Annotated in this window: 49 protein-coding genes and 1 tRNA gene (1 of these 50 running past the window's edge); 35 read left to right on the forward strand and 15 right to left on the reverse strand. The window is 30.7% G+C overall.

Annotation, left to right across the window (positions count from 1 at the left end; genetic code table 11):
- The first annotated feature begins 233 nt into the window (after positions 1 to 233).
- From ITB9_RS12885 to ITB9_RS12905, 5 genes are all read left to right on the forward strand, one after another.
- Entirely contained in the window at positions 234 to 2,180 is a 1,947-nt protein-coding gene (locus tag ITB9_RS12885) for a sensor histidine kinase (protein ID WP_148638461.1), read from the forward strand.
- A gap of 3 nt (positions 2,181 to 2,183) precedes the next feature.
- Entirely contained in the window at positions 2,184 to 2,861 is a 678-nt protein-coding gene (locus tag ITB9_RS12890; protein WP_054852556.1) for a response regulator, read from the forward strand.
- Between the two features lie 353 nt (positions 2,862 to 3,214).
- Complete coding sequence (locus tag ITB9_RS12895) at positions 3,215 to 3,448, forward strand: energy transducer TonB (protein WP_054852557.1); 234 nt, start codon at positions 3,215 to 3,217, stop codon at positions 3,446 to 3,448.
- Between the two features lie 160 nt (positions 3,449 to 3,608).
- Positions 3,609 to 4,310: a PDZ domain-containing protein gene (locus tag ITB9_RS12900; RefSeq protein WP_054852558.1), complete on the forward strand. Its 702-nt coding sequence runs from the start codon at positions 3,609 to 3,611 to the stop codon at positions 4,308 to 4,310.
- A gap of 58 nt (positions 4,311 to 4,368) precedes the next feature.
- Positions 4,369 to 4,845, forward strand: a complete 477-nt coding sequence (locus ITB9_RS12905) for a hypothetical protein (RefSeq protein ID WP_028289408.1) — start codon at positions 4,369 to 4,371, stop codon at positions 4,843 to 4,845.
- Between the two features lie 4 nt (positions 4,846 to 4,849).
- Here the strand turns inward: ITB9_RS12905 and ITB9_RS12910 are convergent, their stop codons facing one another.
- From ITB9_RS12910 to ITB9_RS12920, 3 genes are read right to left on the reverse strand one after another with little or no spacing between them, the layout of a single operon-like run.
- Positions 4,850 to 5,722, reverse strand: a complete 873-nt coding sequence (locus tag ITB9_RS12910) for a hypothetical protein (protein ID WP_054852559.1) — start codon at positions 5,720 to 5,722, stop codon at positions 4,850 to 4,852.
- 50 nt (positions 5,723 to 5,772) lie between these two features.
- The gene (locus ITB9_RS12915) at positions 5,773 to 6,903 is read right to left on the reverse strand and encodes a glycosyltransferase (protein WP_054852560.1); all 1,131 of its coding nucleotides are present in this window, start codon (positions 6,901 to 6,903) and stop codon (positions 5,773 to 5,775) included.
- Positions 6,903 to 7,865, reverse strand: coding sequence for a lysylphosphatidylglycerol synthase domain-containing protein (locus tag ITB9_RS12920; RefSeq protein WP_054852561.1), 963 nt, complete (start codon positions 7,863 to 7,865; stop codon positions 6,903 to 6,905). Before ITB9_RS12920 ends, ITB9_RS12915 begins: the two co-directional genes overlap by 1 nt.
- 49 nt (positions 7,866 to 7,914) lie before the next feature.
- Here ITB9_RS12920 and ITB9_RS12925 point away from each other — a divergent pair, with 49 nt between their 5' ends.
- The 17 genes from ITB9_RS12925 (at position 7,915) to ITB9_RS13005 (ending at position 23,587) form a co-directional block, all read left to right on the forward strand.
- Positions 7,915 to 8,544, forward strand: coding sequence for a hypothetical protein (locus ITB9_RS12925; RefSeq protein ID WP_054852562.1), 630 nt, complete (start codon positions 7,915 to 7,917; stop codon positions 8,542 to 8,544).
- Positions 8,545 to 9,099, forward strand: a complete 555-nt coding sequence (gene ruvC / locus ITB9_RS12930; RefSeq protein WP_028289403.1) for a crossover junction endodeoxyribonuclease RuvC — start codon at positions 8,545 to 8,547, stop codon at positions 9,097 to 9,099.
- A 34-nt stretch (positions 9,100 to 9,133) separates the two neighbouring features.
- The gene (gene hemW / locus ITB9_RS12935) at positions 9,134 to 10,309 is read left to right on the forward strand and encodes a radical SAM family heme chaperone HemW (RefSeq protein ID WP_054852563.1); all 1,176 of its coding nucleotides are present in this window, start codon (positions 9,134 to 9,136) and stop codon (positions 10,307 to 10,309) included.
- 81 nt (positions 10,310 to 10,390) lie between these two features.
- The gene (locus ITB9_RS12940; RefSeq protein ID WP_054852564.1) at positions 10,391 to 11,137 is read left to right on the forward strand and encodes a cyclase family protein; all 747 of its coding nucleotides are present in this window, start codon (positions 10,391 to 10,393) and stop codon (positions 11,135 to 11,137) included.
- 3 nt (positions 11,138 to 11,140) lie between these two features.
- Positions 11,141 to 11,749, forward strand: coding sequence for a DUF4230 domain-containing protein (locus tag ITB9_RS12945; RefSeq protein ID WP_054852565.1), 609 nt, complete (start codon positions 11,141 to 11,143; stop codon positions 11,747 to 11,749).
- A 116-nt stretch (positions 11,750 to 11,865) separates the two neighbouring features.
- Positions 11,866 to 12,003, forward strand: coding sequence for a hypothetical protein (locus ITB9_RS15685; protein ID WP_157243621.1), 138 nt, complete (start codon positions 11,866 to 11,868; stop codon positions 12,001 to 12,003).
- A gap of 18 nt (positions 12,004 to 12,021) precedes the next feature.
- Positions 12,022 to 12,384: an MmcQ/YjbR family DNA-binding protein gene (locus ITB9_RS12950; protein ID WP_054852566.1), complete on the forward strand. Its 363-nt coding sequence runs from the start codon at positions 12,022 to 12,024 to the stop codon at positions 12,382 to 12,384.
- Positions 12,385 to 12,908: 524 nt separating this feature from the next.
- The gene (locus tag ITB9_RS12960; RefSeq protein ID WP_028289397.1) at positions 12,909 to 13,322 is read left to right on the forward strand and encodes a response regulator; all 414 of its coding nucleotides are present in this window, start codon (positions 12,909 to 12,911) and stop codon (positions 13,320 to 13,322) included.
- A 2-nt stretch (positions 13,323 to 13,324) separates the two neighbouring features.
- Positions 13,325 to 13,864: a heme NO-binding domain-containing protein gene (locus ITB9_RS12965; protein ID WP_054852568.1), complete on the forward strand. Its 540-nt coding sequence runs from the start codon at positions 13,325 to 13,327 to the stop codon at positions 13,862 to 13,864.
- Positions 13,864 to 15,456 (forward strand): PAS domain S-box protein, encoded by a 1,593-nt coding sequence (locus ITB9_RS12970; RefSeq protein ID WP_054852569.1) that lies wholly within the window; start codon positions 13,864 to 13,866, stop codon positions 15,454 to 15,456. The genes ITB9_RS12965 and ITB9_RS12970 overlap by 1 nt, the downstream gene beginning before the upstream one ends.
- 3 nt (positions 15,457 to 15,459) lie before the next feature.
- On the forward strand, positions 15,460 to 16,593 hold the full coding sequence (locus ITB9_RS12975) for an FIST signal transduction protein (protein WP_054852570.1): 1,134 nt from the start codon (positions 15,460 to 15,462) through the stop codon (positions 16,591 to 16,593).
- Positions 16,593 to 17,639, forward strand: coding sequence for an ATP-binding protein (locus ITB9_RS12980; RefSeq protein ID WP_054852571.1), 1,047 nt, complete (start codon positions 16,593 to 16,595; stop codon positions 17,637 to 17,639). The genes ITB9_RS12975 and ITB9_RS12980 overlap by 1 nt, the downstream gene beginning before the upstream one ends.
- A 4-nt stretch (positions 17,640 to 17,643) precedes the next feature.
- Entirely contained in the window at positions 17,644 to 17,961 is a 318-nt protein-coding gene (locus ITB9_RS12985; RefSeq protein ID WP_054852572.1) for a hypothetical protein, read from the forward strand.
- Positions 17,962 to 17,970: 9 nt separating this feature from the next.
- On the forward strand, positions 17,971 to 18,681 hold the full coding sequence (locus tag ITB9_RS12990; protein ID WP_054852573.1) for a LytTR family DNA-binding domain-containing protein: 711 nt from the start codon (positions 17,971 to 17,973) through the stop codon (positions 18,679 to 18,681).
- A 219-nt stretch (positions 18,682 to 18,900) separates the two neighbouring features.
- The gene (locus ITB9_RS12995; protein WP_028289390.1) at positions 18,901 to 19,389 is read left to right on the forward strand and encodes a CAP domain-containing protein; all 489 of its coding nucleotides are present in this window, start codon (positions 18,901 to 18,903) and stop codon (positions 19,387 to 19,389) included.
- A 121-nt stretch (positions 19,390 to 19,510) separates the two neighbouring features.
- Positions 19,511 to 22,123, forward strand: a complete 2,613-nt coding sequence (locus ITB9_RS13000) for a T9SS type A sorting domain-containing protein (RefSeq protein ID WP_054852574.1) — start codon at positions 19,511 to 19,513, stop codon at positions 22,121 to 22,123.
- 174 nt (positions 22,124 to 22,297) lie between these two features.
- Positions 22,298 to 23,587, forward strand: coding sequence for an APC family permease (locus ITB9_RS13005; RefSeq protein WP_054852575.1), 1,290 nt, complete (start codon positions 22,298 to 22,300; stop codon positions 23,585 to 23,587).
- Between the two features lie 39 nt (positions 23,588 to 23,626).
- Here the strand turns inward: ITB9_RS13005 and ITB9_RS13010 are convergent, their stop codons facing one another.
- Complete coding sequence (locus ITB9_RS13010) at positions 23,627 to 25,693, reverse strand: tetratricopeptide repeat protein (RefSeq protein ID WP_054852576.1); 2,067 nt, start codon at positions 25,691 to 25,693, stop codon at positions 23,627 to 23,629.
- A gap of 138 nt (positions 25,694 to 25,831) precedes the next feature.
- Here ITB9_RS13010 and ITB9_RS13015 point away from each other — a divergent pair, with 138 nt between their 5' ends.
- The 4 genes from ITB9_RS13015 to ITB9_RS13030 all read left to right on the forward strand — a co-directional run bounded on the left by ITB9_RS13015 (position 25,832) and on the right by ITB9_RS13030 (position 29,169).
- Positions 25,832 to 26,104 (forward strand): STAS domain-containing protein, encoded by a 273-nt coding sequence (locus ITB9_RS13015; RefSeq protein WP_028606884.1) that lies wholly within the window; start codon positions 25,832 to 25,834, stop codon positions 26,102 to 26,104.
- 39 nt (positions 26,105 to 26,143) lie between these two features.
- Positions 26,144 to 26,422: an STAS domain-containing protein gene (locus tag ITB9_RS13020; RefSeq protein ID WP_054852577.1), complete on the forward strand. Its 279-nt coding sequence runs from the start codon at positions 26,144 to 26,146 to the stop codon at positions 26,420 to 26,422.
- A gap of 31 nt (positions 26,423 to 26,453) precedes the next feature.
- Entirely contained in the window at positions 26,454 to 27,698 is a 1,245-nt protein-coding gene (locus ITB9_RS13025; protein ID WP_054852578.1) for an oligosaccharide flippase family protein, read from the forward strand.
- A gap of 232 nt (positions 27,699 to 27,930) precedes the next feature.
- Positions 27,931 to 29,169, forward strand: coding sequence for a glycosyltransferase (locus ITB9_RS13030; protein ID WP_054852579.1), 1,239 nt, complete (start codon positions 27,931 to 27,933; stop codon positions 29,167 to 29,169).
- Positions 29,170 to 29,198: 29 nt separating this feature from the next.
- Here ITB9_RS13030 and ITB9_RS13035 read toward each other — a convergent pair whose 3' ends face one another.
- From ITB9_RS13035 to ITB9_RS13045, 3 genes are all read right to left on the reverse strand, one after another.
- Positions 29,199 to 30,713, reverse strand: a complete 1,515-nt coding sequence (locus tag ITB9_RS13035) for a cellulase family glycosylhydrolase (RefSeq protein WP_054852580.1) — start codon at positions 30,711 to 30,713, stop codon at positions 29,199 to 29,201.
- Positions 30,707 to 31,837: a hypothetical protein gene (locus tag ITB9_RS13040; protein WP_261975666.1), complete on the reverse strand. Its 1,131-nt coding sequence runs from the start codon at positions 31,835 to 31,837 to the stop codon at positions 30,707 to 30,709. The genes ITB9_RS13035 and ITB9_RS13040 overlap by 7 nt, the downstream gene beginning before the upstream one ends.
- 89 nt (positions 31,838 to 31,926) lie before the next feature.
- Positions 31,927 to 35,016, reverse strand: a complete 3,090-nt coding sequence (locus tag ITB9_RS13045; RefSeq protein ID WP_054852582.1) for a hypothetical protein — start codon at positions 35,014 to 35,016, stop codon at positions 31,927 to 31,929.
- A gap of 200 nt (positions 35,017 to 35,216) precedes the next feature.
- Between ITB9_RS13045 and ITB9_RS13050 the strand changes: the two genes are divergently transcribed.
- The 4 genes from ITB9_RS13050 to ITB9_RS13065 all read left to right on the forward strand — a co-directional run bounded on the left by ITB9_RS13050 (position 35,217) and on the right by ITB9_RS13065 (position 38,585).
- Positions 35,217 to 36,401, forward strand: a complete 1,185-nt coding sequence (locus ITB9_RS13050; RefSeq protein WP_054852583.1) for a response regulator — start codon at positions 35,217 to 35,219, stop codon at positions 36,399 to 36,401.
- 33 nt (positions 36,402 to 36,434) lie between these two features.
- Positions 36,435 to 36,929: a glycosyltransferase gene (locus ITB9_RS13055; protein WP_028289378.1), complete on the forward strand. Its 495-nt coding sequence runs from the start codon at positions 36,435 to 36,437 to the stop codon at positions 36,927 to 36,929.
- 13 nt (positions 36,930 to 36,942) lie between these two features.
- Positions 36,943 to 37,944 carry a type I phosphomannose isomerase catalytic subunit gene (locus tag ITB9_RS13060; protein ID WP_054852584.1) on the forward strand — a complete coding sequence of 334 codons (1,002 nt, stop codon included), beginning with the start codon at positions 36,943 to 36,945 and terminating at the stop codon, positions 37,942 to 37,944.
- A 62-nt stretch (positions 37,945 to 38,006) separates the two neighbouring features.
- Positions 38,007 to 38,585, forward strand: a complete 579-nt coding sequence (locus ITB9_RS13065) for an alkylphosphonate utilization protein (protein ID WP_054852585.1) — start codon at positions 38,007 to 38,009, stop codon at positions 38,583 to 38,585.
- Between the two features lie 53 nt (positions 38,586 to 38,638).
- Here the strand turns inward: ITB9_RS13065 and ITB9_RS13070 are convergent, their stop codons facing one another.
- The 4 genes from ITB9_RS13070 to ITB9_RS13085 form a co-directional block, all read right to left on the reverse strand.
- Positions 38,639 to 39,739 carry a DUF4407 domain-containing protein gene (locus ITB9_RS13070; protein WP_054852586.1) on the reverse strand — a complete coding sequence of 367 codons (1,101 nt, stop codon included), beginning with the start codon at positions 39,737 to 39,739 and terminating at the stop codon, positions 38,639 to 38,641.
- Between the two features lie 130 nt (positions 39,740 to 39,869).
- Positions 39,870 to 42,230 (reverse strand): M56 family metallopeptidase, encoded by a 2,361-nt coding sequence (locus ITB9_RS13075; protein ID WP_054852587.1) that lies wholly within the window; start codon positions 42,228 to 42,230, stop codon positions 39,870 to 39,872.
- A gap of 2 nt (positions 42,231 to 42,232) precedes the next feature.
- A complete protein-coding gene (locus ITB9_RS13080; RefSeq protein WP_028289373.1) occupies positions 42,233 to 42,598 on the reverse strand; it encodes a BlaI/MecI/CopY family transcriptional regulator in 366 nt (121 codons plus the stop codon).
- A 247-nt stretch (positions 42,599 to 42,845) separates the two neighbouring features.
- Positions 42,846 to 44,234, reverse strand: coding sequence for a dipeptidase (locus ITB9_RS13085; protein WP_054852588.1), 1,389 nt, complete (start codon positions 44,232 to 44,234; stop codon positions 42,846 to 42,848).
- A 118-nt stretch (positions 44,235 to 44,352) separates the two neighbouring features.
- On the opposite strand from ITB9_RS13085, the gene ITB9_RS13090 reads away from it, so the two are divergent.
- A tRNA-Leu gene (locus ITB9_RS13090) sits at positions 44,353 to 44,434 on the forward strand.
- A gap of 115 nt (positions 44,435 to 44,549) precedes the next feature.
- On the opposite strand, the gene ITB9_RS13095 is transcribed toward ITB9_RS13090, so the two are convergent.
- The 4 genes from ITB9_RS13095 to ITB9_RS13110 all read right to left on the reverse strand — a co-directional run bounded on the left by ITB9_RS13095 (position 44,550) and on the right by ITB9_RS13110 (position 53,463).
- Positions 44,550 to 47,447, reverse strand: coding sequence for an alpha-amylase family glycosyl hydrolase (locus ITB9_RS13095; protein ID WP_054852589.1), 2,898 nt, complete (start codon positions 47,445 to 47,447; stop codon positions 44,550 to 44,552).
- Between the two features lie 116 nt (positions 47,448 to 47,563).
- Positions 47,564 to 48,595: a SusE domain-containing protein gene (locus ITB9_RS13100; protein ID WP_082396222.1), complete on the reverse strand. Its 1,032-nt coding sequence runs from the start codon at positions 48,593 to 48,595 to the stop codon at positions 47,564 to 47,566.
- 11 nt (positions 48,596 to 48,606) lie between these two features.
- The gene (locus ITB9_RS15385; RefSeq protein ID WP_082396225.1) at positions 48,607 to 50,538 is read right to left on the reverse strand and encodes a RagB/SusD family nutrient uptake outer membrane protein; all 1,932 of its coding nucleotides are present in this window, start codon (positions 50,536 to 50,538) and stop codon (positions 48,607 to 48,609) included.
- A 15-nt stretch (positions 50,539 to 50,553) separates the two neighbouring features.
- Positions 50,554 to 53,463, reverse strand: coding sequence for a TonB-dependent receptor (locus ITB9_RS13110; RefSeq protein WP_054852591.1), 2,910 nt, complete (start codon positions 53,461 to 53,463; stop codon positions 50,554 to 50,556).
- Between the two features lie 266 nt (positions 53,464 to 53,729).
- On the opposite strand from ITB9_RS13110, the gene ITB9_RS13115 reads away from it, so the two are divergent.
- The 4 genes from ITB9_RS13115 to ITB9_RS13130 form a co-directional block, all read left to right on the forward strand.
- Positions 53,730 to 54,770: a LacI family DNA-binding transcriptional regulator gene (locus ITB9_RS13115; RefSeq protein ID WP_054852592.1), complete on the forward strand. Its 1,041-nt coding sequence runs from the start codon at positions 53,730 to 53,732 to the stop codon at positions 54,768 to 54,770.
- Between the two features lie 131 nt (positions 54,771 to 54,901).
- Positions 54,902 to 56,275 (forward strand): MFS transporter, encoded by a 1,374-nt coding sequence (locus tag ITB9_RS13120; protein WP_054852593.1) that lies wholly within the window; start codon positions 54,902 to 54,904, stop codon positions 56,273 to 56,275.
- Positions 56,276 to 56,279: 4 nt separating this feature from the next.
- Positions 56,280 to 56,936 (forward strand): beta-phosphoglucomutase, encoded by a 657-nt coding sequence (pgmB, locus tag ITB9_RS13125; protein WP_054852594.1) that lies wholly within the window; start codon positions 56,280 to 56,282, stop codon positions 56,934 to 56,936.
- A 59-nt stretch (positions 56,937 to 56,995) separates the two neighbouring features.
- Positions 56,996 to 57,671, forward strand: the start of a protein-coding gene (locus ITB9_RS13130; RefSeq protein ID WP_054852595.1) for a glycoside hydrolase family 65 protein. The gene runs 1,631 nt beyond the window's last position; only the first 676 of its 2,307 coding nucleotides appear in the window; it begins with the start codon at positions 56,996 to 56,998; the stop codon falls past the right edge of the window.

The raw sequence follows: 57,671 nt of genomic DNA on the forward strand, positions 1-57,671 counted from the left end.
GACAGCAACATCAGAAACAACAGTAAAGCCAGTTGAGGTTAAATTATTAGCAACAAGTGGGATTAAAAAGAATAAGATTCCTACTCAGGGATAAGTTTATGTTATTTATCATAAATTTGACAGCAACATTTTTTTGAAATAGATTGAATAAATATTTTACTTTATTATTAGCTGTATTATTAACCTGTTTTTGTTTTGGGCAACAGGCTGATTCAATATACTATTATAGGGCTTTGTCCAAAAATGAGGGTTATTCGAATATTGAAAGGATTAAATATGCCGAAAAAGCAGTTTACCTATCTATTAAATTAGATGTAGATAGTACATTATTAAATAGTAATAAAAATTTATCTTATTTATACATTGTAAATCAAAAGTTTGAGAAATTAAAAAATATAAACTTTGAGAATTTAGAATTGGCTTATGAAATTGATGATACTTTATCAGTTGCAAATGCCAATTATAATTTGGGGTATGCTTATTATGGATTGCAAAAAATTGATAGTGCCTATTTTTATTACTTTAATGCAGCTAAACAATATGATAAATTAAAAGATTATAAGCTTCAGGCAGCTGTATTGCTTAATATGGCAAACCTGCAAGAAGCTGAAAGAGATTATATAGGTGCCCAAAACAATGTAATAAAAGCAATTGAGTTGGTTAAAAAACTACCAATAAACGCTTATAATCTGGATACACAATGGTCGTTGTATAATACTATTGGAATAATTACAGGTGAACTACACCAATACGATAATTCAATAGATTTTCATAAAAAGGCTATAAAAAGTATAAATACAACTAAGGCAAGGTTATATTTAAGTTCTGATGATATATATTATTATAAAATTTATTCCAATGTAAATATTGCTTCTACGTATCGTAAAAAAGGGGATTATAATTTAGCGATTGCAAAATGTAAACAAATTATTAAAGACACTAAATTATTAAATGAAGATCCTACAACTTATGCATACATTGTAAATGAGTTAGCTTATTCTAGGTTTTTAAGAGGTGAATCTAATGATAATGAAATAGAATCTTTGTTCAGGCAATCTTACAGTATTTGTAATTCTGTTTCAGATATAGATGTTAAACAGACCGTTTCTGTAAATTTTGCTGAATATTTTAAATCTAGAAATATTTTAGATTCTGCTAACCATTATGCAAATATTGGCTACAAATTAGGTAAGGAGCTAAGCAATAATAAAACAATATTAAAAGCACTTGTTTTAAAATCTAAAATTGAAACTGGTGAAGCTTCAAAACAGTATTTGTATGAGCATATTAAACTTAATGATAGTTTGATATTAGCTGAAAGAGCAAATAGAAATAAATTCATGCGAATTGATTTTGAAACCGACGAAATCAAACAAGAAAATAAGCAAATGTCAAGAGAGCGTTTGTGGTTGTTAATTACCTCTATTAGTTTATTGGTCGTTTTATTCTTTTTATATATATTAAAAACTCAACGTGAAAAAAATAAAGAATTACAGTTAGAGCGTCAACAACAAGAGGCTAATGAAGAAATTTATAACCTTATGTTATCTCAACAAAATAAAATTGATGAGGCTAAAAGTTTAGAAAAAAATAGAATTTCAAAAGATATACATGATGGTATTCTTGGTAAATTGTTTGGTGTAAGATTAAGTTTAGATGGATTAAATATTAGTAAAACAGACGCAGCAACAAAAAAAAGAGGTTACTATATTTCCGAATTAAAAAATATTGAAGAAGAAATAAGAAAAGTATCGCACGAGTTAAACTCGGAATTCATTCATCAAGCAGGTTTTCTTGATATTATTACCGCATTAGTTGAAACCCAAATGACAGCTTATAATATTAATTATAGGCTTGATATTCAGGATGATATTAATTGGGAGTCTTTAAATAATAAAATCAAAATTCATTTATATCGTATTTTGCAAGAAACAATGCAAAATACTTATAAACATGCCAATGCAACATTGGTAAATATTTCATTTAAGTATGAAAAAAATCTATTAACTTTAACTGTTTCAGATAATGGATCTGGATTTGATTTAAACAAGTCTAGAAAAGGAATTGGCTTAAAAAATTTAGATTCCAGAATAAAAGAGATTAACGGTAAGTTAAAGATAGAAAGTAAAATTAATAAAGGAACGACAATAACTATCAATGTCATAGTATCAAGTCATTAACCTATGGAAAATAACACATTAAGAATTTTAATGGTAGACGATCATCCAATGATTATTGAAGGCTACCAACATACATTATTAGCTAATAAAAAACCAAATCAAACACTAGATATAGACATAGCAACAGACTGTGACTCAGCTTTAGATGCAATAAAAAAATCAAGAAGTATGGGTAAACCTTACAATATTTATTTTTTTGATATTAGCATTCCTGCTTCTCAAGATGGTATTTATAAATCAGGAGAAGATTTAGCTAAGTATATTAAACAAGTACAACCAGAAGCCAAAGTTGTAATTTTAACTATGTTTAACGAGGTGTACAGAATCCATAGCATTATTAGGTCTATTAATCCTGAAGGTTTTTTAATCAAAAGCGATTTAACCTCTAGTGAGTTAGCTAGTGCTTTTGATGCAATTCAGAATAATCCACCATTTTACACTGGTACAATTACAAATGTGATTAAGCGTAGTATTTTTAATCCAATTGAAGTTGATGAAATAAACCATAAAATGCTTCATTTTTTATCTTTGGGAGTCAAAACCAAAGACCTCGTTGGACATCTTGGAATTACTTTAAGTGCTATTGAAAAACGTAAAAAAAACCTTAAAGATTTGTTTATAGTTGATGACGGAAAAGACGAAACTTTAATAGCAATTGCTAAGGATAAAGGCTATATATAAGCCGTAATGTTAAAATTTTATTTTTTTTTCTCTGCTAAAAACACCTATAGCTTAAGTTATTATTGAAACATGTGGTTTTTACCACAACCACCTTGTGGTTTTAGCCATAATGACTAACTTTTATATTCTCTATATTTGAATATAACTTTTAGTATAAGTTAATATTATTCCCAAACAAACTTCTTGTTTGATTAATAGCATTTTTTACATTTACACACTTAATAAAGCAACATTCCTCGATGTTGCTTTATTTATTTTTAATACCTATGCTTTTAGCATTGTTAGTTTATGTCTCATGTTCTAACGATCAGTCTACAAATCAAAAAGAAGAGTAAGTTATCGAAACCAAAACTATGGATAATGCCAAGGTGTATGGTCTAACTGAAGATGTATATAGGGTTATTGTTCAGTTTAAAATTACTTCAAAAGGAGATGTAGAAATTATTAAGGCTAGAGCTCCGCATGAGGATATAGAGTCGGAAGCTATTAGAGTAATTAATGACTTACCCAAACTAATTCCAGCAACTTTAAATGGTCAGCCAGTTAGTGTTAATTATGCCTTACCAATCAAGTTTAAAATATATTAATGGTACTCTAACTACAAAAAAGTCAAAGCCTTGCTTTGGTTTTTTTGTAGTTTAACTGTAAAATATTTTATTTAATCTATAAAGTCTAGTTTTTTTGAACAAATATTTAATTTCTCTAAAAAATACTATATCTTGATAAAGATTATTAAAATACCTTTATATGAAAAGAGCTTTACCTTTATTTATACTTTTATTATCTGTTGTTAGTTTCTTAGAGGCCCAGACAACACAGCAATGCAAAAACACATGCACGATTGATAAAATTGTTTACGAAACTGCCTTTTTAGGAGTGCAATTTGGAAGTCCTTGTGATAAAGAAAGTAAAATAGATAAAGGTGTTATTATAATGAAAGTTATTGATGATACAGCAGCAGCAAGCAATGGTTTGCAACCTTATGACTTAGTTTTAGCTGTAGACGGTCTAGAGGTTAATAGACGTGGTGATGCTATCAAAGCGGTTAAAGCTTATCAGCCTTTTGATGCTGTAAGGTTTACTATTTTAAGAGACGAAAAAACACTAATAAAAACCATCACTTTAGGCGCAAAAACAACTAAAGTTGTACAAGAGGAAGTATGTTGTGATCAGGCAGTAAGCTCATTATCTAAAGAGAATATTAGTCTATATCCAAACCCAGCTGTTAGTAAATTAAATATAGCTTTTAAACAAGTAGTACAAGGTCAATATAATATTGCTGTTTATATGACCAATGGTGTTTTGGTACAACAATACGACACACAATTTACTAAAGGTGGTTTAAACGAAACAATTAGTGTTGATAAATTGGAAGATGGTGTTTATGTTTTAAAAATCACAAAAGACAGTAATACTTACTCAAATTTATTTGTTGTAAAAAGAAATTAGTACATTACAAGATTTAGTCATTTTAAAAAGTCGTATTTTTCCGCTATATTAGTTAATTATGAAACAAATAGCTGTGACTTTACTACTTTTAATATTGGTGTCTTGCCAGTATTTTAATGTAAAAAAAACCACACCTGAAGCTATTTTGAATGAAGAGTTAAAAACCTTCAATTGGAACGAAGTAGATAATTATCCTAGTTTTTCAGTATGTGATTCATTTCAAGACAAACAAGATATTAAGTATTGTTTTGAAACTACTTTAGCTAATCATATATCGGAGCAATTACAATATCAAACTATCATTGTTAATCAAGATGTTAAGGATACTATCATGTTATCTTTTTTAATTTCTGAAAAAGGAGAACTCCTTATTAAAGATATTGAAATTGATAGTATAACCATTCATGAGATTCCTGATCTAAAAGCTTCAATTACTGAAAGTTTAAATAGTTTACCTCAAATATTTCCAGCAGTAAAACGTGGTCAACAAGTTAAAACACAATTTAAAATGCCAATTGTACTTCAGGTTAATTAAAACTTTATAAATTAAACTTATAACCTATAGCAAAATCTACAGGGAATTGATCTTCATTTTCTTGAAAAACAGCAAATAAACTATCATATACTATAGTTACAAAACCTGCTCCAATTTTAAAATCTGCACCAAGTCCAAAAATTAATGGCACATCAAACCTGTTGCTTTTATTTTCAATAGTAATAACGTTTTCAGGAGATTCTGGATCTTTATAAGTAGACTTTATACTTGAGGTTGTATAAGTTGCAATTTTAGTTTGTGCATAAATGTTAAAAGTTGTTTTGTTTATAAATCTAAAACGATAACCTAAAGCAATTTGATTTAAGTTATATTCAAAATCGCTTGTTTTTAACGACGTTCTAAAATTTAAAAAACCAGAATGTACTGGCATTGCTTTACTTTCAAAAAACTCTAGTTCTGCTCCAAAATAAGTTGCTTTATTATTATCCGGATTATATACAAATGGATGGTTTGTTAATCCTCCAAAAAGTCCTAATCTAGTTTTTAATTTTAAGCTATTATCCTTAAAAGTATAGTTAGGGTTACTGGCTGCATTGGCTTGATTAAAATATTTTTTTAAACTGTAAAGGGTGAATTTTGTTTTTGAAGCATCAAGATTGGTTGCAGATTTTAAAGTGTTTTTGTATTCAAAATTATAATTATTATTAATTTGTTTGGTGTTTGTTAACTCTATAAGTTGTTCAGATTTATCTTTTATAAAGTATCTAAATTGACCATCAAATGTATTCCAAAGTAAATCATAATCACCTTCAACCTCAGTTTTAAGTGCTATAGTTTGATTATTATATGTAAAGTTGTCTTGAGCAAAACTTAAAGTAGTTACTAGTAAACAAAGTAATAAAGTAAGTGTTTTCATGATCTAATGTATTGGTTTACTGCTAATGTAGAATTTTTTAACCTAAATCACTATTTTTTAAACGAACGACCTTTCCATTTGTATGTTGTAAATAAAGAAGTAAACGCTATATAAACACTAAAAAAAGGATATATAAAACAGCTCCATAAAAAATGATGCAATATGTTTTTATTATTTAAAAATTGACTGGTTTTGTAAATTAATATGAAATCTACGCAGCTTTTTAGTGTAAATAAAATACCAACTGTTTTAAAATTAATTTGCTTTATTAAACCAATAACTAATCCAATAATTAAAATGGCATTTGCAAATAAAACCAACACACCAACTAGTTTAGCAAAAGTGTTGTTGTAATTACTGGTTTTGCTTGCCCAGCGTACACGTTGCGCAATTAAATCTTTTAAATTATCCAAAGGCTTTGTAATTACTATAGCATTTTTGTTTTTTAAAAATGTAACAGTATTAGGGTTGTTTAGTAATGCTTTTTCCATTAAAAAAATATCGTCTCCACTAGCAATGTTTGTGTTTCCATTAAAACCATTTAGTGTTTCAAAAAAATCTTTTTTATAAGCTAAATTTGCACCATTACTTAAAAAAGGTTTTTTTATACCAAATCCTCCAATAGTTGCTCCTATAAGACTAATAAAATCTAATGTTTGAAAAGCATGTAAAAGTGATTTGTTATAGTGGTAAGTTACAGGTCCAGCAACCATTTTAACAGCATGCTGTTGGATAAAATCAGCAAAACTGGTTAGCCAATGTTTAGGTAAAATACAGTCAGCATCTGTAGTAATAATCCAATCGTATTTTGCCTGTTTGATAGCGCAAGTTATGGCATCTTTTTTTGGTGATTGTGTTAGGCGTTGGTTTTTTAATATTTTATAATCAATTATATTACCTTTTAAATTAAAGTAGTTATTAATGGTATTGATCGAAGCGTCTTCTGAGTCGTCATCTACCAAAATAATTTCAAATAAGTGTTTTGGATATTGTAATTGTAATATGGAGTTTATTAAGTTTGGTAAATTTTGGGCCTCATTTCTAAAAGGAATAATAACAGTAAATGCGGTTTTGGGGTTTTGGTTAGTAATAGTTTCTGTTTTTATGGCATCAAAACCAATAATAAGACTGACTATTAATAATAGATAAAGGCATATTATAATTATAAATGTTACAACCATTAGTTTTTAATTAAATCGAATTTTAAAACATAATAACAACCAACAAGACTTGGAATTGCAAAATTTAAGATCCACATTAAAAGTATGCAACTTAAAACGGGTAATTGGGCTACATTAACCAAACCGAATAAGTATAAGGCAATACTTCCTTTTATAACAACATCAAAAACTGAAATTGTTGGTATGATTGAAGCTAATAAATACATGCTTGATATTATGGTCATGGCTTGCAAGTAGTCTAAATTCACATTAAAAAGTTTTAAAATATAGTAAAACTGAAACGAGAATATCAAATATCGTAATAAGGATAATGTCAAGCCAACAAGGCTATGTTTTAATCCTAAATCGGTTAATTTATTTTTAATCTTTATTAAATCAATTTTTTGTAGTCGATACTTTGTTTGTTGTAATATAAAGAAAACAAAAAAACTAAAGGTTAGTAGTATTAATAGGCCTTTAACAACATTAAAATAATCAAGTGATATAGTGTGATTTTTATAAAATAGAATTAACCCAATACTACCTACTAAAATAGTAATGCTAAGTTGCATTAGGTTGCCTATTAAATTAATAAATACAACCTGTTTACGTTGTGATTTTTTGTAATACATGGCTTTTGCACCATACTCTCCAATACGATTTGGTGTTATTAATGATGCTGTTAAAGATCCTAAACTTTGTGCTTTAGCTTGTAAAAAGCTAAGTTTTTTTAGATTTGAGACTAAAAATTGCCATTTTTTGATTTCTAAAAACCAATTTAAAAACGATAAACCAAGTAGTATTAGACCATTTTTGACTGTAAATAAACGGTTTTGTTTCAAAAAAAGCACAAAACCATTAAAATCTAAGTTGTCATTATATGTGATTTTATGATAAATAAAATAAAAAGCACCAACAACTATACTTAATTTAATAAGTACAACAAAGAATTGTTTAGTTTTGTAAGGCAAGCTAAAACACATTATTAGTTGGGCAAAGTTGAGGCTTGCAAATTAAACTAAATATTACACAATGTTATCTACTATTAAACACTATTGTATTATTGTAATTACTGTTTTAGCAGTAACAACTTCAAGTGCACAAATTGAAACTAGTAAATGGAAAGCTTTAATGGCTTTAGGTATTAACAGTCCATCTCAAAGTGGTTTGGTTACACCTTTTGAAGCTAATAGTATTAATTTTCCTTCTATAAATTTAGGGGTTCAACGTATGTTTACCCCTCAATTAGGAGCAAAATTAGATTTTGGATACAACCGTTTTGCTAATGCAAATAACACACCAGAATTTAAAACCAATTACTCTCGTATTAATTTACAATTTGTTTATGATGCAACACGTTTTTTTAGTTTTTTACCTATTGATACAGGAGTTGTCTTTCATGCTGGACCAGGTTACTCTATGATTAAACCATTAGGTGATTATGGAGATAATAAAACAGCGTTTTTAAACGGAATGGCTGGACTAGAATTTCATTATGGAATAAGTAGGAGTGTTTCAGCTTTTGTAGATACATCTTACATTTATGGTTTTGCTAAAGATTTTGATCCAATTACGGAAGGGTTTGGATCCTTTAACGGAAACTTATTAACCGTTAGTGTAGGTATTGCTGTGTCTTTAAGTGGATGTTATACTTGTAACTAAATGAGCAAAGAACAAATAATTTTAGGTATTGATCCAGGTACAACCATCATGGGTTTTGGGTTAATAAAAGTGGTAAATAAAAAAATGAGTTTAATACAGTTAAACGAATTGGACTTAAAAAAATACGATGACCATTACCTAAAACTGAAACTTATTTTTGAACGTACTATTGAGTTGATTGAAACACATCATCCAGACGAGATTGCTATTGAAGCGCCTTTTTTTGGTAAAAACGTACAAAGTATGCTTAAGTTAGGTCGTGCGCAAGGTGTTGCTATGGCTGCAGGATTAAGTCGTGAAGTGCCAATTACAGAGTATGCACCTAAAAAAATAAAAATGGCAATTACAGGAAGTGGTAACGCAAGTAAGGAGCAGGTTGCAAAAATGCTTCAAGGTATGTTAGGTATTAAAACCTTACCAAAAAATCTAGATTCTATGGATGGACTTGGTGCAGCTGTATGTCATTTTTATAATCAAGGTCGTGTAGAAATTGGTAAAAGTTATTCTGGTTGGGCAAGTTTTGTTAAACAGAATGAAAAGCGTGTAAAAAAGTAGTAATAATTGTTTTTACAGTTAATAACTGAATAATATGTCAGGAATATACATACATATACCGTTTTGCAAACAAGCTTGTCATTATTGTGATTTTCATTTTTCGACGTCATTAAAAAAGAAAGATCAATTGGTTTTCGCTTTAGCGAAAGAATTACAATTACGTAAAGACGAATTTAAAGACACTACAATTGAAACCATATATTTTGGAGGAGGTACACCAAGTGTTTTGTCTACAAATGAGTTGCAATATTTAATAGATAGTGTTTATTTAAATTATAAAGTCACTGATCATCCAGAAATAACATTAGAGGCTAATCCTGACGATTTAATTATCAATAATATTGACGCATTAAGTATATCAGAAGTACAGTCGTTGTATAAAACTAAATTTGAAGAATTTAAAAAAATAGGGATTAATAGACTTAGTATTGGTGTACAATCGTTTCATGAAAAAGATTTAAAACTAATGAATCGTGCGCACAATGCTATTGAAGCTAAGCGTTGTCTTGAAACCGCAACTCAATATTTTGATAATATAAGTTTGGACTTAATTTATGGTATTCCAAACAGTACTAATCAAGAATGGTTGGAAAATATCCAAACTGCTTTAAGTTTTGGTATTCCTCACATTTCTAGTTACGCTCTAACTGTAGAGCCTAAAACAGCGTTGGCTAGTTTTATTAAAAAAGGAATTATTGATAATGTTGACGATGATCTAGCTCATGACCAGTTTCATATTTTAATAGACCAGCTAAATCAAGCAGGTTTTGAACATTATGAGTTGTCCAATTTTGCTAAAAAAGGATATTATAGCAAAAATAATAGCGCTTACTGGTTAGGTAAGTCCTATTTAGGAATTGGGCCTTCTGCACACAGTTTTAATGGTAAGCAACGTGCATGGAATGTTAAAAATAACACCATTTATATCAAAAAGATTAACCAAGATCAACTTCCTTTAGAAATTGAAATTTTAACTAAAAATGATAAATATAACGAGTTTATTATGACTGGTTTGCGTACCATTTGGGGAGTTTCATTAACTGAAGTCAAAAAACAGTTTGGAGAATCATTTTTGGAATACTTGTTGCAACAAGCTAATCAGTACATAAATAACCAAATGCTATGTATTGTGGATAATAGCTTAAAAACAACACAAAAAGGAAAGTTTTTAAGCGACGGAATTGCTTCAGATTTATTTAAATTAAGGTAATTATAACTTTTTAGCATTGGTTTTATATGTTTTTATTTTTAACTTATAGCAACCTAAAATTAAAAAACACAAGACGCTTAAATGATAACCACAATAACCATAAACACTAAAAAATACACAGTAAATTTAGCTCAACCTTTAGATATTTCAATGCCACTTCGTGCATCCAAAAGCAATGCTAATGCATGGTATATTGATGAGCCTAAAATAGAACCTGTAGTTATTAATGACTGGACAGCTAGTGTAAAGGAAGGTGCATCAATCAACTTTAATACCATTCAATTTAATCCACATGCACATGGTACTCATACAGAATGTGTTGGTCATATTACAGAGCAATTTTATAGTGTAAATAAATGCTTAAAGCAATTTTTCTTTTTATCAGAAGTTATTTCGGTTGCACCAGAATTAATTGGCGAAGACCAAGTGATATCAAAAGCACAGCTTCAATATTTATTAAAACAACGTAAACCGCAAGCCTTAATAATAAGGACTATGCCTAATACAAAAGAGAAAAAATCAAGACAATACTCTAATACCAATTGGCCTTATTTAACAGAAGATGCAGCAACATTTATACGAAAAATTGGCGTAAAGCATTTACTTATAGATTTACCAAGTGTCGATAAAGAAAAGGATGAAGGTAAGTTGTTAGCACATAAAGCATTTTGGGATTTTAATGGTAAACTCAGGAAAAATGCAACTATAACAGAGTTTATTTATGTGCCAAATAAAGTTAAAGACGGTAAATATATATTAAACCTTCAGATTGCACCAATACAAAACGATGCAACACCAAGTAAACCCATTTTATATAAAATAGAATAATAGATGGAAACATTTTTTACACTAGTCGTTGGTGGTATTTTAGCCTTAGGTGCTTATACTTTATACGGATATTTTCAGTCCAAAAAAAAGGTCTCTGCACAATCTATAATTTTATTAGATAAAATAAAAAAAGTCTGCAAATTTATTACTGTAGAAGGTGATTTTGCCGAAATCTATCATTATGAAGATGTTAAAGAGCGGTTTTTAAAATTAGTGTCTAGTAAGAAAAAAGCGCTGGTTGTTATTAATGCTAAAGCTTATGTTGGTTATGATTTTAATAAAATTGAATTAACCTCGAACCCTAAAAAAAAGACTGTAACTATAAGTCATTTTCCGCAGCCAGAAATATTGTCAATCGAAACCAATATAAATTACTACGATAAAAAAGATGGTTATTTTAATAAGTTTGAAGCTACAGATTTAACCAATCTAAGCGAAGAAGCTAAGCAGCATATTATTGACAAAGTACCAGAAAGTGGATTGTATAATGTGGCAAAGCAAGAAGCGTTAGAGTCTTTATTGCTTGTTGAAAATATAGTTCAAACTATTGGTTGGACACTAGACTACTCGGCTTTAAAAATCAAATCTAAAGATACTTTAAAATTAAAATAAGATTATTTTGTCGATTATTTTAGCGTTTTATCGGATTTAATATTTTATTTACTTACATTTATAATATGTGACAATGTGATTTGATAACTTGTTTGTAACCAAAAAAAGCTATTGATATGAATAAATTTTTACAATACATTAACGAAGTCCTAGTTAGTTTAGACATTCCGATGTTAGCTGACACTGAAAAAAACATGAATTATAGAATGCTTAAAAAATATTCTAGTAAATCAAAACCATCTCAACAAAAGTAGATGTAATTTGTTCTTAAAATGGATATAGAACAACTCAGAGCATATTGTCTTAGTAAACCAAAATCTACCGAAGATTTTCCATTTGATCAAGATACATTAGTTTTTAAAGTACTAGGTAAAATGTTTGCACTAGTGCCATTAAAAAAATGGGAAGCTGGACTTGCGTCAATTAACCTAAAATGCGACCCAGAATATGCTATCCAACTTCGTGAAGATTATCAAAGTATTGAAGCTGGTTGGCATATGAGTAAAAAACATTGGAATACCATTTACTTACATCAATCTGAATTAGATTTAAAGCTAATTACTAAGCTTTTAGACCACTCTTATGACATGGTAGTTAAAGGCATGACCAAAAAAATGCGAGAAAAACTACATTAACAGTTAAGCTTACCGACAGATATGTGCAATTAACCGAAGTAAATAGTGTAAGTATAGAAAGCTTTAATGATCAAGGTTTTATAATGTTATTTTTGAGGTGTTAAAACATATCAAATTCATGAAATTCCCTCTTTTACTAACAGTTATAGGTCTATTTAATAAAAAAAAGATACAACCTACAAAGCAAGTTAAGACTAAACAAGCTTTCAATACTAATAATCATAAAACATTACAATCTAGTTTAAAGCAACTAGAATTTATATCTTTTTTAGAAATGCGTCTGAGTAAGAAAGAGTTAAATAAATTTTCTCTAAAGTTTCTAATAGAGTTAAATAAAATTAAACGCCAAGCAAAATCCAATACTATAAAATCTATACGATTTTTTAAAGAATAAGACTCTTTTTCCATTCGTCGACACTTAAAGGTTATTCACCTTGTTTAAAATCGGTCTAAACGAAAATTAGTTGTAAAACTTACTTATTATATTAGATTTGGCCTTAATTAATAGTCAAAATACCCTCGCAATGCAAAAAAAACTTAAAATTCTCCTAATAGAAGATGACATGATTGAAAAAATGAAGTTAAATCGTACAACTTCTGCTTTGCAATTAGATCACGAAATTATTGAAGCTAATAATGGTGAAGAAGCGCTTCAGTTATTAGAAAACAAAGACAATCTACCAGACATTATATTATTAGACTTAAATATGCCTAAAATTAATGGTATTGAGTTTTTAGGTATTCTTAAAAAAGATGATGTTTTAAAATACATTCCTACTATCATATTAACAACGTCTAACAATCAAAAGGATTTATTAGAATGTTATAAAATAGGTGTTGCAGGTTATGTTATAAAACCATTAAAATACGAAGATTACGTTAGTAAAATTGAAAAATTATTAGCATATTGGAGTGTAAATGAATTAATTGTAGTTTAATTATGAAAGGAATTGTTTTTACAGAATTTTTAGAACTAGTAGAAGATAAGTTTGGACTAGAAATGGTTGATAATATTATATCAAGCTCAGATCTAGAATCTGGAGGAGCATACACAGCTGTTGGGACATACAGTTTTTCTGAAATGTTACAATTATTACAACACCTTAGTGCTAATACAGGTATCTCTATAGATGATTTGTTATTAGTATATGCAGAGCACTTTTTTGGTGTAATTGAAGTAAGTTACCCTGGTTTATTAGCTACGTATAAAGACCCAATAGAGATGATTTCGTCTATTGAAAACCACATTCATGTTGAGGTCAGAAAAATTTATCCAGATGCAGAACTGCCAACATTTGTTGTAGAAAACAAGTCTGAAAACGACTTAACAGTTATTTACAAGTCAAGTCGTGCAATGCATCATTTTGGTTTAGGGTTGATGAACAAAACTTTCGAGCATTTTAATGCAACAGCAAAAATAGAATTAGAAAAAATTAAAGAAGACGGAACTGAAGTAAGATTTGTTATTCACAAAAACTAATGAGTCAAAACCAAGTAGAGATACTACAACGCGCTTTAAAAAGAGAAAAGGCTGCTAGAAAAGCAGCTGAGAAAATTCTTGAAGAAAAATCAAGAGAACTTTTTGAAACTAATCAAAAATTAAAAGAAACCAACTTTCATTTAGAAACCTCATTAACTCAAGCAGACTCACAATTACAAGGTGTTTTTGAAAACATTGTTGATGCTTACGTTATCACAGATTTATGGGGAAACATTTTAAAAATGAATGATTCTGCTGTAACGCTTTTAGGGTTTGAAGATGCTAATGAAGATTTTAATCTTTTAGAAATGCTTGATCTTAAAGAGAAAGATAAAGTACAATCTTGGTTTAAAGGTATGCTAAAAGAAGGGGCTTCAACAGATTTTCAAGTTAATATTACTACTAGAGATAAACAGCAAAAGTTAGTACATATTAACTCTAGTTTGATTTATGATAATGATATAGCTGTTGCTGTACAAGGTATTGTTAGAGATATAACCATCCAGAATAAATATAAAAAAAGTATAGAAGCCGAAAGATTAAAGTATAGCAATATTATTGCTAACATGAATTTAGGGCTTATAGAAATAAATTTGGAGGGTAAAATTATAATGATAAATCAGAGTTTTTCTGATATGTCAGGATATAATCAAGAGCAACTTATTGGTTTTGAAGCAAAAGACGTTTTTACATTAGATAATGAAGAAGCAGAATTAATAGAAGAAGAAAAAAGAAAACGTGTTAAAGGTGAGTCAAATTCTTATGAAATTAAGGTGCAAACTAAAGCAGGAGATGACAGACATTGGTTAGTTAGTGGTGCCCCAAATTATGATATAGAAGGTAAACAAATAGGGTCTATTGCTGTAACATTAGATATTACCGATTTTAAAACACTTCAAAATCAAAAAGAAAAATTATTAACTAAGCTAGAAAAAAGTAATGATGAGTTGCAAGAATATGCTCACATCGTATCACACGATTTAAAGTCTCCATTACGAAGTATAAACGCATTGGTCAGTTGGTTAAAAGAAGATAACCAAGGAAAGCTAGACGACGTAAGTCTTCAAAATTTTGCACTTATTGAAACGACTCTTGAAAAAATGGAACAATTAATTACAGATGTACTTAATTATTCTAGTGTTGGTGCACAAACATCACCTCAAGCAGATGTAAATATTAATAATATGGTATTGGATTTATGCCAAATTCTATATGTGCCAGAACACATTAATATAAAAGTTTTAAACCCCTTACCTATAATTAAAGGAGACAAAACTAAATTACAACAGTTATTTCAGAACTTAATTAGTAATGCAGTTAAGTTTATAGATAAGCCTGAAGGGTTAATACAAATTAATGTAGTTGATTTACCAACGCATTATGAGTTTTCAATTCAAGATAACGGAATGGGTATTGAAAAAAAGTTTCACGACAAAATTTTCAAAATATTTCATTCATTAAATAAAAGTAAAGACTCCACAGGAATAGGATTATCCATAGTTAAAAAAATTGTGGATTTACATGAAGGAGAAATTTGGTTAGAAAGCGAACCAAAAGTAGGCACAACCTTTCACTTTACATTAAAAAAGTAAGACATGAAAACAGTACAGTTAGTTAAACATAAAAATAAAGATTGGCAATATGTTGTTGAAAATCAAGAGTTAAAAGCACCTTTGGTTTTAGTGTTTGGTAACAGGTACTTGTTGGAAGATACTACAATTTATCAAGATTTAAAGGCTAAGTTTCCGGATGGTCACATTGTTTTTGGATCTGCATGCGCAGAGATTTCTTCTAATACAGTTAACGAAGAAAGTATTACAGTAACTGCCATAGAATTTGAAAAAAGTACGTTTCAAATTAAAACTAGTAATGTTTTAAATACAAATTTAGATAGTTTTAAAACAGGTAATGATCTAATAAAACAATTACCACAAGACAATTTAAAGTATGTTTTAGTTGTCTCTGAAGGAAGTTTTATTAATGGTAGCCAATTAACTAAAGGGATGAGTGCATCTACCGAAGACAATTTGCTTATAACAGGTGGATTATGTGGTGATGATGCGCGTTTTGAAAAAACATTAGCCTCTTACAACGAAAATCCAAAAGAAGGCGAGCTAGTTGCAATTGGCTTTTATGGAGATACACTAGAGATATCATTTTCAATACATGGTGGCTGGACACCTTTTGGTCCAGAGCGCACAGTTACTAGATCTAAAGACAATATTTTATATGAATTAGATGGACAGCCAGCTTTAAATTTATATAAAACCTATTTAGGCGAAAAAGCTAAAGACTTACCAGGAGCAGCACTATTATATCCATTAAATGTTACGTCTGAAGGCGAAAACCAGTCAATTGTTAGATCTATTTTAAACATTGACGAAGCTGAAAATGCTGTGGTTTTAGCTGGTGACATTAAAGAAAACTCTAAAGTACAATTAATGATGACTAACGTAGATAATATTGCAAATGCTTCTGAGCAAGCTGCAAAACAGGCGTTAGAGCATAGACAGAATAAACCAGAATTAGCATTATTGGTAAGTTGTATTGGTCGTAAATTGGTATTAGATCAGCGTGTAGAAGAAGAAATTGAAGAAGTTATAGAAGTAATAGGTAAAGACACTGTAATTAGTGGTTTTTATTCCTACGGAGAAATTGCACCTTTTCATGGAGAAGTAGCATGTCAGTTGCACAATCAAACCATGACCATAACATTAATTAGTGAATAATGAATTCGCTATTAAAAAGACAAATTCGTAAATATTTAAGTGAAGATTTAAAAAACAATAAGGAACTAACTCAGTTTTTTAATGCAATAGATAGCTCTTATAATAATTTTGACGAGCAGTCAAACATGATACAAAGAGCCATGTCTATTAGCTCAGACGAGTTATATACAGCCAATCGTAAGCTACAAAACGAAGCAGAAGAGCAAAAAGAAGTCATTCAAAAACTTAAAAGTGTTATTGATACTTTAAAGTTTTATAATTTAACAGAAGAAGATAGCAAAGAAAATGTAGAGCTTACAGGATCTAATTTGGTAGATTTTATTGACAATCAAACTAAAGAAATTGTTCAAATAAATAAACAAAAACAAGAATTATTAAACGAGTTGGCCTATCAAAACCAAGAGTTAAGTGACTATGCACACATGGTTTCTCATGATTTAAAATCGCCATTACGTAGTATTGATGCCTTAACCACTTGGTTTACTCAAGACTATCAATCTGTTATTGATGATAATGGAAAACACACACTTAAGCTTATTAGAGACAGTGTTGACAAAATGGAAAAATTAATAAGTGGTATTTTAGAGTACTCAACTATTGGTAAAAACCAGATTGAAGTCTATGATGTAGATTTAAACAATTTAATAGACAATGTTCTAAAAATAATTCAGGTACCAAATCATATTAATATTACAAAACCTAATTTACCAATTGTTAAAGGAGATAAATATAGATTACAACAACTATTTCAAAACCTAATTGGTAATGCTATTAAATATAATGATAAAGACAAAGGACTAATTGAAATTGGAGTAGAAGAACAAAAACAATATTGGCAATTTTATATTAAAGATAACGGAAAAGGTATTGATAGTTCTTACTTTGATAAGATCTTTAAAACCTTTAATAAGCTAGAAAACTCACCAGATTCTTCAGGAATTGGTTTGTCTATAGTTAAAAAAATTGTCGAATTATATGGAGGAAAAATATGGCTTCAATCTCAAGTAAATATTGGAACAACATTTTATTTTACATTAAAAAAATAACATCATGGAACAACCAAACCAAACCTATATTGATAACCTATCAGGTGGAGATGCTTCTTTTAAACAGCAGTTAATAGACGTAATTAAAAAAGAGTTTCCAGAAGAGCAAAAAGAATATTTTGATAATTATAATGCAAAAAATTTTAAACTCGCAGCAGATAATGTGCATAAACTTAAACATAAAATTAGTATTTTAGGGCTTGAAAAAGGATATGAAGTGGCTGTAAATTATGAGAATAGTTTACTAGAAAGTAAATTTGATTATAAAAATGAGTTTGAATCTATACTTGACACTATAACATCATATCTAGAGACCCTCTAAATATTATATATGAATTGTATTGTAATTGATGACGAAGCTACAGCTAGAATTATAATTTCTCAATTATGCTCAAATGTGCCAAGTTTAAATGTTTTAGAAGACTTTCCTAATGCAATGCAAGCCATAAAATACTTAAATCAAAATAAAGTTGATTTGATATTTTTAGATATTCATATGCCAGATTTTACAGGTTTTGATTTTATCGAAACACTTAAAAATCCTCCAAAAATAATATTAACTACTTCAGACCCAAATTTTGCAATCCAAGCTTTTGAGTACGATTGTATAGTGGATTACCTTGTAAAACCAATAACTCAAGCACGTTTTGATAAAGCTATAGTTAAGGCTGAGGCCAAACAAAATACTGTAAAAAACACTGTTAATGCAGAAAAAGTAGAAGCCACTTCAGGAAACGATTTATACGTCAACATTGACAGACGTTTAATAAAAATAGATATTCCAAGTATTTATTTAGTCGAGGCTAAAGGTGATTATATTCAAGTAAAAACAGAAGACAAGAATTATACCGTACATTCTACTTTAAAAAAGATAGTAGAAAAACTACCAGATGATTTATTCTTGAAAGTACATAGGTCATATGTTATTAATGTTAAAAAAATCATTGACATTGAAGACAATAGTGTTCTTATAAAAAAAGATGTAATACCAGTAAGTCGTTCAAACAGACCAGAGTTAATGAAACGATTAAATCTATTGTAATATATTGTTTTTAAGTGTTTTATGTTTTTTTTGCGCTTTTATTTCAGCATTAATAACCATTTTACACTTAAAATTTAACAAAAAATCAGTTTAACGGTATTAAAAATCGTTTAACTGTATATTTCTACCATTCGTCTACACTTAAAAATGAGCTAATCGAAAACCTCTAATTGAATCATACATTACTTTTAATTTTATCATCAAATTAATCCAATTAAGATGAAAAAATTATTAATAGTCGTGTTAGTATGTAACACATTTTTAATGTCTTGTTCCTCACAAGATGAAACCCAAATAGAAGAATTAAACACTAAAAACATAAATGTAACCTATTCAACTTTAGATTATGAGGTTGTAGAGTTGCTTAATGCTCACCGAATTTCTTTAGGATTAAACAGCTTAAATATTTTAGACAATGCATCAGCAGTCGCAATATCACATAGCCAATATATGGTTGATCAAGGTGAAGCCAGTCACGACAACTTTTACAGCAGATCACAACATTTAAAAAATCAAGTCAATGCAAAAACGGTGTCAGAAAACGTAGCCTATGGTTTTACTAACGCTCAAGCTTTGGTAAACGCTTGGTTAAATAGTGATGGTCATAGACAAAACATTGAAAATCCTGAATTAACAGACTTAGGTATTGCTTGTGAAAAAGACAATTCTGGTAAGCGTTATTTTACTAATATTTTCATCAAAATATAATAATTAAATAGCTTATCTATAAATAGTTACCATTCGTCTACACTAGTAAAGCACTAATCGAAAAACATAAAAAAAAGCCAAGATCTAACCTAAATTTGTATTGTAACAAAAAACCAATATCATGAAAAGAACTTTACCTACCTTTATACAAAAACTTACAGCGATAGCTATATTGCTTTTAAGTTTTTCTGTTACAGGACAAAACATTCCTTTTAATTGTGATTATAGTGCTTATTTATTTCAATACAATGATGTATATGCAATAGATTTAGCTTCCGGTAACTCTTTTCTTGCAGCAGAAGATATTACTTCTGGAAATATAAACGCAGCAGCTTATAATCCTGCAGATGGTTTTATTTGGGGATATTTAAGCACACCTTCTAATACTATAGTTAGAATTGGTAAAGACTTTCAAACAACTTCATTTATTATTCCAGAGTTAACTACAGGTAATAAATATGTTGGAGATATAAGTCCTGACGGTATATATTATTTTAAGGCAGGTGGTACAACTTACTTTAAAGTAGATTTAAATCCAAACTCACCAACATATACTCAGTATTTATCTACCGAAACGTTATCACAAAATATAAGTATACATGATTGGGCTTTTAATGCAGTAGACGGAAACTTATATGCAGTAGAAAAAAATAGCAATATATTATATAGAATTAATCCAACAACAAATGTTGTTGAGAGTTTAGGTGAAGTACCAATTTTAGCTGGATTAAAATACACTTATGGAGCAGTCTATTTTGATGCTGACGGACGTTTTTATGTGTCTGCTAACCAAACAGGAACAATATATGTCATCCAAAGTGTACAAGACTTGACCCCTTCAAGTCAGATGAGTTCTAACTTATTTGCTTTTGGACCATCAAGCGCTAGTAACGATGGTGCACGTTGTCCAACAGCTCCTGTATTACAAGAAATTTGCGATAATGGTATTGATGATGATGGTGATGGATTGATTGATTGTGATGATCCTTCTTGTTCAGGATTTGGTAGTTGTGCAGTAATTCCGGCACCAACAACAGCTAATGATGGTGGTTTAGAAAGTAATGGAAGATTATCTGAAGCTATTAACAAACGTAACTTCAATCGTGCTAAAAATAGTTATAAATTTGATCAAAAGTCAGCAAAAAGAGTCACTAAAGATACTAGTAATACATCTGTAAATAGAGCAGCATCTAATACCACTTTTCAATTACAAGATTTTGTACCGTTAACAACTATTAACGAAGATTATGCAGTAGACTCAACACCACAAGATTTATTAAATATTACTAATGCAACAGAAGTATACTCTGTAGACTATATGCAAAATAATGCTTCAATAGCTTCTGTATTAGCTTTAAAAACTGAAAACGGAGTTTATGAACATACAAAATATATTTGCGATAGATTATTAGGAGGCGAATTAATTTCGGTTTCAACCATGGATATTAATGGTCAACCTTTTATAAAATCAATTATAAAAAATGTAGACGGAAGTTTTGAATACGTATTAAGCTTATCAGCTAAACTAGCTAATAACGATGCTAACTTTGCTATTGAGAGTCACTGGAATTTAGATTTATACGAAGAAAACGTAACCTTTTACAACTTCCAAATCTGGTCAGATTCGATAGACGATTTATATAGCTTAGCAGAAGAAGTTTTAATTTTATTGGATGCAGAAAAAGCAATTTCGGGTTACCAATTATCAACTCCTCCAACAGTATTTGTTAGAAAAGGAAAATACAATAATGGAGCATTAGATCTTCAAATTATAAATACAAATGCTACAGGAAACGTAGGGTTTGATTCTGGGTACAGAGTAACAGAAACTAGTGATTTTAACTATTCAAATTCGACTATAGATTTAAATCAAGATTATATAACTGAGTTAGAAGTTTCTACAGGTAATTTATTTGATATAGGATTTAGAATTGGAGACGGTATAAACACACCAGACGATTTATTTATGTCAGATGGACCTTGGGGAGTTGACGATTCTGAAGCTAATACAACCGTAAATAGCTACTTAGTATCTCCAAACACAACGACTTTTGATAGTCAAGATTTTCCAATAGAAAGAAATGTGACATTAAATGCCACAACAGATACTTATGTAGCAGCATACAGAGCTTTAACACCACGTTTTAAAGCAGTAGATTTAAATGACTTTACTAGCTTTAAATTTAAAGCAAAAGGTACTGGAAATTTAGAAATTACTTTAGTAAAACAAAGTATTACAAATTGGGATGAGCAATACAAAACAACAATTGCTTTAACAGATACTTACCAAAGTCATGCTGTATTATTTTCAGAGTTTACTTCTACTTTAACTCCTTCATTAGAAGCTAATGATATTGTAACTATTGTATTTACAATGCAAAGCGAGGATGGATCTGTAACTACTAAGCAAATGGATATACAAGATGTACGTTTTTCAAGAGGAAATGCTTTATCAGTAAACGATTTTGAAACTGAAACAGTCAATACATTAATAGCTTACCCAAACCCAATGATAGAGGCTTCTAACTTACATTTTACTAGCCAAAAATCTGAAAATGTTGAACTAATAATTTATAACCAATTAGGAAAAATAGTGTACAAAACATCAGTAGAGTCACTAGTTGGAAATAATATCATACCTATAAATAGTCAAAACTTAAGTTCTGGATTATACATCTGTAAATTATCTAGTACTAACACAAATTATAAACCCTTAAAGTTGCTAGTTAAATAGTAACTGCCCATTGTTTTTTGATTGATAGCGAGGGAAGCCAAAAAAGTTAAATTAGTCTTATTTGGTTTCTTAAACAGGCAAGAGAGTTAACTCTTGCCTGTTTTTTTTTGTAATAATTTTACAATACTCAAACCTTATTATTCTGTATATTTAAGCATAATTAATCTATCAATTTTGAATAATAAAATTAATCTTAAAGAAGCGATTTCTATTGGGATAGGCGGAATGGTTGGTGGCGGAATTTTTGCAGTGCTTGGTTTGGCTGTTTCTTTAGCTAAAGGAGGTACACCTGTTGCTTTCTTATTTGCAGGTGTTATAGCTTTGCTTACGGCATATTCTTATGCTAAATTATCTAAAAAATTTCCAGAAAAAGGAGGGACAGTAAGATTTGTACATCAACAATACGGAAATGGCATTTTTGCAGGAGGTATCAACAATCTACTTTGGATAAGTTATATTGTAATGTTAGCATTATATGCCTCAGCTTTTGGGTCTTATGCTGCTGAGCTTTTTACCATTACTGGGAAAAAACTTTTAGACGTCCGTATTTGTCAAACAGCAATAATAATAATTGCTTTAGTTATTAACTATTTAAGTGTTAGTTTAGTTAGTCGTATCGAGTCTGTTGCTGTCATAATAAAATTAGCCATTTTAATAGCCTTTATAGCAATTGGATTTTATGGGTTTTCATTACATCCAGAACATTTACAACAATTAAAACCAAGTAATTGGGAAGCTCCATTTTTGTTGCTTTCTGGTGGTATGGTAATTTTTGTAGCTTACGAAGGCTTTGAGCTAATAGCTAATTCTATTTCAGATTTAAAAAATAGAGAACAAAATACTGAAAAAGCCTATTTTGGAGCAGTAGGTTTTGTTGTTGTATTATATGTTTTAATAGCAATAGTTACTGTTGGATCTTTGACTTTTGATAAAATTGCAGATGCAAAAGATTATGTTTTGGCTCAAGCAGCAGCACCAACATTAGGGCAAATAGGATTTACTATAATTACTATTACAGCATTAATTTCTACATTTTCAGCTATTAATGCTACAATTTTAGGAAGCGGAAGGGTAAATTATGACATAGCCGAAGATCAAGAACTTCCAAAATACTTTTGTCGTAAGTTTTTAGGCAAACCAATAGGTTTTTTAATTACTGCAATATTGTCAATAGTGTTAGTTAATTTATTTAATCTTCAAAGCATTTCAACAGCAGGAAGTGCTGGATTTTTATTAATATTTGGTTTAGTAAACTATATTGGATTTAAAAAACATCAAGAATTGAAGTCCAAAAAAAGTATTCATTTAATAGCTAGTATATTATGTTTTGTAGCTTTTTGTACACTAATTGTTCAGCAATTTCAAACTAATATTTCTGGAGTATTAATCGCTTTGGGTGTTATTGTATTTTGCTTTACAATGGAATGGATGTACAAAACGATTAGTCATAAAAGTGGTTTTTAAATATCAATAAACAATATTGTTTGTCTTTATTAAATCAATTTATTTTTTATCTCTAAACACTGGTTTGTCAAACAATAACCATTTAAAACGAACACCAATTTCGTTAAAAGTAAAACCAGCAGCAGTAGCAGATGCTATATTGCTTCGTGTTCCAAATATATTAGCCAAACAACGCTCTGAAAATTTATAGCCTAATTTTCCTTGTATTCTGTAAGTACTTTGGCTTTCGTCGTCGTCAATAAATTGTAATCCAGTAGCAGCAGTAAGCTCATAAAACCATTCTTTAGGTTTGGCTATGTTTTCATCTTTAATAAGGTTTGCAAATACTTCTGCAGCATTAAAGGTTTCTGGTGAAAAGTAAATACTTGGTACCTGATCTTTAAAAGTTATGTATTGGTAGTTTATACCAGCTTTAAGTGATGGTTTTGGTAAAATGTTATAGTATAAAGAAGTAAACAATAAGTTTCTAGCGTTGTCATCACTTTGTTTGGTGTAAAAATATTGAGTAAACCATCCTAAATTAAAATTAGTATTTAAACTATAATTGGCGTAGTAGTTATTTTGTACGATTTCTCGATCTATTAATTCAGCATTAAAACTTTGTATTTCACGTTTATATCCAACGGTTAAATCCTGCAGTTTAAAAGGTTTAATATTAAAAGATATATCTGCTAAGACTTGTGTGTAGTCATTAGTTGTTGCTGTAGCTGAAGTTAATCCAGCAGTACCTTTTAAAGATAAATTAGGTAATAATTGATAGGAAGCACCAACACTAAAGTCATTTGAAGTAGCATCGTTATTAGTAACAGGGTTAGTTGTACTTCGATAATTATAGCTTCCTAAGATTTTAAATTTTGTTGAAAACGGAAACTCTAAAGTGTTATTAAAAGCAAAAGCTTCATTGTCTCCATTATCAAAACTATAGGATACTTTACCTTCATAAAAAGGGGTAAATGTTGTGTTTAAGTTTTTTATAAAGTTTGTGGCATCCTTTTGATTGTCGTAAAACTTTAATGTGTTTTCAGCAGACTTATATGCAGCTTCATATTTACCTAATGCTTTTAAGGCATTTGCGTTACCCAAGTTTCCGTCAAAAGATGTACTGTCATTAACCAAAATTTGATCATAATCAGTAACACTTTTTTTAAAGTCACTTTTGTAAATATTAAGTGTTGCACGTAAAGCTAAGACCCAATTGTCATTAGGTTTTGTTTCAATTAAATTCGCGATTAGCGTGTCTGCAGTTTTGTATTTTTTATTCCAAATTAACGCTTGCGCGTTACGCTCTGTAGTTTGTTGTTTTAGTGTAGCGTCTGTAGTTTCATTTAAACTGTTATAGGCTTGTGTACTTAAATCTAGTGCGTCTTTTTCTTTACCTTTTAAGTGAGATACTAACGCTAAACCATTTAAAGCAATAATTTTATTATCAGGATTGGCTGCTAAGGTATTATAAGTAGCTTGAGCATCATCATATTTATTTGCAATTAAATACAGATTAGCTAAGTTTAATAAACTGTCTTTGTCATTGTTAAAAATTGCAAGACTATTTTTAAGTAATGCTTCGGCTTCATCGTATTGTTGTGCTTGTTGTTTTTGGTAAGCATAGCCTAAATACATGTATTTTTTAGATGTTAGTGCATTTGGGTTTCCAGGAGACACATCTAAAGCCTTGTCTACATATTTTAAAGCATTTTCATATTCTTTTAAATTAGAAAGTGTGTTTGCATAACTTAATAGTGCAGCAAAACTTTTTGGGTCTTCGTCTATTAAAGATTTAAAATAGGTTTTAGCTTTAGGAAAATTACTAGTCCACAATAAAGACTCGCCATAATTTAGCTTGACTTCAAAATCATCAGGATAATCTGCCAATAGGTTTGTAAATAAGGTGTTGGCGTCTTCAGGTTTACCGTTTAGTCCAATAGCACGACCATAACAAAGTCTTGCAGTTTTATTGTCTGGATATTGTTTTAAAATAGACTGAAAAAAAGTTTCCGCTTTAGCGTACTTACCAGTTTCTAAATAGGTAAACCCTTCTTTCATGTCTTGGGTATATCCCAAAAAAGAAGTTGATAATAAGGTAAGTAGAAATATAAATTTAAGTTTCATGTTCTGGTTTTAAGTCATTTGCAAGTTAAGCATTCATTTCCATTCATTCATCTACACCAATCGTCGACTCGTCGAAATTCAACTGAATTTGAAAGGTTTACGTTGCATCTTTGTATCAGAAACAAACAAGAAACCAACATGGCTTTAAAAATATTAAGAAACGATAACACATTTACATTAGAAGGACAAATTGATGCTACCACAGCAAGTAGCTTTCAAACCCATTTTAACATCACTCTTAATACTTTAGAAAACCTAACGATTGATATTAATAAAGTTACTCAAATAGATGCAAAAGGTATGAATGCTTTTAAAGTTATTTATAATAATGCAAAATCATGGGATAAACCTTTTGTAATTGTAGGACTTGGTTGTAAAGATATTTATGAAGAATTACTAAGCATAGCTTAATACTTATACCCAAATTTAAACCTTTTAAACTGAAACATTATGGCACTAACAATAACACAACAAGACAATACAATTTTTTTAGATGGTGTTTTAAATACTGCAAACATTACAAGTTTTAAAAAGCATTTTAGCTACATTTTAGAGTCCAATACAAATATGACATTAAATATTGAAAATGTAGAATCTATTGATATAACAGCATTACAAGTTTTAAAAGTTATGTATAGTCAAGCGATAATGAAACAAAACATGTTTTTTGTTGAAGGTAAAAATAGCGAAACTATTTACGAAACCTTTAGCTATCCTAATGTAGCATAACTAAAAACCTTAACCTTAAATCGCTATTAAGATGCAAGTTTTATCGATGTTAAAATCAAGAAAAATATCTCCAGAGCAACTGTTTATGCTAAGTGTATTGGCAGTAAATGGAGGAAACTATTTATACAACCTAATTCTAGGTCGTGTATTAGGACCAGCACAATTTGCAGACGCAGCTGTTTTAATTACCTTTTTGTTGGTGTTATCTTTTGTAGCCATGACATTTCAGTTAGTAACAGCAAAGTTTTCGGTAATTTTTGAAAATGAAACTTTCGCCAATTTTGTAGCTAAAATATATAAGCATGCTACTATTGTTGGATTGGGCTTTGGAGCTTTAATTATAATATTTGCAAAACAATTACAAATTGTTTTTAATACATCGTCGTCAAGCATGTTTACCATATTTGGAATTGGTATACCGCTTTACTTTTTAATGAGTGTAAACAGAGGCGTGTTTCAGGGTAAAAAAGAGTTTAAGTTTTTATCAATCACTTATCAAGCAGAAATGCTAAGTAGATTGGTTATTACCTTAGGATTGATCTTTTTATTTAACATGCAATCATCGGTTGTGATTGCTATCGGAATTTTAATTTCGTTTGGTTTTGGATTAATTCCGTTTAAATTTAAAAATATTAAATTTAAAAATATATTAGCTATTGATGCAACGCAGTCAAAACAAGTTCGTAGCTTTTTTATAATCACTGCGTTTTATGAGCTAACACAAATTATAATTAATAATAGTGACATATTATTAGTTAAACATTACTTTGACTCTTATGATGCAGGATTATATGCTTCATTAGCCTTAATAGGTCGTATAGTTTACTTCATAGCTTGGATGTTTGTAATGTTATTATTACCAACTGTAGTACAGTTAAAAAAAGAAGGTAAAGCAACAGCACCAATATTGTTTAAGTATGTTGGTTATATAGCAGGAATTGCAACCGTTATCGTTATTGGTTGTGCCTTATTCCCAAAAACAGCAATAACCATTTTATTTGGTGATAGTTATTTAGCTATGGCTCCTTTATTATGGAAGTACGCTTTGGCAACAGGTTTGTTTGCCATCTCAAATATATTTGCATATTACTATTTATCATTAGACAGATACATTCCTGTTGTGATCTCTGGAGTATTTGGAATGCTTCAAATGGGATTAGTAATATTTTTTCATGACAGTTTAGAGCAAGTCGTACACATGCAGATTATAGCCATGTCGTTATTACTTGTAATACAAATTAGTTTTTTTGTTTTCGACTCTAAGTTGAAACAATAGAATTGAGTGTTTTTTTAGTTTATTTTGGTTGAAGGCTGTAGTTTGTACTACAGCCTTTTTTGTTTTTTGTAGGTTTTGTAACTATCTGTAAAATAGGTAAATCTATAGATTTTTACCATTCGTCTACACCAAAATGCATTCTGTCTAAGGTTAATAGAAAAACTCTTTTTAAAAGTTCAAATTTGTAATGTAATCAAGAGACAAGATATTAAAAAATATAAATACAGGTATTATGAAACTAGCAATCGTAACAGCATATCCACCAAGCAAAGTCACACTAAACGAGTACGCTTACCATTTAGTAAAGCATTTTAGACAAAAAGATAATGTAACAGAAATAGTGTTGCTTACAGATAAAACAGAAGGCATAAAAGATATCGCGTTTACTGAAGCTGGATGTAAGATCACTGTTAAAGAGTGTTGGGCTTTTAATAGTTATACTAACATAATCAACGTTACTAAAGCTATTAATGCAACCAAACCAGATGCAGTATTATTTAACTTGCAGTTCATGAAGTTTGGAGATAAAAAAATAGCTGCAGCTTTAGGTTTGATGTTACCATTAGTTTGTAAGTTAAAAAACATACCAAACATCGTTTTATTACATAATATACTTGAAGAGGTAGATTTAGGATCTGCAGGATTTACAAGTAATAAACTAATGCAAAAAGTATATGGTTTTATCGGTACGACTTTAACAAAATTAATATTACAAGCAGATACAGTTGCAGTAACAATGCAAAAGTACGTTGACATTTTAGAGAAAAAATATAAGGCCAAAAATGTAACATTAATTCCGCATGGAACTTTTGAAGTTACTGAAGTACAACCAGATTACAGTTTACCAAAAGGACCTTTACAGATTATGACTTTTGGAAAATTTGGTACTTACAAAAAGGTTGAAGGTATGATTGAAGCTGTAGAAAAAGTTAGAAAATATACAGGAATGGATCTTGAAGTTGTAATTGCAGGAACAGACAACCCAAATGTACCAGGTTATTTAGCTAAAGTAAAAGAAGATTATAAACATGTACCGCAAGTACGTTTTACAGGTTATGTAGAAGAAGTAGAAGTACCTGTATTATTTAACGAAAGTGCAGTAGTTGTATTTCCATATACATCCACAACAGGAAGCTCTGGAGTTTTACACCAAGCTGGAAGTTACGGTAAAGCAGTTGTAATGCCAGATTTAGGAGATCTTGCTTTATTAGTTAAAGATGAAGGTTATAAAGGTGAGTTTTTTGACCCAACATCTATTGATAGTTTAGCCAAAGCAATTGAAGCTATTGTAACCAATAATGATTACAGAATTGAATTAGGTAAAGCAAATTATGAAGCAGCAACAGCCTATCCAATGGAAAAAATAGCAAGTATGTATTTGAATAATTTTGATAAGATTATTCAAAAAAAAAGACCAACTAAATCTAGAAAAAAGCAAACTATAGATATACAACCTACCACAGTAGAATAATCTAGTCTTGCTTTTTTTGTCCCAAACAATTAATGTGTTATATATTTAAAAGCAGGTTTTTTTGTCCCATTTTTATCAATAAACCCAAAATGCTTTTGAGTATTTTTACGCCAAGGTAGTCTACCTACAACATCATTAGGTACAGAAGTAAAATCATATAAAGTCCAAGACATAAATTGCAAATTATTTGCTGCAATTTGTTCTTGGATTTTTTTATGGTAATTAGCTTGATCTTCATCTGAAGACCCAAAAGGTTTCCACAATCCAGAATATGAAGACATTCCAAACTCTTGCAAAACTAAGGGTTTGTTTGGTATTTCTTTTTTCATGGTTGTAATGGCTTCATCTAATTGTTCCAAATCTTCGTAATAATGAAACGATATAAAATCTACTTTATCTTTTAAAATAGTAGCACTTTCAGTATTGGACCAACCTATGGTTACTGGATGTACAGTATCAATTTCTTTGACTAAATCAATCATATTATCTAACCATGCAATAACGTTATCTTTTCCTCTAGATTCAAAATCTAAATTAGGTTCGTTTTTAATATCCCAAGCTAATAAGGCTTTGTGGTCTTTAACAGCATTTACAATACCTTCTGCGTGACGTTGATTTAAAGTCCAACTCATAACATTATAATCTCCATAAAAGTCAAAAAGCGTTAAAACGACTTTTAAATTGTTAGCAGCTGCCATATCTAAAGTTTGCTTTAATTTGTCTACTTTTTTATAATCTATCGCAGCTTTACCAAAATCTTCGTATTGCACAAACAGTCTGACAGAGTTTAAACCTGTATCTTTAATTATTTTAAAATCTTTTGCAATAGTATCGGTAGAAAAAGCATTGCCAAACATATCCCAAGGATTGGCTTGCGGATAGTAATTAATACCTTTAATATTTAAACTATCAACAGCAATTTGTTTTGGTTGCTTATTGTGAATATCAGCTTCTTCTTTAACCAAATGTCTAATACGCCAAAAACCATCTTCAAGCAAAAACACCATTTGGTATGTTGAGGTTTCAGTAGTTTCTAAAACCAACTTATTAGCTTTAAATACACGTTTGTATTCAATAACATTTCGGTCTGTAATGACAGCCATTTGTCCGTCTTCACTAAAAAACTCTAAAGTAGGGTTGTGTTTTAAAGTAGTAGCTTCTATGGTAATGTCTTGCGCTTTGTTTAAGTCTATAAACGCAAATAAGTTTTCTCTTGCACTATCTGTATAATAGTCTTTTATTCCAGCAGTTTTATTGGTTTTGTAAGCAATTTGCTTAACATACCAAGCATCTAAATAATCGTTTTGTAATGCATTTAGGTTTTCGTTATCCATTGGTCGTCCTTCGTTTTGTAAAGGTTCCCAATTTATTGTAGGTAAATATTGTTCTACTTTTTTAATTTCGGTATGCAGCATTTTACTTCGGTCTGCACCAGTATTTAGGTAACTAAATAAAGCACTAACTCCAGAAATAATTAAGGCTACAAGCATAATATACGAGGCTATTAATATGGTACGCATAATATTTTTATTAATACTTACCATAGTTTGATTGTTTTAAATTGTTTTGCTACTCCAGCAGTTTCTAAACTAAAATCATAATTACCATGACTGTAAATAGCAGGTTTCAGCTTAAAAGTAGTATAACCATTAAACGATGTTTTAGTCAGTGTTTCTACTAATATATTATCCTTATATATTTTAAGTTTAATGTGTAATCCATCCGGAATCATTTGCTGCATAAAACTTTGCAAAGGACCAACGGTTATTAAACGATTTTTTTCAGAAAAAGCAACCTCAAAATCCTCAATAACTTGTTTGTAGCTTAAGGTAATGCTATTACTTTCGGACATACCATCAACATACGCTTTTATACTCCAAGTGTCTGCATAATCTGGATGAATCATTTTTGAGGTTGCAACTCCATCAATGGTTGTGCCAGTTGTTTTTAAAACATACTGTTCTTGATTGGTAATAAAAAAGGTTACAAAAGTACCGTCACTAACAACATTATTGTGTTCATCTTTTATAATAGAGGTTGTAAATGTCGTAATTTGATTTCCATCGGAATAGTCATGCGGTCTTGTGGCACTTATAGTAAATCCAGTAGGAATTGCTGGCATAACATTAATGGTGAATTCTTTAGAGTTGATGCCTAAACTTTCTGATGAAACCAACATACGACCACTTTCTTTTTTCGAATAAATATTTCTATAAGCAATAAGTTTATCTGTAAAAATATCATGCGTTTCTTCTGAAGATAAAAACTGATGTTTCTCGTTTACTAAAGTGTTTTTTGGTACAGGATTATCTAGAGAGTCTGTTGGAATAACAACCAACATGGTGTAATCTGTTCCACCAGCTTCAATGCTTGGAGGACCAATATAGGTTTCCATGGTTGCAACTTCTGCTTTTGGAAGTATATGTAATGTTCCAGAAAGCGATTTGTTTGCATCTAAAATAGTCCAATTGATGACGCCAATTTTTTTGGTAATGTTTTCTGGAATGACATATTCTAGTGTATTGTTTTTTATAGTCGAAGTAATTAAAGTAGAACCATAACTGTTAGAACAATAAAGCAACGGTTTGTCTGCTTCTTGTGTATTTGAAAATTGTAATATAACAGTTTGACCAACCTCAAAGTCGGTTTTAGTAGTTAATAGTTTCATAACAACCGAAGCTTTATTTTGTCGTACGATTGCGAAGGATGATAATAAAATCAATCCTAAAAAAAACAGATATGTTCGTTGTTTTTGCATTAATTTGGGCTACCTATATAAGTGTTAATTTCTATTTTAATATAACTAAAATCTGGATGCTCAATAGGTTGTAATTGTGCGTTTGTATGATCTATAATTCGGTTTGGTACTATTTTGTCTGAGATATCTTCGTTTGGTAAACCATTTACAAAGATGTTTTTCATACTATCGTTAATAATTTCTACTTTACCACTTTGTAAAATAGTATAATCAAAATGTTGTTTACGTTGTTGCCTAACTCCTGCTTTAACAAATAAATGATCTACCCAAATCATGTTTTTGTTCTCATCATAATACGTAATTAGAAGTTGAGGTATTGTAATTTCTTGAATACCGCTATTAAAAAGATTTCCTTCTAATATAGAATCTTTAATTTTTAGTTCACTTAAAACTACATTTTTATATAAATCTGTGCCTGCAACATTTCCGGCGATTTGTAAGTTGAATTTTGTTGGTTGTTCTTCAAATTCAACAGGTGTAAATTCGTCTGGATTAAATGTGTCAGGAATAGAATCTTGCGTTTTAGACCAAGCAATACCTTCAAAATTAATTCTAAAACTACTAGATTCTTTAGGCATTAGTTTATGCTTGACATGGTATTTGGCATTGTAAGTAGCCAACTGTTTATTGTCATCATTATATAATGTTCCTTTTAAAATAACATCAGACGGAACATTGTCTATGTTTTGTACTTCACCAATAATAGCATAACTACCATCATAATGTACCAGTTTAGCCGACACAACTTCTAAAACGGGTTGTTTTAAAATGTCTTCATGATGGGTTGCTTCTGTTGTAATGCGTCGTCGTCCTTGATTAAAATACTTAGTAACATTGTCTGAGTACAATTGGTCAGGAGGTAAATCGTTATTTAAATCATCTGGTTGTAAAAACCATTTTCCTTTAATTTTAGAAAGCGATTTGTAATCTACTTTTTCAATTTTTTCTAAAGGTGTAATCCATTGGCTAATCACTTTTGCTGAGACTGTACTATCATTTACAGCAGTAATTTCGGTTTCAATAGCATCCATTTTTGCATAACTACTTAAAAGTCCATCAGTCACTGAAATTTCTAACATGTATTGCGCAATTGGTATGTTACTACTAGGATCAATTAAACTATGTGCTTTTTCAAATTCTTTAAAATCTAAGGCATCATAATAGGCAATAATTGCATTTTCTGGGCTAAGTTGTGATTCGTTTTTAATGTAGAATAAATAGACTCCGTAAAATACAACTCCTGCCAAAACTAAAGACCAAAGGTGTGTGATGCGTAATACATTTCTATTAAATTTATTATAACTAATTGGAAACTTTAAAAAATCTGGAAGCGGTTTTTCTTTGGTTTTTAAAGCAATAACAAATAACATTTGTATGTTTAATACAAACGCTATTAAAACGGTTAAAAAGGGCATAATTCCCCAATGAATCTTTAGCCATTTAGCAACATCTTCTTTAGGTAAAATAGCAGAAACTGGCGGAATGTTTAAACGTTCCCAAACCATAATACCATTTTCTAATTGTCTTAAGCGTTGCCAACCACAGAAATAGAGGATTGGATCGTAAAACTTATCGTTAGAGAATATATACTTTAAATTGTACTTTTCTGGAGTGGTTAAAAATTGTTGTAATGATCCAATACCTGCAACACCTTTAAATTTAGAGTTTTCTAAACGCTCAATAGGTCTTGTGGTTAATTCTGGTAATCTTCTAGCAGAATGGTAGTTTCCATCAACAGTCATGGCATTAGTTTGTGCACTCAACCAAGCCATTTGGTCTCCAAAACCAAGCGTTAAAAAGCGCCATTTATCATGATCATCTTGATTTAAGAAGTTGACAATAGGTAGCATTTTTATTTTTTGCGGTTGTGAAGGTCTAAAGTAATTTAAACTCATCGTAAAAACCACCATAAAGACAAATAAACCAGCCAATATTCCACCTATAATACGATGGTAAACAGCACCAAATTTAGATTGAATTAATGCTTTTAAATCGCCTTGCACAAAGCGATAAGCAAATTCACCCATTAATGGAATGGATAAAATGGAAGCCCAAAGTGTAAATCTATCTAAGGTTAAAATATTAAAAGCAGTTTCTCCTAACATTTTTAGTGGTACAGGAGTCGTTCCTCCAGTTCCTAAAATGGTACAAATGGTAACCGATAATCCAAAAAACAAGTAACGTTTGCTATAGTATCTATAAAAAATGTAAGGCAATAATATTAGTAAAATTCCCCAAGGAATTAAAAAGAATACCAATCCTGAAGACGTAATTTCTAAAAAGTTGTCACGAGAACCATGTGGTATAGGTACTTGCGTAATTGGATTGGCTTTAGAGTTTAACCAATACGGAAAAATACAACCCACAATTAGCACCAAAGACAGCATGCCAAAGCTTACAATACGTTTAAAAAGCTTGAAAAAGCTATTCAAAAATATTTTGAAGGTTACTTCCTTCATACTATTCACTTGTTCTTTAGAAACATCCATTAACACCATACCTATTAAAGGAAAGATAAAAAATACCATTCCAAATATTGGTGTTACATGATGCGAAGTAACTGTAACCGCTATAAGCGATAAACTAGTGGCTAAATACCATTTTCTTCCTGTTTTTAACCATAAATAAATTTCAGGTAAAGCATGCATTAAAACCGAAACACCAACAATACTTGGTAATTGCCCAAAAATATGAAGGGTTTCTACAAAAGAAGATGAGAAAACAGCCAAAACACAAGCATAACCAGCAACTGTTTTGTTTGATGTCATCAATAATGAAAAACGATACGTACCAGTTACAAATAGGACAATAGCAATAAGTGCAACGCTAAACATACCAAATTTTAAACCTCCAACTAACGATAATAAACCAATAGTTTGATGTACTAAAGGCGGATAACTTTGTACAGTAAAACCAGTGTACCACTCATAGTTCCAAGGTTCAAACCAACTATTAGCATAATGATCTGCAAAAAATAAATGAATTAATGCATCATACGTAGTTTCCAATGTGAAAAATATGGAACTACCATGAAAAGACAATCCTAATAGGAGTGCGGCAATTAAAAATTTATTTGAGGTTTCTTTCAATTATTACTGATCGTTATTTTGTTAACCTAAAGTTATACATAATTGTAAAGATAATTAAATTAAATACTGCTCCAATTTTTAATTATCTACAGCAATTTACCATTCGTCGACACTTAATGCCTGCTTAATCTAAAGAAGATAATTTCATCACAATTCTATGCTACTTTTGGTGTATCAAAAAACAATAAAACACCCTAGTTATGAAAGTATTAGCAATAGATGATCAGCAGTTGGTTTTACTGCCTTTACAAAAAAGGTTAACCGAGTTAGGTTATCAAGTTAAGATAGAAACTGATGGTCAAAAAGGATTAGACTCTTACGATTCTTTTAACCCAGATTTAGTAATTGTAGACATCAATATGCCTGGTTTGTCTGGATTAGAAATTGTTAAATACATAAGGATTGCTAAAAAATCTGAAACACCAATAATGGTGTTGTCAGGAGATAATAAAGACGAAACTATTACTGAAGGTTTTGATTTGGGTATTAACGACTACATGAAAAAACCTTTAAGTTTAAACGAGATAAGTGCACGTGTTAAGCGCTTAATTGGTGCTCCAGTAGTTGAAAATACTGTAGCAGCTAGCAATGTAATGATTCAGGATCGTTGTGTTGGTGTTGTAATACCTTGTTACAATGAAGAAGAGCGTTTGTTAAGTGACGAGTTTTTATCTTACATAGATAAATATACAGGCTACCATTTATGTTTTGTAAACGATGGTAGTAAAGATAAAACCTTAGAGGTTTTAAATAATTTACAAAAAGGACGAGAGGACTTTATTACAGTTTATGACTGTGAGAAAAATGGAGGAAAAGCTGAAGCTGTTCGTTTAGGTATGTTACACATGGCAGAAAAAGAAGATCTTGATTATATAGGGTTTTTAGATGCAGACTTATCCACAGACTTAGCAGATTTTGACGACTTGGTTAAAACTATTGAAACTTCAGATTTTAAAATAGTTAGTGGGTCAAGAATATCAAGAATGGGAGCGGATATAACTAAAGAGTCTGCTAGAAAAATAATTAGTTTGACCATAAACTTTATTATAAGAAAGATTTTAAGAATGGATTTTAAAGACACACAATGTGGCGCTAAAATCTTTAGTAAAGATGTTATTCAAATTGCATTTGGTAAAAAGTTTGTTACACAATGGATTTTTGATGTCGAAATTTTTAAAAGAATGAGTATTCATTTTGGATTAAAAAAAGCAAAGTCAATGCTTTGTGAGCAACCATTAAAAAGATGGATTCATGCAGATGGTTCTAAACTATCAATGAAAGATTCAGTAAAAATCATATTTCAATTAGCTCAAATTGCTTGGGTATATAGAGGAAAAAAAAAGCCAGCTATAACCAAATCAACTAAGCTTGAAGTAGTACAATAAATAATAATAACCCCAAATCCCCAAACACAAATCATGAAAATAGGTGTAATTATAATTTTTCATAATAACGAGAATGATATCGATACAGATTGTTTTATACAACAAATACAAAAAACTCCAAATTTAGAGTTGTGTTTGGTAAATAACAATAGTAAAGATAATACCTACAAGATTCTTGACCAGATAAAACAATGTTGTAACAATGTATCTGTAGTTAATATAAATAAGTTTAAGTCTGATGTGTCTGCAGTTAGGGCAGGAGCAAGATTTATGGCTAGTCAACATGATTTAGAACATTTGGGTTATGCAACAGCAAACCTTTTAAATAAAAACGAACATGGTTTAAATGGTTTGATTAAAGCTATATCGAAAAACCAGGATTTGATTTTAGATTTTAATATTGAAAACCTTAAAAAAAGAGATATTAAATTAACATTGTTTAAAAGCTTATTTTCTATTATCGATTATTTAAAAAAATTAAATGTAAACGATCAGTTTGTAAACTTACAAAGTTTAAGCAAACTTTAAATTAAGTATCATTATGAAAGCATATCCTATAAAATTTAATCCTATTCTAAAAGAAAAAATCTGGGGAGGAAACAAACTAGCTAATCTTTTAGGGAAGGCTACCAATAAAGATAATGTTGGAGAGAGTTGGGAAATATCAGACGTTAATGGTAACATCTCTGTTGTTTCAAATGGGTTATATCAAGGTCAAGATTTAAAACAATTAATTGCAGAGCATAAAGCAGAAATGGTTGGTGTTAATAATTTTGAAAACTTTGGTACCAACTTTCCTTTATTAATTAAATTTTTAGATGCTAAAACAGATTTATCTGTACAAGTCCATCCAGATAATCAAATGGCAAAACAACATCATAATAGTTTTGGTAAAACTGAAATGTGGTATATAATGGATAGTGATGATAATGCAGATATTGTTTTAGGATTAAAAAGTAAAGAAACAAATCCAGAGTTACTTAATCATATTACAGCACAAAATGTTGATATTGTTTTTAATCGCGAAAAAGTAAAAAAAGGAGATAGTTATTTTATTCCAGCAGGAAAAGTACACGCTATTGGAGCTGGTGTTTTAGCAGCCGAAATACAACAAACATCAGACATAACTTATCGTGTTTATGATTGGGATAGGATGGATGATTCAGGACATAAAAGAGAATTACATACTAAGTTAGCAGCTCAAGCAACTAAACATTTTGAGTCAAACGGAAAGGCAGATTATAGTTTGATTCCTAATTGTAGTACAAATCTAGTTGACTGTGATTACTTTACAACCAATATCATGTCAATATCAAAGATTAAAGTTAGAGATTATTCTAATTTAGATTCGTTTGTAATATTTATGTGTGTTGAAGGCAAAGCCGAAATTACTTCAGGACTACAAACTGAAACTATAAAAATGGGAGAAACCATTTTAATTCCAGCATCAGCTAAAGAAGTCGTTTTTAATGCACAAAAAGCTAAATTGTTAGAGGTTTTTGTTGACCACAAAATTGCTAGACCAGTTCAAAAAGCATCTTAGCATTACAATTAGTGTTTTAACTCAAAGCATTTACTATATTTGTGCGCATCAAAAAATAAATTATGAGCGTACTTCAAATGTTACAAGAAAGAAGCAACTCAACTTGCGAGTTGTGTACTTCTACTACAGATACTAGACAATATAATATTCCACCATCTTTAAACGAGACCGTAGACACTTGCTTGTTAGTTTGTGCAAACTGTTATGATCAAATAGAGAAAAATACACCAATGGATGTTAATCATTGGAGGTGTTTAAACGATAGTATGTGGTCAGAGCACGTTGCTGTTCAGATTATGGCTTGGAGAATGTTACAAAGACTAAGAGCCGAAGGTTGGCCAAAAGATTTACTAGATATGATGTATCTAGACGATGATAATTTAGCAATTGCTAGATTAACCGATGAGCACAAAGACGAAGCTGATAAAATTATCCATAGAGATTGTAATGGTGTTATTTTAGAAACAGGAGATAGTGTTGTCTTAGTTAAAGATCTTAAAATTAAAGGGTCTAGTCAAGTTGCTAAACAAGGTACTGCTGTTAGAAATATAAGATTAGATCGTGAGAACGCGACTTATATTGAAGGTAAAGTAGGACCTACACTTACCGTTATTATTACAGAATACGTTAAGAAACTATAATCTTAATTAATACATACAAAAAAGGCTTCAATTTTAATTGAAGCCTTTTTTAGTTATAATGCTTTTTGTTGCTGTTTATAAAAAGCATCCGCTTGAAGCTGCATTAATGCTCTGGCTTTTTTTTGTTTGTAGTCATATAATTCATTTTCTTCGGATAAATCTGCATATACTTTATCATTAATTTTAAAATCTGTAGCAACGGATAATTGCCTTTCTTTAACACGTTGCTCTACTACAGTTTTAATAGCAGTTTCATGGTCTTCAAGTTTAAAATCATATTCTCCTTTTGAAGTTAAAAGTTTTGCTATTATTGGAGAAGTTTCAATAGCTAAAAATAACAAAAAGACAAAAAATGAAGGAAGCCAAGGCAAACTGTTTAAAGCATTTATTCTAGCCATTAAACCATCAAACCCATCAATTATCGGTTGTGTATTAGCAACTTGATTATCATACTTAGTTTTAAGTAGTAATAATTCAGATTCAATTGCTGTAATTTTTTGTTTTGTATCTGCTTTAAGCGTTTGTAATTCTGCTAAAGCAGTATCATGTTTTTCTCTTTTTTCTTTGTATACAGGTCCTTTACCTAATTTATTTGTTCCAGAACTACCTTCAGCTTCTGCAATATAAGTGTTGTAAAGGGTGTTAACTTCAGCCTCTTTAACAGTAATGTTATTTTCAAGGTTGACTATAGCTTGTTTTAGTTGTTTTTCTTTAGGTGAAAATTGTAAAGCAATAGCATCTTGGTTTTGAAGCGTCATTGCATTTTTTTCGGTTAATAAAACTTGATTGATTTCTTTTTCAAAAAGCTTTAACTCTAAAGGTTTAGATATTACTATTGCTATAATTAGTGCTAGTATTAATCTTGGTGTAGCTTGTAATAGCTCTCTAGTAAAACTCCCTCGTTTTTTGATAGTCGAAACAATAAAACGGTCTAAATTAAATATTAACAAACCCCAAATTAGACCAAATCCAATAGCAGCATAGATATTGTCAAAGACTGTAAATAATGCGTAACTGGACGCTATAAAGGCCATTATAGCTGTAAAAAATACAGTAGCACCAATTCCAACATACTTGTTTTGTTCGCCTTTTGATGTTGTGTTTAATAGGTCTGTATCTGCTCCAGAGCAGATAATAAAAAATTGTTTTAACATGATATGATTGATTTTGATTGATGATATCTATTAGAACGCTAAATGCTTGCTTTTGTTACAGTTTAGAGCTAAAAAAACCTCAAAAAAATGAGGTTTTTAATATTAAGTTTGAATTTTTTAATCGTTTTAATTAGTTATCATTAAATGTAATTATTCCTTTTTCTGAGATTTTTACAGTTGAATTACCATTATCAGTATTTGAAGAAATATTTAAATTTTTATTCTGTTTAATTAATTCGATAGCTTTATCAGATGATATTTTATTGGTATTATAGTAAAATGTCGCTCCTTTTTTAGACATATTAATAACATGTTGTAAAGGTGACTTTGGTGGAGGTGGAGGCAGCATATTATCTCTTCTTTTTTGAAGTGCTATTTTCCTGGCGTCTCTTTTTTCTATAAGTTCAGCTCTTCTACTTTCTAGTGCTTCTTTTCTTTCTATTGATTTTGCCTTTTTAAAAGTGCTTTTTTTCTTATTTCTTTCAGCTATTATTTGATTACGTCTAGCAATCAATTTAGCTCTTTTTGCTTCAACAAGTTCTTTATCACTTTTCAAAGGTGCAGGTGGTGTTGGAGCAGCAGGAGGAGGTGGTGGATTCTTGTACACCTTTCCTTTTATAATTTTATTCTCTTTATTGTATTGTTCTATGACTTCTTCTTGTTTGGCTTTTTCTTCTGGTGTTGCATTAGGATTTACTGGAGTTGGTGGAGGTGGAGGAGGAATACTAGACGCGTCTCCTTTTTTTACTTTAGGTGATTCTGAATAATTCTCATCATTTTTGTCTACAACCTTTATAACAACAGGCTTAAATTTATTGGACTTCGTTTTAATGTCAAATACTTGGATAATATCTCCTTGCTTAGCTCTTGTAATATATTGTTTAGTTTCGTTATTAGGCATGTTACCTTCGTTAAATAAGGTTTTAATTCCGGGTATTTTAAGTTTAAACTCCGTGATTGCTTCTTTGTTATTGGTAGATAATATTAGTCCAATTATGCCTTTTTTACTTAAATTAAGATGACAACCATCGCACTCTATACCATTTACAATTAATTTTGTGTTTTCTAAAAAAGTCGCAGATTGAGTATAATTTGAAATTTGTTTTTTATTATTACTTAATGCTTTTTGATTATAGTAGATAAATATTTCAGATTCTTTACTTAAAGGTTTTATTGTATCCTCCCAATTTTTGTTAAATGCATCTTCTGTGTATAAATCTATTTGGTAATAATGTTTGCCATAGTTTAAAGCATTTTTAGCCAATTTACTTTCAAAATAATGAGCAAAACTTGATGTTGATAATGATGATAATTTATTATTGTTAATTTTTTTTCCGTCTAACCAAATACCATATTTTTTACTGTCCAACCAATTGTTTAACTGTTGTTTTGTTGGGCTAATCTTTTTTGGTTTGGATGGTGGAGGTGGTAATAGTTTCCTTTCTAATTCAGATAAGTCAACATATTTTTTAGTTGCAATTACATTCTTGTTTTTATCTCTAAATATTATTGTTACATTTTTATAATACTCGTCTTTATTAATTTCATTTATATAATTAATTTTAGAATTTACCTTTTCTGATGCATTTTCAAATTTTTGTAATAAATTAGAGTTAGTTTCTTTTTCAACTTCTATTGTATTACTGAAGCTGTAAATTAAAACTCCTAATAATGGAAGCATTAGTAAACTGCGTAGCCAAGCGACTGATTTTGGTGTTTGTGTTTTCATAAGTGTAAAACGTTTTTTGATTGATGAATAATTGATGGCATTAACTAATGCCTGTTCCTGCTGGCTTGATGAGAACGCTAGCAAAATATTTTGATAGTTTTTAGTATCTACTCCTTGATTTAAAACCGCTTGGTCAGCTAAAAATTCATGATTAAGTTTAACCTCTTTTTTTAACCAATATAACAATGGATTAAACCAAAATATTATTTGTATTAGCTCAATAATTAATATATCTAAACTATGTTTTTGTTTAGCATGTGTTTGTTCGTGTAGTAATATTTCATGCGGAATTTGATTGTGTTCGAATTTATTTTTATTAAGAAAAATGAAGTTGAAAAAAGTATGTGGAATTTCCAGTTGATGTATTAAAACATTGATAAAATTATTATGTTTAACTTTTTCATGTTTTTTAATTTTTGAAACAATCCCAAAAACATTTTTTCCAAACCTAATTAAGAATAAGCTAACACCAATTGCGTATAAACTCCATAATACAATTGCTAAGTAATTAGTGCCTTCTGCTATTTTAAAAGTTGTATTTAATGGTATTGTTTCTGTATTATTATCAATTAGCAATACCTTATCAACTGAAGGAGCTACATATTTTACAAAGGTTATAAAAGGCGTAATGACTGATGTTAAAATAGCGATTAATAAATAGGCTCTTTTAAATTTATGGTTGCTTAAAGTTTCTAATACTAATTTATAGAATATAAGAAGTATTAATAGACAGGTAATGGATTTTAATAGCAGTAATCCCATAATTATTTGTTTTTAATTTCATTATCAATTATGGAACGTAATGCTTCTAATTCTGATTTGCTTAAATCTGTTTCTTTAGTAAAAAATGAAGCAAATTGAGAACTGCTATTGTTAAAAAAGTTTTTGATTAACCCATTAACATGCTTAGAGAAATAGTCTTTTTTATTAACTAAAGGATAGTATTGTCTTGAGTTACCAAATTTAGTGTAAGTCACAAAACCTTTGTCTGTCATACGTTTTAATAATGTCGCTACAGTTGTATTTGCAGGTTTCGGTTCTGGATAGGCTTCTAATAAGTCCTTCATGAATGCTTTTTCTAGCTTCCATAGGTGATTCATTAATTCTTCTTCCGTTTTTGATAATTGCATGTCTACAAGTTTAGATTAACTTCTACAAATGTAGAATAAAAAATCAATTCTACAAATGTAGAGCTGTTTTTTTTATTAAAATAATTTAAGTAAGGTGTTGTTTTTTAGTTATTAGCAGAAGGTCTAACGTGTAAGCGGTAGTAGTGGCATCCTTTATTTTGCTGCCATATATGGCAAAATAAAGATATAACGGATGACGCGACCACCTTTTGCCACTTTAAAGCAAAAGGTGGTGACACCCTAATTATTATTTATGCATTTCAGTAAAATACTTGTAGAAATATGGGATGGTTTCTATCCCTTTTAGGTAGTTCCAAACTCCAAAATGTTCGTTTGGACTATGTATTGCGTCGCTGTCTAAACCAAAGCCCATTAAAATGGTTTTACTTTTTAGTTCTTGCTCGAATAATGATACGATTGGTATGCTTCCTCCACTACGTTGTGGTATTGGTGTTTTACCAAAGGTTTCTTGATAGGCTTTACTTGCTGCTTGATAACCGACACTATCTATTGGTGTTACGTAACCTTGTCCACCATGATGTGGTGTTACTTTTACTTTGACGCCTTCTGGAGCAATACTTTCAAAATGGTTTTTAAATAGGTCTGTAATGTTTTCCCAATCTTGGTTTGGTACTAATCGCATAGATATTTTTGCAAATGCTTGACTAGCAATTACTGTTTTTGCGCCTTCGCCTGTGTAACCTCCCCAAATACCATTAACGTCTAAGGTTGGTCTTATGCTGTTACGCTCGTTGGTTGTATAACCTTCTTCTCCGTAGACAGCATCTATATCTAAAGCTGCTTTATATTTATCTAAAGAAAAAGGGGCTTTAGCCATTTGTGCACGCTCGTCTTTTGATAATTCTTCAACATTATCATAAAAACCAGGAATGGTAATATGATTATTGTCATCATGAAGCGAGGCTATCATTTTAGTTAATACGTTTATTGGATTTGCTACTGCACCACCATATAAACCAGAGTGTAAATCCCGATTTGGTCCTGTAACTTCAACCTCAACATAACTTAAACCACGTAATCCTGTTGTAATGGATGGTGTGTCTTTTGCAATCATACCAGTATCACTAATTAGAATCACATCATTTGATAGCTTTTCTTGGTTTTGCTTTACAAATTTACCAAGGTTAACACTACCAACTTCTTCTTCGCCTTCAATCATAAACTTGACGTTACAAGGTAAAGTATTATTTTTGGTCATAAACTCCATAGCCTTAACGTGCATGTACATTTGACCTTTGTCATCACAGGCACCACGTGCAAAAATGGCTCCTTCAGGATGTAAATCTGTTGTTTTAATTACAGGCTCAAATGGTGGTGATGTCCATAAATTTAATGGGTCTGGTGGTTGTACGTCGTAATGACCATAAACTAAAACTGTTGGTAAATCTTTATCAATTATTTTATGTGCGTAAATAATTGGATAGCCTTCTGTTTCGCAAATTTCTACTACGTCACAACCAGCCTCTGTTAGGCTTTTTGCAACGACCTCTGCAGTGTTTATTGTGTGCTCTTTGTAAGCTGAGTCTGCACTTATAGAGGGAATCTTAAGTAGCTCTATTAATTCGTCAAGAAAACGTTGTTTGTTTTCTTGAACGTAAGATTTTATGTTTTTCATTGAAAAAAATATTATTGAATTTAGGTAAAAATACAAAAAGGAAAATAATTTGTTTGAAGTTATTATGAATATTCAAACTATTGTTTATATTTGCAATCCGAAATTATCGGTATAAGTTGCAGGCGTGGTGGAATTGGTAGACACGCTAGACTTAGGATCTAGTGCCGCGAGGTGTGAGAGTTCGAGTCTCTCCGCCTGTACAAAGAAAAAAAAGCTTCTCATTTTTGAGAAGCTTTTTTTTATGCCATTTAGTTTATATAACAAAAAAAGCTTCAGTGAACGACTGAAGCTTTTCGGTTTAAATTGATTAAATAATTATGATTTAATCAGTTTAGTGGTTTTTATTAAACCTTCATTTGTTGTTGTTGTGACAAGATATAGTCCTTTTGCTAAGTTGTGAATGCTAAACTTGTGTCCAGCATTAAAACGACCTTTAAAATCCTTTATTAGCTTTCCTGATACATCCATTATTTGAACGTTATTTACTATTTTATTAATTGAAAAGGAAGTGCTTGACGGATTTGGATATAGTTTAAAAGTACTAGACAATGCAAACTCCTCTGTGCTTAAGTTTTGAGGTGCTGCATTACCATAAATTTTAAATTGTCCTGCAGGAATAGTTATTGGTGCTGTTGTACTTGTAACGTTAATACTTGTGCTATTAGTTACGTCCATTAAATCATACCAAGTACCTGTTGAAGGGAAGTCAGGAGTTATATTTTGTGAGGTAACATTAAAGTTCGCTAAAATAACAACATTGTTTAATTGATCTGAAGGAATTGTGTTATCTGAAATAAAAATTCTTGGTGTTAAAGTATTAACATCAGGATTAGTTGTGTTGTTAATAACATATTGACCTTCAAAAACAGACTGGTTTACTTTTAAATCATTTAGTCTTGCCCAATCACTATAGACTTGACTTCTTGTAGCATCCGTTAACCAATTGTTGTCCCACTGTGGTTGAGGTTTTGTATCTAATTTACAGTCTCCATCGGATCCTGAAGTATCATTAACGTTACCATTATTACAAGTGTAAATCGAATTTTCCATACCTAGCTCTCCAAAATGCCATATCATTTTTGGTCCTGGAATTGTTAAACTTACAGCTCCTAAAGCAGACATTCTTGATATTGCTGTATTTAAATTGGTAACATCATGGTTTGTGTTACTGTTGTTTCCGTATTGTAAATTTCTATACATTAATCGCTCTTCATCGTGACTTTCTGGATAACCAATTAATCTTGGAGCATCAAAGTTTCGGCTATTGTGACCCATTCCGTTAATGTTACTTCCTGAGGCATAACCCATAGTTAATTGATTGTAAGGCTCTGTCATTTTTCCCCAAAGCATGATTCCTTTACCTTCGTTTATTTTATAATCAGCCCATTCTTTTTCTTCTTGTGTACCACCTAAATGTTCGAAAATCACATAATGATCATCATCAAGAGACCAAGAGTAATCTGCGTATTGTTTTAAAATAGCAACTCTGTCTGCTTGATATTGGTTAGTACAATTTTCGTCCGATTCAGTACAATTTTGGGTAAATCCTTTAGTTAAATCCCAACGTAATCCATCAATATTAAACTCTTCAATCCAATGTTTTACTACGCGTTGAACATAATCTTGAGTTTTTGAGTTAGAGTGATTAAAATCAGAACCAACACTATAAGTGTGTGTGGCTACTTGATTAAAATATGGGTTTTCGCTACTTGGTTCTCCCCAACCATCATTATCAGGATCGTCCATCCACATTCTAACCATAGGGTTACGTCCAAAAGCATGGTTTAAAGCAATGTCTAAGATGACTGCAATTCCATTTTGATGACACACATCAACAAACTCTTTAAGTTTATCTTCTGTACCATAATATTTGTCTAAAGCCATATGGAAAGACGTGTTGTATCCCCAACTTTCGTTACCTTCAAATTCCATTACTGGCATTAATTGAATGGCATTAACGTTAAGGTTTTTGAAGTAGTCTATTCGATCTATTAATTGTTGGTAATTACGACCTCCATCAGCATTTTTATCAAAATCTCTTATTAGCACTTCATAGATTACTAAATCCTCTTTTTTAGGTTTTTCAAAGTCAGTTACTTGCCAGTTATAGGTTGTTTGACCTGTTTGTAAAACTGTAACTTCTCTGTCTTGACCAGTTGGGTAACTAGGTAAGTTTGGATAAGACGATGCTGGAATATAAGGATCATCAAATGGAGATAATACTAATGTTGAATAGGGATCTGCTGTTTTTACAAGATTTGGCGAGTTAGAAACAGGGTTTTCTGCACCAACCCAATATTGGTAAGTTTCTATTTGACCAGCAGTTAGTCCAGTTAACTCTAACCAAAATTGTCCAGTTGTTGGATCTTTTTTCATTGCATAAGCAGATGTTGGTGAGTAATTATTGAAACTACCTGCGATATATACAAAATCTTTTAAAGGAGCCTCTAAAACTAATGTTGCAGAGGTGTTGCTGGTGTAATTAATACCGTTTTCCATGTTAGCAGGTAATGCTTGAGATGTGCTGCTATTAACAAGAATTGTGAAGTTTTTAATAACAACTTCTGTTCCTTGTGTGATTTCTAATTGACAGTATTTGTTTTCTGTTATATTAGAAAAAGAATAGTTATAAAAATTGGTAGTTGCTGTATTAATAGTTGTACCATTAGCTTTAAGTACATAATTAGCATCGCCATTTGAATTTTGAGCAATGATTTGTGTGTCTGAATTGCTAGTTACAACTACAACTCCGTCAGATTCTGGGTTAATCATATCTACTTGAAAAGCTCCTACATTAAATACAAAGTTTTGACATCCACCATTGTCTAATTTTAATTCTTGGCTACCGTTTGGGTTTCTAAACACTATTCCCATTTTGGTAACTTCAGTTTCTTCAGTTGCTGTTAAATTAAAATATGTACTAGGTGTGATTGTTATACTCCAAGTACCATCACCATTATTGGTCATTTCACCAACGCCATCATCTTGTCCCCAATTACCTACGACTTTAATTCCGTATTCGTCACTTTCATTACCAACTCCTAGATGCGCATATACTTTTGCAGGATTAACAATACTATTACAAGTAGATGTAGTTATATCTACAGTTATGGTTACTGGTTGATTTACTAATATAGGGTTTGGATTAACAGTGACTTGGCCAAGTGCTAGTAATGGTAGAAATAATAATAAGTTGAGTAATATTTTTTTCATTTTAATATTTTTTAAAATGTGAAATTAAATTATAGTTTATAAAGAAAAAGCCTATTTAGTTTTACAAGTAAATAGGCTTTAAAAGTTTTATTTAATACAATATTAAATTTATAAGATTACGGCTGTACTTCTAGCGTATAAGTTAGATTAAATAAATCTATAACAATATTATAAGTTCCAGCTGTTACAATAATATTATCTCCTCCATCATCTAGAGTATTATCTAAACCTGTGTCTCCGTAGTTGGTTCCCCAATCATTGTTTAATCTTAATTTTAGTTCACCATCAGTCAAATTGACTTTAGTTACGTAAAGGTCATTACCAGCTGGGTAAAAAGTCCAGTCTGGTCCATCCCAACCATTAGGAGTTGAGTCTCCAACTAATCCCCAAATATCAGTAGTTGAAGCATCTTCTATTGTATAGGTAAGATTGTTTAAATTCATGGTAATATAATATGTTCCTTCTGTAACAGTTATATTTCCTCCGTTAGCTTCTAAAACGTTACCTGTTCCAGTAACTCCATAATTTACATCCCAATCATTATTTTCTCTAAACTTAATTTCACCATCAATTAAATGTACATAAGCAGCAAGTACACCTTCTGTGTCTGTTTTGTAAAGAGGTACGTCTAGCCCATCCCATGCATTAGGTGTAGCATCACCCACTATTCCCCAAGTTGTGCTAAGGTCTGGAAGTCCTGGGTAAGGTGTTACAGTTAAATTTATAGCTTCAGAATATACACTTGATACATTACTTAATTTGACTTCAACTTTTAGTTGTACTTGAGCTTCTTCATTAGGGGTTAATTCAAGCGCTGTTAAGAGTGCGTTTAGTTGTTGTACTGTAAAAGTTTTTTCTAAAGGCATACTTGCTGTAGCACTTTCTGGTGATGAAAAATCACCATTTTCTGTATCTATTAACACATTATATGCAAGAGGTGCTGCACTAAAACCAAAGTTTGGTTCTGTCCAAGTGACTATTAAAGCTTCTTCATCTGCGGTAGCTTCGGTTAAAACTACTGTATTTTCTGAAAGTGAAACTACAGGAATTCCGTTACTATTTAATTCGGTTATTTCCGTTTCATCACAACTCACAAAAAGAGTTGCAATGCATAACGAAAGGACTAATTTATAAAATATATTTTTCATTTTAATAGTTATTAATACCCTTCATTTTGAGAAAGGTTTGGGTTAACTGTTATAATACTGTTAGGTAATGGAAATAAGTTTCTATAGTTTGAAACAGAAGTTCCTTGAGGACTATTACCTTTAAATGGCCATAAGTAAGCATCTGTCGTAAAATAGTCATAACGAATTAAATCACTACGTCTTTGGCCTTCCCAGTATAACTCTCTTGATCTTTCGTCAAGTATAAAGTCTAAAGTAATGTCTCCACTTGATATGTTAGCGCTTGAGTCTCCATTAGCTCTTTCAATTAATTCGTTAATTTTTGCTGTAGCAAGGTTTAGATCACCACTACCACCTCTAACAGTTGCTTCAGCATAGTTTAAATAAATTTCAGCTAATCTAATCAATGGAAGATCTGTATCTACAAAATCTCCTGCAGAATCAACACCTTGGTCACCATCACTATCGATATTTTTAAATTTAGTAACAGCATAGCCATCTGTAAACGAGGAGATATCTTCAATTTCTAAATTTTGACCATCAGTATAAAACATTGCTCTTTTATCACCTTCTATTGATGTTTCTAGTAAGTCATTGAAATCTACATTTTCAATACTATATGTTAAATTATCAAGATCTAAAGTGATATAATATTGTCCTGCTAAAACTGGGATATTTTGACCATCTGATTCTAAAGATAAATCAGCATTATCATCACCATAATTAGTTCCCCAATCGTTATTAAATCTAAATTTTAAAAAACCATCTGTTAATTCGGCATATATTGCAAATTGGTTAGTTCCAATTTGATACATTTTAGTATCTGGATCATTCCAGCCATTTGGTGTACCATCTCCTATAATTCCCCAATCAGACATTGCTCCTAATGCATTATTAATTTCTTGAATATCTTGAGTTAATACGGTATAGTTAAATTTTTCTTCTAGTTTTTTTGTGGTTCTAAGTCCAGCCCATCCACCATTAACACCAAATTCTGTGGCATCCATAGTTCCGCCAATAGCTGCATGTACTAAAAATGTACTACCACCATAAGTTTGTGATCTTAATCCATCAAAATTTAAAGCGAAAATGAATTCGTCTTGAGCTCCATTGGTATCATTATCAGCTAAAAATAGTTCGTCATAAGCTGTCCCGTTACCATTAGCGTCATTAATATTAATGCTGTATCCTGAGTTTATAACGTTATTAGAATAGGTCACACAATCTGTATAACGTGCAGTACCAGTCCATACTTCTGCATTTAAATATAATTTAGATAATAAAGCCCAAGCTGCAACTTCATCAACTCTTCCATATTCGTTAGAACGACCAGGTTTTAAATCTCCTTGAATATCAAGTAACTCTGATTCTACAAAATTAAATAATTCTGTTCTAGAGGCTTGTTGTGGTAAATCTGTAGATACTTCAGTTACTAAAGGAACATTACCAAATAAGTCAATTAAATTATAATAAGCAAAAGCTCTTAAAAAACGTGCTTCTGCAATAAAGCTTGACACTTCACCATCTGTCAATGAAGCAGCATTGGTTATAAATGAATTACAAAATGATACTTCTTGAGCTAATCTATAGTACATAGCTTCACTAAAATCATTGTTACCAGACCAGTACTGACCATGTAAGTCTGGTAAGCCAGCATCTCCCCAACCTACAACTGCATGATCTGTCGTTAATTCGTTTAGGTTAAAAAGCATTCTAGAATACTGAGAAAATCCTTCATCAATATCCTCAATATCTGCTTGTCCTGATGGACCTTGTTGTCCTGTTAATGCTAGACTGGCATATAGTTTTGCTAATGCACCTTTAGCTTCGGTTGCATTTGCAAATACATCTTCTTCAGTAAAACTATCTGGATCAATTGGTGATTGATCTAAATCGTCGTGACATGATACCAATCCTAAGGATAAGACCATGATTACAATTAGGTGTTTAAGTTTTGTTTTCATTTTTCTTTACTTTTATTAAAAATCAATGTTTACTCCCATTACAAATGATCTAGGTCTTGGATAAAAATTATTATCGATACCTAAACTAATTTCTGGGTCCAATCCATTGTAATCTGTTACTGTTAATACGTTTTGTAATGATCCATAAAATCTAAACGTTGTATTTTTTACTTTATCTAAAGTATAGCCAAGTGTAATATTGTCTATTTTAAAGAAAGAAGCTTCTTGTACAAAGTGATCACTTATAGCTGTATTAGCATCTAATACAGTAAAACCAGTATTGTAATAATCTGTATGGATGTTTGTTAAGATATTGTTATTTGTTGCATTAGATAAAACTCCTCTATTAGCTTCAACATCATTATACATATAGTTACCTAGGCTAGCTCTTGATTGTAGTGAAAAATCCCAGTTTTTATAGTTTACATTAGTATTAAAACCCATTAGGACATCTCCAAAAGGATCTTCTTTGATGTATTTGTCTTCATCATTAATAATGTTATCACCATTCCTATCTACAAATACACCTTCTAGTGGTGTCCCATTAGCGTCATAAACTTGTTCAAAAACATAGAAACTATTTGCAGATTCACCTTCTCTATGCACTTGTACGTAGTTACCAACACCTGTAGAGATACCTCCTCTAGGTTGATCTGTATTTAGTTTAGTTATCTCATTTTCGTTTAAAGAAATATTGTAATTAACTGACCACTCAAAATTGTCAGTTTTTACAGGTATCACATTTAAATTAAATTCTAAACCTTTATTCTCCATGTTACCAATATTTTTGTCTACTCTGTTTCCAAAGTTTGTGAAAGGGTCAACTATTGATCTTGCAATAAGATCATTAGTTTCTTTTATATACGCATTTATTGACCCAGAAACACGTCTGTTAAAAAAGGCATAGTCTAAACCAACATTAAATGTTTTTCCAATCTCCCAACGTAAATCTTCATTAATAGGTTCTGGTCTGTAAGTTTGAAAAAAGCCACTTCCAAATTGATAATTTGCTGTATCTGTACTTCTGCTATAACGCGTTAAAAACTGGTATTCTTTTAATCCATTAACGTTACCTACTTCACCATAACCAACGCGTAATTTTAATTCATTAAAAAATGAATCTTGCATAAAATCTTCTTGATGAATACTCCAAGCGGCAGCTACAGAAGGAAAAATTCCCCAACGATCATCAGGATTTAATTTTGAAGAGGCATCGGCTCTTAAAGTAGCAGTTACATAATATTTGCTATTATAATTGTAATTTGCTCTACCAAAATAAGATAATAAAACATTTTTAGATTTATCTATAAACTCAAATTGATTTCCGTCTTCTTCAGCTTCACTATCATTACTGAAATTATCGTACTCAAAAGACTGGTATGAGTATCCTCCAGCAACTGTTAAATTATGTACATCATTAAGTGTTTTATTGTAGGTTAAATAAGCATCGAACAATTTGTTATAAGAATTTTGAATATAACTTGTTTTTGATCCGTTGAAGGTCTCATCAGAAGTAGGTATTAGCTCATTAGTAACAGTACGTCCATGACTATTTGATGTGTCATAACCAACATTTATAGTTGCAGTTAGAGCTTCAAAACCATGTATTTTATAATCTACTTTGGCATTTCCAACAAAACGTCTCACTTCTGCTGTATCATCCTTTAAGTTTAATAAAGCTAGTGGATTAGTAGGAGCCAAACTATTTTGGTTACCAGTTCCATTATCTAACCAAGTAAAATATCCACCATATTGTGAGTTAGGATCAAATATAGATTGTGTCGGGTCAAAACTTACAGCGCTTCCAATAGCGCCTCTATCAGCAAAAGTGTTTTCCGTGTACATTGCTCTTGCATTTAAAGCAACTTTTAAATGGTCATCTAATAGGCTAGGAGTTAAACTTAAAGATCCAGTAGTACGTTGTAAATTGTCCCCATCTAATATTCCATCATGTTCAGAATATCCTAAAGAGGCACGCATTGGTACTCCAAAAGCACTTCCTAAAGCACTAAAATTATGATCCTGTCCAAAAGCAGTCTTATAGATTTCATCTTGCCAATTTGTATTAGCATTACCTAATAACGCAATTTGCTCAGGAGAACCAATGTCGTTAATCAAAGTTCTAAACTGACTTGCAGACATGACATCAATATCATCAATTGGACTATAAACAGTTGTCTGCGAGCTAACGTTAAATTTGAAATCTTTGTTTTTTCCTTTTTTTGTTGTAATTAAAACAACACCATTTGCAGCTCTTGAACCATAAATAGCGGTTGAAGAAGCGTCTTTTAAAACAACAAATGTTTCGATATCATTTGGGTTTATAAAGTTTAAAGGATTTCTTGTTCCTCCAACTCCACCATTGTCTAATGGTATACCATCAATAACATAAAGTGGTTCAGTAGTTAAAGATAAAGATCCAGCACCACGAATTGTTATACTTTGTCCTTCACCAGGTGCGCCACTTCCAGAAGTTACATTTACACCTGCAACTTTACCACTAATTAAAGATTGAGCAGATACTATAGGACCTTTGTTAAAATCTTCACTTGTTAGTAGGTCTGTTGTACCTGTAATGTCTTCTTTTTTAACACCACCATATCCAATTACAACGATTTCGTCCAAAAGCGCAGCGTCTTCAACTAATTTTATATTAAGAGTAGATTCACCATTATAAGTAATTTCTTGTGTGTTGTAACCAACGTAAGAGAATACTAAAACATCTCCTTTATTAGCCTCAATGGTAAACTGACCATCAAAATCAGTACTAGTCCCTTTAGTTGTGTTTTTTATAACAACATTGGCAGTTGGTATGGGTAGGGCAGATGCTTGCTCTGTTACCTTACCTGTAATTGTGCTTTGAGCCAAGATTACAGTAGGAATAAACAGTAAAGCTAATAGTAGCCTTTTAAAAATTGTTTTCATACAATATTATTAAGTTAGTTTTAATTTTTTAGTATATATTTTTACTTCTCGATGATAAATCTATGTAAATTTTGTGTTAATTTTTTGTATCGATTTTGAGAATATACTACGAAAACGTTTTCGTGTTGACAACTTTTTGCGATTTTAAGAAAAATCACCTCCAAATAATGAATAATCATCACTTTATAGCTTTCGTTTTAATTAAACTAATAACTTTACATCATTATTTTTATTAAACTACAAGATTGTAATTCTGTTTAAATTTTATGAAAAAAAAAGTAACCCTAAAACAAATAGCAAGAGAGTTGGATGTGTCTATTTCTACAGTCTCTAAAGCCTTAAGAAATAGTATCGAAATTAGTGAAGATACACGCCAAAAAGTACAGGCTTTTGCTAAGTTATATAATTATAGGCCAAATAATATTGCACTGAGTTTAAAAAATAGGAAGACAAAAACCATTGGGATTATTATACCAGAAATTGTGCATCACTTTTTCTCCAAAGTCATTAGTGGTATAGAGGCTGTCGCTAATCAAAGAGGGTATAATGTTATTGTTGGATTATCAAATGAGTCTTTTGCTAAAGAGGTTATAAATATGGAAATGTTAGCTAACGGAAGTATCGATGGTTTTATATTGTCTATTGCTAAAGAAACTCAGCAACAGCAAGACTTTCATCATTTTACTGAAACTATAAATCAAGGGATGCCAATTGTAATGTTTGATCGTGTGGTTAACGATATTAAATGCGATAAAGTAATCGTTGATGATTCTGAAGGTGCAAAATTAGCAGTTAATAAATTAATTGCTTGCGGTTGTAAAAACATAGCAATTGTAACTACTAAAGATTATGTAAGTGTAGGTAAATTAAGGACTCAAGGTTATTTAGAAGCTTTAGAAGATCATAAAATAGCACCAAAAGCAAGCTTAATATTAAAGGTTCATGACCAATTGTTGTCTGAAGATCATCTGGATTCTTTAGAAATAGAAATTGAAAACTTATTTAAAAATAATAAAAAAATTGATGGCGTTTTTGCTGTAAATGAGCTGTATGCTATCACAACAATGAAGGTTGCAAGAAAGTTAGGCTTAACAATTCCAGACGATTTACAAATTGTTGGTTTTACAGATGGTGTTTTATCTAAACATGCAGTACCTGCTTTAACTACAGTTAGTCAACATGGTAAGAAAATAGGCGAAAAAGCAGCCGAATTACTAATAAATAACCTTGAGCGTGAAGATGAAGAAGATATCTACGAAACCGTAGTTATTGAAACCGAATTAATTGAAAGAGCATCCACAAAATAAAAATTTAACATTGCTCATTTAAAATCTTTTATATCTTTACGGCATTCAAAACATATATTTTTACTTCTCAGGTAATATAGTTTTGATAAGTATAAGCTTGTCAAAATAGTAATAATTTAAACTTACTATTTATGAAAAAGCGTACCCTTGGCTTTTGGGAAATCTGGAACATGAGTTTCGGTTTCTTAGGAATTCAATTTGGTTTTGCATTACAAGGAGGCTTCATGTCTCGAATATTTCAAACATTAGGAGCAAGTAAAGACGAAATCCCATTACTATGGATTGCAGCACCTTTAACTGGTTTGTTAGTACAACCCATTATTGGTTACATGAGCGATCGTACTTGGAGTGTAAAATGGGGACGACGACGTCCTTATTTTTTAGTAGGAGCTATCTTAAGTTCTCTAGCCCTATTTTTTGTGCCTTATTCTCCAGCACTTTGGGTTGCAGCAGGATTTTTATGGATTCTTGATGCTTCCATAAATGTCTCCATGGAACCGTTTAGGGCTTTGGTAGCAGATAAATTACCTGACTCACAACGCTCGTATGGCTTTGTAGTACAAACACTAATTATTGGTATTGGTACATGGGTTGCAAGTAATTTACCTTGGATGGTATCAAAATTTGGAGTTAGTGATGCAGCAGATTTAGGTGTTATTCCAGATTCTGTAAAAATTGCATTCGCCATAGGTGCATTCGTGTTTTTACTAAGTATTCTCTACACTGTATTTACTACAACAGAATATCCTCCAGAAGACATGGAAGAGTTCGAACGTGAAAAAGCTAAAAAGAACAACTTCATTCCAGACATTTTAAACAATATTGGTAACATGCCATTAACCATGAAAAAATTAGGAGTCATCCAATTCTTTTCTTGGTTTGCCTTTTTTACCATGTGGAGTTTAGCCAATCCAGCACTTACAGAGCATGTGTTTAATACACCAGCTCCTATAGAAAGTGCTTTTGATATGACAGACACAGTACAAAAAGCAGCGTTCGATACGCAAAACACAGCCTTTCAAAAATCATCAAATTTAGTAGGTTCTGCAATGGGAATTTACGGTTTGTCATCAATGGCTTTTGCATTATTATTAGTACTGTATACTTCTAAAAGACGCATCAACCGTAAGCTAGTGCATATGGGATCTCTAATTTTAGGAGGTGTTGGTTTCTTGGCCATGAATTATGCTTCGCCAGAACATCTTAAGTATTGCTTTGTATTAATTGGCTTTGCTTGGGGAAGTATTTTATCTATGCCTTACGCCATGTTATCTAGTTCTGTAGATCCTAAAAAAATGGGAGTTATTATGGGAATATTCAACATGTTTATAGTAATCCCACAAATTATTGCTGCCTTAGGCGGAATCAACTTTGTCTCTAGTTTATTAGGCGACGAAGCTATAAATGCAATGACAGTTGCAGGAATAAGTTTAATAATTGCAGGACTTTGCAACTTATTAATCACAAATAAAAACGCAATTACTTATCAAGCTGAAGACATTTAAAAAAATGAATAAAAAAGGATTCATATTCGATTTAGATGGTGTCATAGTGGACACTGCAAAATATCACTTTTTAGCATGGAAAAACCTTGCAAAAAGTATAGATATAGATTTTACACACGAGCAAAACGAACAACTTAAAGGTGTAAGTCGTGTAAAATCATTAGAAAAAATACTGGATTGGGGAAATAAAACCATTTCAGAAGAATTATTTACATCACTAATGGGTAAAAAAAATGAAGAGTATCTAAGCTTCATTGCAAAAATGACAGATGAAGAAATTTTGCCTGATGTACCAAAAACTTTAGATTATTTGATCGAAAACCAACAGCCAATTTCTTTAGGTTCTGCAAGTAAAAATGCACGACCAATTTTAGAAAAAGTCAACTTGCTTTCAAAGTTTGATGCAATTGTTGATGGTAACGATGTAAGCAAGGCAAAACCAGATCCAGAAGTGTTTTTAATTGCTGCGCAACATTTAAATATGAAACCAGAAGATTGTATTGTTTTTGAAGATTCTGTAGCTGGTGTTCAAGCCGCAAATACTGCAAATATGATTTCTATTGGTATAGGCGAAAAAGACGTATTACATGAAGCGGATTATATTTTTTCAGATTTTACTGAAATTGAAAATAGCTTTATAGAAGAATTAATAAATAGATAAAAATGTTGAAAGTCACGTTTGTTATATCCGAAGTGATTTTCATCAAAAAAAAATAAAAAATGAATCAAGATTATATACAACCAGACAATTGGTCTATAATTGAAGAAGGCTTTGATGCAGATCGCGTTAAGTCTTCAGAAAGTTTATTCAGCATCGGAAATGGTGCAATGGGTCAACGTGCTAATTTTGAAGAACAATACACAGGTCCAACCTTTCAAGGAAGCTACATTGCAGGCGTTTATTATCCTGACAAAACCAGAGTTGGTTGGTGGAAAAATGGTTATCCAGAGTATTTTGCTAAAGTATTAAATGCTCCAAATTGGATAGGTATTAATGTAGAAATTAATGGTGAACAATTAGATTTAAATACGTGTGTTTCGGTTTCTAACTTTAGAAGAGAGCTTAACATGCAAGAAGGTTGGTTATCAAGATCCTTTACTGCAACGCTTCAAAATAAATTAGAAATTGAAGTGAAAGTACTTCGCTTCTTGAGCTTAGATTTAGATGAAGTTGGAGCTATAAATTACCAAGTAACTCCTTTAAATGGAGAAGCAACAATTAAATTTCAACCGTATTTAGATTCAGGTATTACAAATGAAGATACCAATTGGGACGACCAATTTTGGGATACTTTAAACGTAAGTGCAGAAAACGAGCAAGCATTTATTGAAGCAAAAACAATGAAAACTGGTTTTCATACTTGTACATTTATGCAGTCTTCAGTTTTTGTAAATA

The sequence above is a fragment of the Olleya sp. ITB9 genome, assembly GCF_001315805.1.
Classification (GTDB): domain Bacteria; phylum Bacteroidota; class Bacteroidia; order Flavobacteriales; family Flavobacteriaceae; genus Olleya; species Olleya sediminilitoris.

Excerpts from the sequence above, each read along its gene's own strand:
- ITB9_RS13050 (WP_054852583.1), top strand. The coding sequence starts at position 35,217 with ATGAAAGTATTAGCAATAGATGATCAGCAGTTGGTTTTACTGCCTTTA.
- ITB9_RS13000 (WP_054852574.1), top strand. The coding sequence starts at position 19,511 with ATGAAAAGAACTTTACCTACCTTTATACAAAAACTTACAGCGATAGCT.
- ITB9_RS12920 (WP_054852561.1), bottom strand. The coding sequence starts at position 7,865 with ATGTGTTTTAGCTTGCCTTACAAAACTAAACAATTCTTTGTTGTACTT.
- ITB9_RS13110 (WP_054852591.1), bottom strand. The coding sequence starts at position 53,463 with ATGAAAACAATTTTTAAAAGGCTACTATTAGCTTTACTGTTTATTCCT.
- ITB9_RS12975 (WP_054852570.1), top strand. The coding sequence starts at position 15,460 with ATGAAAACAGTACAGTTAGTTAAACATAAAAATAAAGATTGGCAATAT.
- ITB9_RS15385 (WP_082396225.1), bottom strand. The coding sequence starts at position 50,538 with ATGAAAACAAAACTTAAACACCTAATTGTAATCATGGTCTTATCCTTA.
- ITB9_RS12895 (WP_054852557.1), top strand. The coding sequence starts at position 3,215 with ATGGATAATGCCAAGGTGTATGGTCTAACTGAAGATGTATATAGGGTT.
- ITB9_RS13040 (WP_261975666.1), bottom strand. The coding sequence starts at position 31,837 with ATGAAACTATTAACTACTAAAACCGACTTTGAGGTTGGTCAAACTGTT.
- ITB9_RS12995 (WP_028289390.1), top strand. The coding sequence starts at position 18,901 with ATGAAAAAATTATTAATAGTCGTGTTAGTATGTAACACATTTTTAATG.
- ITB9_RS13120 (WP_054852593.1), top strand. The coding sequence starts at position 54,902 with ATGAAAAAGCGTACCCTTGGCTTTTGGGAAATCTGGAACATGAGTTTC.
- ITB9_RS13100 (WP_082396222.1), bottom strand. The coding sequence starts at position 48,595 with ATGAAAAATATATTTTATAAATTAGTCCTTTCGTTATGCATTGCAACT.
- ITB9_RS13035 (WP_054852580.1), bottom strand. The coding sequence starts at position 30,713 with ATGGTAAGTATTAATAAAAATATTATGCGTACCATATTAATAGCCTCG.
- ITB9_RS12905 (WP_028289408.1), top strand. The coding sequence starts at position 4,369 with ATGAAACAAATAGCTGTGACTTTACTACTTTTAATATTGGTGTCTTGC.
- ITB9_RS12960 (WP_028289397.1), top strand. The coding sequence starts at position 12,909 with ATGCAAAAAAAACTTAAAATTCTCCTAATAGAAGATGACATGATTGAA.
- ITB9_RS13020 (WP_054852577.1), top strand. The coding sequence starts at position 26,144 with ATGGCACTAACAATAACACAACAAGACAATACAATTTTTTTAGATGGT.
- ITB9_RS13085 (WP_054852588.1), bottom strand. The coding sequence starts at position 44,234 with ATGAAAAACATAAAATCTTACGTTCAAGAAAACAAACAACGTTTTCTT.
- ITB9_RS13065 (WP_054852585.1), top strand. The coding sequence starts at position 38,007 with ATGAGCGTACTTCAAATGTTACAAGAAAGAAGCAACTCAACTTGCGAG.
- ruvC (WP_028289403.1), top strand. The coding sequence starts at position 8,545 with ATGAGCAAAGAACAAATAATTTTAGGTATTGATCCAGGTACAACCATC.
- ITB9_RS13075 (WP_054852587.1), bottom strand. The coding sequence starts at position 42,230 with ATGGGATTACTGCTATTAAAATCCATTACCTGTCTATTAATACTTCTT.
- ITB9_RS15685 (WP_157243621.1), top strand. The coding sequence starts at position 11,866 with ATGAATAAATTTTTACAATACATTAACGAAGTCCTAGTTAGTTTAGAC.
- ITB9_RS12910 (WP_054852559.1), bottom strand. The coding sequence starts at position 5,722 with ATGAAAACACTTACTTTATTACTTTGTTTACTAGTAACTACTTTAAGT.
- ITB9_RS12915 (WP_054852560.1), bottom strand. The coding sequence starts at position 6,903 with ATGGTTGTAACATTTATAATTATAATATGCCTTTATCTATTATTAATA.
- ITB9_RS12940 (WP_054852564.1), top strand. The coding sequence starts at position 10,391 with ATGATAACCACAATAACCATAAACACTAAAAAATACACAGTAAATTTA.
- ITB9_RS13070 (WP_054852586.1), bottom strand. The coding sequence starts at position 39,739 with ATGTTAAAACAATTTTTTATTATCTGCTCTGGAGCAGATACAGACCTA.
- ITB9_RS13055 (WP_028289378.1), top strand. The coding sequence starts at position 36,435 with ATGAAAATAGGTGTAATTATAATTTTTCATAATAACGAGAATGATATC.
- ITB9_RS13080 (WP_028289373.1), bottom strand. The coding sequence starts at position 42,598 with ATGCAATTATCAAAAACGGAAGAAGAATTAATGAATCACCTATGGAAG.
- ITB9_RS12950 (WP_054852566.1), top strand. The coding sequence starts at position 12,022 with ATGGATATAGAACAACTCAGAGCATATTGTCTTAGTAAACCAAAATCT.
- pgmB (WP_054852594.1), top strand. The coding sequence starts at position 56,280 with ATGAATAAAAAAGGATTCATATTCGATTTAGATGGTGTCATAGTGGAC.
- ITB9_RS12890 (WP_054852556.1), top strand. The coding sequence starts at position 2,184 with ATGGAAAATAACACATTAAGAATTTTAATGGTAGACGATCATCCAATG.
- ITB9_RS12900 (WP_054852558.1), top strand. The coding sequence starts at position 3,609 with ATGAAAAGAGCTTTACCTTTATTTATACTTTTATTATCTGTTGTTAGT.
- ITB9_RS12970 (WP_054852569.1), top strand. The coding sequence starts at position 13,864 with ATGAGTCAAAACCAAGTAGAGATACTACAACGCGCTTTAAAAAGAGAA.
- ITB9_RS12925 (WP_054852562.1), top strand. The coding sequence starts at position 7,915 with ATGTTATCTACTATTAAACACTATTGTATTATTGTAATTACTGTTTTA.
- ITB9_RS13025 (WP_054852578.1), top strand. The coding sequence starts at position 26,454 with ATGCAAGTTTTATCGATGTTAAAATCAAGAAAAATATCTCCAGAGCAA.
- ITB9_RS12945 (WP_054852565.1), top strand. The coding sequence starts at position 11,141 with ATGGAAACATTTTTTACACTAGTCGTTGGTGGTATTTTAGCCTTAGGT.
- ITB9_RS13010 (WP_054852576.1), bottom strand. The coding sequence starts at position 25,693 with ATGAAACTTAAATTTATATTTCTACTTACCTTATTATCAACTTCTTTT.
- ITB9_RS13095 (WP_054852589.1), bottom strand. The coding sequence starts at position 47,447 with ATGAAAAAAATATTACTCAACTTATTATTATTTCTACCATTACTAGCA.
- hemW (WP_054852563.1), top strand. The coding sequence starts at position 9,134 with ATGTCAGGAATATACATACATATACCGTTTTGCAAACAAGCTTGTCAT.
- ITB9_RS12990 (WP_054852573.1), top strand. The coding sequence starts at position 17,971 with ATGAATTGTATTGTAATTGATGACGAAGCTACAGCTAGAATTATAATT.
- ITB9_RS12985 (WP_054852572.1), top strand. The coding sequence starts at position 17,644 with ATGGAACAACCAAACCAAACCTATATTGATAACCTATCAGGTGGAGAT.
- ITB9_RS13060 (WP_054852584.1), top strand. The coding sequence starts at position 36,943 with ATGAAAGCATATCCTATAAAATTTAATCCTATTCTAAAAGAAAAAATC.
- ITB9_RS13015 (WP_028606884.1), top strand. The coding sequence starts at position 25,832 with ATGGCTTTAAAAATATTAAGAAACGATAACACATTTACATTAGAAGGA.
- ITB9_RS12980 (WP_054852571.1), top strand. The coding sequence starts at position 16,593 with ATGAATTCGCTATTAAAAAGACAAATTCGTAAATATTTAAGTGAAGAT.
- ITB9_RS13030 (WP_054852579.1), top strand. The coding sequence starts at position 27,931 with ATGAAACTAGCAATCGTAACAGCATATCCACCAAGCAAAGTCACACTA.
- ITB9_RS13115 (WP_054852592.1), top strand. The coding sequence starts at position 53,730 with ATGAAAAAAAAAGTAACCCTAAAACAAATAGCAAGAGAGTTGGATGTG.
- ITB9_RS12965 (WP_054852568.1), top strand. The coding sequence starts at position 13,325 with ATGAAAGGAATTGTTTTTACAGAATTTTTAGAACTAGTAGAAGATAAG.